This window comes from Bradyrhizobium sp. BRP19 (genome assembly GCF_020194195.1).
Lineage (GTDB): Bacteria > Pseudomonadota > Alphaproteobacteria > Rhizobiales > Xanthobacteraceae > Bradyrhizobium > Bradyrhizobium yuanmingense.
In genome coordinates this window covers 278467-327007 of record NZ_JADYVZ010000007.1, presented here as the reverse complement: position 1 = coordinate 327007, position 48541 = coordinate 278467, and the positions used below count along the sequence as shown (strand labels likewise).

Below are 48541 nucleotides of genomic sequence, written 5' to 3'. Positions count from 1 at the left end.
GGCAGCCACAAACTGCTCTGGGTGGGCTCGATCCGATCGCCAGCGGCCTGCCGGGGTTGCAGCCCCGGCAGGCCATTCCTCTCGGAACACCCCAATCAATATCCGATTGCGCTATTACAAGGGTGGGTTAGCCAAAGGCGTAATCCACCTCTTCTGTTTCCGCGGACAGAGACAGTGGTGGGTTACGCCTTGCAGATGCGCTTCGCGCTTCTGCGAGGCTAACCCACCCTGCGCATCCCGTTACGCCTCGTTGCCGCCCTCCTGCCTCGTCGCTTCAAACAGGAACCAGGTGCGGCGCTCGGTCTCGTCGATGAAGTTCTCCAAAATGCTGGCGCTGGCGACGTCGCCGGCCTCGTCGCAGACGTCGTGCGCCTTGCGCATCGCGGCAGCGACGTGCTTGTTGTCCTGCATCAGCTCGCGCAGCATCTCGCGCGGCGGGACGTAGTCCTCGTTGTTGTCCTTGATGGTCTGGAGCTTTGCGACCTGGCCGATCGACTTCAGCGTGGTGCCGCCGATCTTGCGGACGCGCTCGGCGAGCTGGTCGGTGGTGGCGAAGATCTGGTCGGACTGCTCGTCGAGCAGCAGGTGGTAATCGCGGAAGTGGCGCCCGCTGATGTGCCAGTGGAAATTCTTGGTCTTCAGATAAAGCGCGAACGCGTCGGCCAGAAGCACGTTGAGCGCCTCAGAGACTTTCTTGACCCCGTCGGGCGACAGATCCGTGGGGGTATCGAGTTCGGGCGAGACCTTGTTGTTGGTTTTGCTCACGGGAGACCTTCCTGTTAGGACGCGGACATTGACGGCGCGCCGCCGCACCCCTAACGCAAGGTGGGCAGCGCGGTTCCTAGATAGGAACCCCTGGGCGGGATACCAATGGACGATTGGATCGATTATTACGACTCGACGCATACGATCTATGTCAGCAAGCTGCATCGCGACTTGCACTTCCAGATCATTGCGCGGGACATCATCGGCTACATCCCCTCGCCCGATGCGACGGTGCTGGACTATGCCTGCGGCGAAGCGCTGTCGGCGAGCCAGGTGGCGGCCGCCTGCGGCATGCTGATCCTGGCCGAGCCCGCGCCGGGCGTGCGCGGCCGGCTGATCGCGCGGTTTGCCCCAAACACCAAGATCCGCGTCCGCTCGCTCGAGGACGTCCGCAAGATGCAGGATCAGTCGATCGATCTCGTCGTGATGAACTCGGTCGCACAATACATGACGCCGGACGAGCTCGATGCGGCGCTATTGAACATCCGCCGCATCCTGAAACCCTCCGGCAAGCTGGTGCTGGGCGACATTCTACAGCCCAATGTCGGCATGGTCAGGGATGTGATGGCGCTGCTCGGGTTCGGCCTGCGTCACGGATTTCTGAAGGACGCGCTGATCGGGCTGATCAGCACCGCGCTGTCGGATTATCGCCAGCTGCGCTCGAAGATCGGACTGCAGCGCTACAGCGAGGACGAGATCACGGCCAAGCTGAAGGCGGCGGGCTTCGCGGTCCAGCGCGCCCACAGCAATATCGGGCACAACCGCTGGCGCATGACCTTCATCGCGAGGCCGCCTCTGGTCCGTTAAGCATAACGATCAGCTGAGGTGGCCTGGCGCACGCCGATCGGGAATAATCCTGATGGCCCGGTGGCGGAAATGTCTACGCGGGGGCGGTGCATCGCTCTTCATCCTGGTTCAAATCCAGGCCGGGTCTCCACGCTTCGCCCCTGCGGGCTACGCGTGGCGCAGCCAGGCAAGACCCCAAGGGGCGAAGCGTGTCCGGCGTAGCTGGAGCGGAGCGGAAGCGGAGACGGACTGCCCGCCCGCCCCGACGATGCCGGCAACGCACCGTCAAACCCCTGAAAATTGGCGGTTGATGGGCGTTTTTCGGGGTTTCGCCGCTCCAAAAACTGGTTTAAGACCCACCCGCGCGCGAGGGAGACCCCGCGCTCTCGCCAAATGGGGACGCGCGGCAAGCGCGCCCTTTTTTTGTGCCCAGATCCCAGCCCGTGAGCGGTGATGCCCAAACGAACCGACATCTCGACCATCCTGATCATCGGCGCCGGTCCCATCGTGATCGGCCAGGCCTGCGAGTTCGACTATTCGGGCACGCAGGCGGTGAAGACGCTGAAGGAAGAGGGCTATCGCATCGTCCTCGTCAATTCCAACCCGGCCACCATCATGACCGACCCGGAATTGGCGGATGCGACCTATATCGAGCCGATCACGCCCGAGATCGTCGCCAAGATCATCGAGAAGGAACGTCACGTCGTCCCCGGCGGCTTCGCGCTGCTGCCGACCATGGGCGGCCAGACCGCGCTGAACTGCGCGCTGTCGCTGCGCCGCCAGGGCACGCTGGAGAAGTTCGACGTCGAGATGATCGGCGCCACCGCCGATGCCATCGACAAGGCGGAAGACCGCCAGCTCTTCCGCGAGGCCATGACCAAGATCGGGCTCGAGACGCCGAAGTCTCGGCTCGCCAACGCCTCCGAGCTGAAGAAGTCGTTCCGCGAGAAATACCAGGCCGAACGCGCAAAGCTGTCGGGCGCCGCGCTCGAAGAGCTCGACCGGCAGTGGACGCTCGGCGAGAGCGAGCGTCGCAAGCGCTACCAGGAATACGCCTTCGGCCAGGCCATGATGGCGCTGTCCGAGATCGGCCTGCCCGCGATCATCCGCCCCTCCTTCACGATGGGTGGCACCGGCGGCGGCATCGCCTACAACAAGGAAGAGTTCCTCGACATCATCGAGCGCGGCCTTGACGCGTCTCCCACCAACGAAGTGCTGATCGAGGAGTCCGTGCTCGGCTGGAAAGAGTACGAGATGGAGGTGGTGCGCGACAAGAAAGACAATTGCATCATCGTCTGCTCGATCGAGAACCTCGATCCGATGGGCGTGCACACCGGCGATTCCATCACGGTGGCGCCGGCGCTGACGCTGACCGACAAGGAATACCAGATCATGCGCGACGCCTCGCTGGCGGTGCTGCGCGAGATCGGGGTCGAGACCGGCGGCTCCAACGTTCAGTTCGGCGTCAATCCCGAAGACGGCCGCATGGTCGTCATCGAGATGAATCCGCGCGTGTCGCGCTCCTCCGCGCTGGCCTCGAAAGCCACCGGTTTTCCGATCGCCAAGGTCGCCGCCAAGCTCGCGGTCGGCTACACGCTCGACGAGATCGCCAATGACATCACCGGCGGTGCCACGCCGGCGTCATTCGAGCCGACCATCGACTACGTCGTCACCAAGGTGCCGCGTTTTGCCTTCGAGAAATTCCCGGGCGCCTCGACCACGCTGACCACCTCGATGAAATCGGTCGGCGAGGTCATGGCGATCGGCCGCACCTTCCAGGAAAGCCTGCAAAAGGCGCTGCGCGGGCTCGAGACGGGATTGACCGGCCTCGACGAGATCGAGATCGAGGGCCTCGGCCGCGACGACGACAAGAACGCGATCCGCGCCGCGCTCGGCACCCCGACGCCGAACCGCATCCTCCAGGTCGCCCAGGCCATGCGGCTCGGCTGGTCGAACGAGGACATCTTCAACTCCTGCAAGATCGATCCGTGGTTCCTCGCCGAGATGCGCGGCATCGTCGAGATGGAGGAGAAGGTCAGGAAGAACGGCCTGCCTGGCAACGCCTTCGGCATGCGCACGCTGAAGGCCATGGGCTTCTCCGACGCGCGGCTCGCCGTGCTGGCCGAGACGACGGAGGCCGAAGTCAAGGCGAAGCGCCACGCGCTCGGCGTCCACCCGGTGTACAAGCGCATCGACACCTGCGCGGCCGAGTTCGCCTCGCCGACCGCCTACATGTACTCGACCTATGAGGCGCCGTTCGCCGGCCTGCCCGCGGACGAGAGCGCGCCGTCCGACAAGAAGAAGGTCATCATTCTCGGCGGCGGTCCCAACCGCATCGGGCAGGGCATCGAGTTCGACTATTGCTGCTGTCACGCCTGCTTCGCGCTGCACGACGCCGGCTACGAATCCATCATGGTCAACTGCAATCCGGAGACGGTGTCGACCGACTACGACACCGCCGACCGGCTCTATTTCGAGCCGCTCACCGCCGAGGACGTGCTGGAGATCATCGCCAAGGAGCGCAGCAACGGCACCCTGCACGGCGTGATCGTGCAGTTCGGCGGCCAGACCCCCCTGAAGCTGGCGCGCGCGCTGGAAGCCGCCGAAGTGCCGATCCTCGGCACCTCGCCCGACGCCATCGACCTCGCCGAGGACCGCGACCGCTTCAAGCGCGTGCTCGACAAGCTGCGCCTCAAGCAACCGAAGAACGGCATCGCCTATTCGGTCGAGCAGGCCCGCCTCGTCTCCGCCGATCTCGGCCTGCCGCTGGTGGTGCGCCCGTCCTACGTGCTCGGCGGCCGTGCGATGCAGATCATCCGCGAGGAGAACCAGCTCAATGATTATCTGCTCGGCACGCTGCCGGAGCTGGTGCCGGCTGATGTCAAGGCGCGCTATCCGAACGACAAGACCGGGCAGATCAACACCGTGCTCGGCAAGAACCCGCTGCTGTTCGACCGCTATCTGTCGGACGCCACGGAAATCGACGTCGACTGCCTGTGCGACGGCAAGGACACTTTCATCGTCGGCATCATGGAGCACATCGAGGAAGCCGGTATCCATTCCGGCGACAGCGCCTGCTCGCTGCCGCCGCACTCGCTCGATGAGAAAATGATCGAGGAGCTGGAGCGGCAGACCCGCGAACTCGCGCTCGGCCTCGACGTCATTGGCCTGATGAACGTGCAATACGCCATCAAGGACGGCGAGATCTACGTGCTCGAGGTCAATCCGCGTGCCTCGCGCACCGTGCCGTTCGTCGCCAAGGTGGTCGGGACGCCGGTCGCCAAGATCGCCGCGCGCATCATGGCCGGCGAGAAGCTTGCCGATTTCAAGCTGAAGAAGGCGGCGCTCAAGCACGTCGGCGTCAAGGAATCGGTCTTCCCGTTCGCACGCTTCCCCGGCGTCGACACTGTGCTCGGCCCCGAGATGCGCTCGACCGGCGAGGTCATGGGAATCGACCGCTCGTTTGCGGTCGCCTTCGCCAAGAGTCAGCTCGGCGGCGGCACGCGGGTGCCGCGTAAGGGCACTGTGTTCGTCTCGGTGCGCGAAAGCGACAAGACGCGCATCGCGGATGCCGTGCGCGAATTGCATTCGCTCGGCTTCAAGGTGCTGGCGACCTCGGGCACGGCGCGCTTCCTGACCGACCAGGGCATCCCGACCGAGAAGGTGAACAAGGTGCTGGAAGGGCGGCCGCACATCGTCGATGCCATCACCAATGGCGACGTCCAGCTCGTCTTCAACACCACCGAAGGCCCGCAGGCGTTGGCCGACAGCCGCTCGCTGCGGCGCGCGGCCCTCTTGCATAAAGTGCCATATTACACCACTCTTTCCGGGGCCGTAGCGGCCGCGCAGGGCATCCGCGCCTATTTGGGTGGGGACCTTGAGGTTCGTACCCTGCAGAGCTACTTTTCGGAAACCTGATCGCTAGCGGCAGCGAAGCTTCCGCTAAGTGATTGGCAATGAAGCCACAATGGCCGGAGGAACCGATCCGGCCAGGTGGCAGTTCTGTTCCGGCGCTAAAGCCCATATCTGTCAAGGTCCGGCAGCCCCTCTTTGGGCTCTGGAGGACTGACGAATCAAGGTTGCGGCGCCCATCCGCATTCTGGGGCGCACGATCGAAGGACGAGAGAGACGATGGAAAAGGTTCCGATGACCCAGGCCGGCTTTGTCGCGCTCGGGGAAGAATTGAAGCAGCGCCAGTCCGTGGACCGTCCGCGGATCATCGAGCATATCGCGGAGGCGCGCTCGCACGGAGACCTGTCGGAGAACGCGGAATATCATGCCGCGAAGGAAGAGCAGTCGCACAATGAGGGTCGCATCGCCGAGCTCGAGGACAAGCTCGCGCGCGCCGACATCATCGACATCTCCAAGCTCTCCGGCGACACCATCAAGTTCGGCGCCACCGTGACGCTGGTCGATGAGGACACCGAGAAGAAGACGGTGTGGCAGATCGTCGGCGAGGTCGAGGCGGACGCCAAGAAGGGCCGGATCTCGATCACCTCGCCGCTCGCGCGCGCATTGATCGGCAAGAAGAAGGGCGCCACGGTCGAGGTCAACACGCCGGGCGGCGCCAAGGCGTACGAGATCACCAAGGTGGAGTGGCGGTAAGGACTTGCCGCTGCGTCTGCTGACGTTTCGAAAAGGCCGCGCAGTGCGCGGCCTTTTTGGCGTGTTGCTGGAGTTGTGGCGGACACACGTTCTCACCACACGTCATTGCGAGCGGAGCGAAGCAATCCAGACTGCCTCTGCGGAAAGACACTGGATTGCTTCGCTCCGCTCGCAATGACGGAGAGGACCGTGGACTGGTCTTCACCTCTCCCCGTAAGAACGGGGAGAGGGAGAAGACCCTACCGTCGTCCCTTCACCTCGAGCGGCACGGCCGCCTCGTACTTCGAATTGTGCAGCACCAATGACGTGCGCACGTTGCGGACATGCGGTGCCGCCGTCAGATGCGTGACGAAATCCTGGAAAGTCGCCATGTCGGGTGCGACGCATTTCAGGATGAAATCGACCTCGCCGGACAGCATCCAGCATTCCCGCACCAGGGGCTCGGCGCGGACGAACTCCTCGAACGCGCGCAAATCCGCTTCGGCCTGGCTGGACAGGTGCACGGCGGCGAAAACGGTGACGTCGAAGCCCAGCTTGCGTGCGTCCAGGAGGCCGCGATAGCCGTGGATGTAACCCTCCTCCTCCAGCGCCCGGACGCGGCGCAGACAGGGGGGCGGCGAGATGCCGACGCGCTTTGCCAGCTCGACATTGGTGATTCGACCGTCGGCCTGAATCTCGGTGAGAATTTTCAGGTCGATCTCGTCTAGGTTCCGCGACACGTGATTGGAACTCCTGGCCTTTGCGGCGGTATTGGGTGATTTGTCGAAATCCTCATAGCCCAATACGCACCGCCGGCGCAATTTTATTGCGCGTGCAGCGCAATCGGCTTTTGTTCCCTGTTGGAAAAATCCGCCGATAGGGAATGCAATTCTTGCATGGCTCGCCAGATTGCTTAGATTAGCTCTGATATTTCAGCGCCTCCGCTAGGCCTCCCGGCACATTCCGCGCCCGCGCTGCAAATCCCCCGTGAAAGGCGTCCATCGAAATGTCCGCTCCTGTTCATGCAAAGGTCGTCATCATCGGCTCCGGCCCGGCTGGCTACACCGCCGCGATCTACGCCGCGCGCGCGATGCTTGAGCCGATCCTGATCCAGGGCATCCAGCCCGGCGGCCAGCTCACCATCACGACCGACGTCGAGAACTATCCAGGCTTCGCCGACGTGATCCAGGGCCCCTGGCTGATGGAGCAGATGGAGAAGCAGGCGGTCCATGTCGGCACCAAGATCGTCTCCGACCTGGTGACCAAGCTGGAGACGGCGCAGCGGCCGTTCCGCCTCACCTGCGACTCTGGCGACGTCTATCTCGCCGAGACCGTGATCCTGGCCACCGGCGCGCAGGCGCGCTGGCTCGGGCTGCCGTCGGAAGCCAAGTTCCAGGGCGGCGGCGTGTCGGCCTGCGCCACCTGCGACGGCTTCTTCTACCGTGGCAAGGAGGTGATCGTGGTCGGCGGCGGTAACACCGCGGTCGAGGAAGCACTGTACCTCACCAACCATGCCTCGCAGGTCACGATCGTGCATCGTCGCGATCATTTCCGGGCCGAGCGCATCCTGCAGGAGCGCCTGTTCAAGCACCCGAAGATCAAGGTGATCTGGGACGCCGCCGTCGACGAGATCTGCGGCACCGAGAACCCCAACAAGGTCACTCATGTCCGGCTCAAGAACGTCAAGACCGGCGCGCTCACGGACGTGAAGGCCGACGGCATCTTCATCGCCATCGGGCATGCGCCGGCGACCGAGCTCGTCAAGGATCAGGTCAAGCTGAAACCCTCCGGCTATATCGAGGTCGCCCCGAACTCGACCGCGACCTCGGTGCCCGGCCTGTTCGCCGCCGGCGACGTCGCCGACGAAACCTATCGCCAGGCCGTGACGGCCGCCGGCCTCGGCTGCATGGCCGCACTCGAAGCCGAACGTTTCTTGGCCCTTCGCGCCAGCGAGCGCGCGGCAGCGGAATAGAATCATGCCCCGAACACGCGACGGATTTACGGATATGGACTGGGACAAGCTGAAGGTGTTTCACGCCGCGGCGGAAGCGGGCAGCTTCACGCATGCGGGCGAGCAGCTCGGCCTGTCGCAATCGGCGGTGTCGCGCCAGGTCTCGGCGCTGGAGCAGGAGCTCTCGGTCTCGCTGTTCCACCGCCACGCCCGCGGCCTGATCCTTACCGAGCAGGGCGACCTGTTGTTCCGCACGGCGCATGACGTGTTCATGCAGCTGCAGGCGGCGCGCGCCAAGCTGACCGACAGCCGCGAACGGCCGAGCGGCGATCTCAAGATCACCACCACGCCCGGCGTCGGCATCAACTGGCTGATCCCGCGGCTCGGCGAGTTCACCGCGCTCTATCCGGAGATCCGCATCTCGCTGATCGTCACCGACGAGGAGCTCGATCTGTCGATGCGCGAGGCTGACGTCGCGATCCGCACCCGCAAGCCGACGCAGCCGGATCTGATCCAGCGCAAGCTGTTCGCGATGGGCTTCCACGCCTATTGCTCGCCGGAATACATCAAGCGCTTCGGCACGCCGCGCACGCTGGAGGAGCTTGACTCCCACCGCATCATCACGCTCTCGGACGGCAACTTCGCGCCGCACCTGCAGAACCGCAACTGGCTGATCGAAGCCGGGCGCAACGGCTCGGGTCCGCGCGAAGCCTACTTCAAGGTCAACAACATCCTCGGTCTCGTGCGCGCCTGCGCGCAGGGCCTCGGCATCGCCGCCCTGCCCGATTACCTGGTCGAGGAGCAGAGCAAGCTCGTGCAGCTGTTCGGCGAGTCGGACTCGATCCAGCTCGACACCTACTTCGTCTATCCCGAGGAGTTGAAGACGGTCGCGCGCGTGCAGGTGTTCCGTGACTTCGTGGTGAGCAAGGCGCAACGCTGGCCGTCCTGATTTCCGCATGACTGACATGCGGCCTCGGCTGTTGCTGCAAGGCACTCGGCAAGCCCATAATGTTTGCACGCTGAGCCTTCGCGTTGCGCATTTGTCCCCCTCCTCCAGTGGCGCGGGAGTTCAGTAATCCCTCTTGGAAGGTGATTGTGTCGGCCTCACGTGGCCAATACCTAAGCCGGGCCCTCGGGTCCGGCTTTTTTTCGTCAAAATGTGCTTCGCTCTCCGCGTGTGTTGACAGTTCCGCGCATACCCCGCATCATTCGCCCATGATCACGAAGTCGTGCGCAATCGTTTCGAAAAAAGGCCCCCATCCCGGGGCCTCGGAATATTGCGCGCGCTAAGCTGACTTCGTCATCGCGAGCCAATCCCGAAAACCCCGCCGCCTGGACGGGGTTTTTTCATGTGCCCTCCGTCTCAGGCATTTTTCCCGAGAAGGAGATGGAAACATGACCGCACTACGAGATCACTTGCACGGGCTGTGGCTGCCGCTGGTGACGCCGTTCCAGGACGGCGCGCTGGACGAGAGGTCGCTGCGGCGGCTGACCCGGCACTATTGCGCGCACGGCATCGACGGCCTCATCCTGGGCGCGACCTCCGGTGAAGGCATGACACTGCGCGCGGCCGAGCTCGAACGTCTCGTCGCCGTGGTGCGCGAGGAGATGGCGACCGCCGGCCGCAACTTGCCGATCTGCCTCGGACTGTCCGGCGCGGACACCTCGCGTCTGCAAGAGCGCCTCGACGAGACCGCGGACTGGCCGATCGACGGTTACCTGATCGCCAGTCCCTATTATGTGCGGCCGTCGCAGCGCGGCCTGCTGGCGCATTTCGAGACGCTCGCCGACCACGCCGCATGGCCGATCGCGCTCTACAACATTCCCTATCGCTGCGCCGTCAACATCACCAACCAGACCATGCTGCGCCTTGCCGAGCACAAGAACATCGTAGGCCTGAAGGATTGCGGCGCGAGCCGGGAGCAATCGATCGCGCTCTTGCGCGACCGGCCGAAGGGCTTTCGCGTGCTCACCGGCGAGGACGCCAATTTCTTCGAGGCACTCAGTGACGGCGCCGACGGCGGCATCGTGCTCTCAGCCCATGTCGAGACCGCAACGTTTGCGGCAATCTATAGCGAGCACAAGCGCGGCAACCACGATGCGGCGCTGGCGCGCTGGCACGAGGTCGCCGAGCTGACGCGGCTGTTGTTCGCCGAGCCGAGCCCCGCGCCGGCGAAGTACTGGCTGTGGCGATCCGGCCTGATCGACAGCCCGGAGGTGCGCCTGCCGATTGTGGAAGTGAGCAGCGAGCTCGCAGCAACGATCGATCGCGAGATCGAGCGACGGGTGACGATCGCGGCGTAGTTTTCTCTCCGTGCAAGCTGCTCTTCCTTCTCCCCTTGTGGGAGAAGGTGGCGCGAAGCGCCGGATGAGGGGTTTTCTCCAAGCGCAAAAGACTGTTTGTGTGGAGACAGACCCCTCACCCGTCTCGCCGCTCCGCGGCGAGCCACCCTCTCCCACAAGGGGAGAGGGTGAAAGCGTGCCCGTTTGGTTAACCGCGCCCCAACGGCCTTCGCAGCTGCCGCAATCCGTATCCACGTCTCGTTTACGTGACTGCGCCTATCGTTCTGTCCAAAGTTACCGAAGGGGAAATGACCATGGGGTATCGCACCCGGCCTACGGCCGCGAGCCAGTTCGCGCCCGCCGATCTCTTGAAGGGAATTCTCGTCGTCTCGTCGTTCGGGTTCTGGGCCGTGATGCTCGGCCTGATGCCGGTGCTGCTGTTTCGCGTCTGGCTGGTCGGCTGAAGCTGCGCGCGCGGGATGGTTAATCCGTGGTAGCACCTGTGTTCAAAATGCACGGGCAGATGCGATCCGGATCTTAAAACATCGCTGCTATCACTGACGTCCATAAGCGAAGAAATCGCGGGGGCGTTTGTGAATAGTCAGAATGAAATGGCGTCGCATTTCGACGCCGAACAGCAGGGCTTTAGCACCGAGGACATTCTCTGGGCCGTCGGCATCTGGTCGGTGATCCTGACCCTGTCGCCGGTCATCGTGTTCTACATGCTGATGGTGGCGTGAGCGAAATCAGAAACGCAAAACGCGCGGACTTCCGCGCGTTTTTCGCCGTTCGACATGATCAATGAAAATTAAGCTGCCTGCTTGTGCATTGCGCCGGAGGCCGACGCGGTGCCGCGGATAGCCTTGACCGAACGCTCGATCGCCGCCCAGAGCCTGGCGATTTCCTGAGCCGCACGGCTCTCGGCCTGATATTCGCGCGCGCCTTCGCCGTGGCTGAGCGCCATCAACAAATCCGAACGATTGGTGATCTGGCCGCCCCACACCGGAGCGCGGAATTTCGCCAGTGCTTCGCGGGCGATGGTGACGATCGGGCTTTCGGCTTCGTCGCGCTTGGCCGGGGCACCGTTGAGCACGACCGCATAGGGCTTGCGCGCGGCGCGGCACATCTGGATGGTTTCCTGCACGGCGTTGACGTCGAACACGCCGGGACGCGCCGGGATGACCACCATGGTGGCGTTCTTGATCGCGTCGTCGACGACGGCCGACAGGTTCGGCGGCGTGTCGATCAACACCCATTCATAACCGTCGCGCTTGGCCGCGGAGACGATGCCGCTGACGGAGTTGACGGCAGCCTTGATCGGGGGCTCGTTGGTGCCGCGGAGCTTGTGCCACAGCGTCAGGGAGCCCTGCGGATCGGCGTCAACCAGCATGACCTGCTTGCTCGCCTTGATCTGCGCGGCGAGATGCGCGGCGAGGGTACTCTTGCCCGAACCGCCTTTACGTGATGCGAAAACAATGACGTTCATACCTTCCGCCTCCAGATTGACCCCAGGCCGCGAAAATGAATCAGCGCGCTGATTCGTGAAAGAAAAATTTGTCGGGAGCTGCGCGACAGCCACGAAATAACAAGACGTGTTGGCTTTTGAGTCACACTGCTTCGCAGAACGGAGACACGGGCCGCATCGAAATGCCGCTCGGGCGCGCGTCTGTGCGTTTTTTGAGCAATGCGCGGGACAAAAGCGGAATGCAACCTTGCCGCGCAAACCTGCCGCGCGCTTTCTTTTCAGGGCGCACGCCCGTCAATCGATGCAAGCCTTCCGGCGCCGTGCGAACAAAACGAGTCCGCAATCTGTCGCGAAGCCGAAGTCAGGGCCGGAACGAGGAAGGCGCCCGATTGCGCGCCTTCGGCGGGGTTTCAAACCGGAACGCGCTGCTGGGCGCTCAGCCTTGGTCGCTGGGCGCTCAGCCTTGGCCGCTGGGCGCTCAGCCTTGGCCGCTGGGCGCTCAGCCTTGGCTGGATTTCTTCTTCGGCGCCGGCTTGGCGGTCTTCTTCGCAGCCTTGGGCGCGATCTGGGTCGGCTTGCCGGCGCGCTGCTCGCGCGGCGCCGGTCCGCGGCGGAAGAACACCGCGCATTGCGGCGAGAGCTGCGCCTTCCTCTTGATCATGCAGGCGGTGATGGCATCGACGTTCGGGACGAACTCGCCGCACAGCCGCATCGCGTCCGGCGTGCAGGCCTGCTGCTCCTCCTGGGTGTAGGCGAAACCGGCGCGCGGCAGCGCCAGGATGGCCAGGGCAAGCGCGAGGCTTGCAACGGCCAAGGGCTTTGCAAAGGACTTGAAGCGAAACGCCGGCATCGATCCCCCCACATCACGAGTCAGCGCGAATAGTGGGTGAACGGCTGTTCGTTGGCAACCGAGGGCAAGTGCGAAAGCCGGCACGTGTGCGCTCTCGGCAACAGGTCAGGGGCCTCGGCAGTTCCGGGAAAGGAAACGAAGGCGCCGCTGTCGGCCCCAAAACACAAAAGTGAGAAAACAACCCCATGCACAGTAGCCAAGTCATTGCAAACGCTCACGTCGCCGAATTTTAGGATTTTTCGAAGCCAAATTTGACTTGTCGGGCAAAACAGGGGCATCATGTCACCCTCAAAAAGATGCGCGTGGGGTGGCCGGCCTGTCTCCTGCGCTGGTCGGAAAAGCGCACACGAGGAGGACAATCACATGACGGGAAATGAAGCGGAGCTGCCGCTGTCGGGAGTTACGGTGGTTTCGCTGGAGCAGGCGATCGCGGCGCCGCTGGCGAGCCGGCACCTCGCCGATTGGGGCGCGCGGGTGATCAAGATCGAGCGGCCGGGCAGCGGCGATTTCTGCCGCGACTACGATCACGTCATGAACGGCATGTCGAGCCAGTTCGTCTGGACCAACCGCTCCAAGGAGAGCCTTGCCATCGACATCAAGAGCCCCGAGGGCCGCAAGGTGCTCGAGGCCCTGCTGCCGCGCACCGATGTGTTCATCCAGAACCTCGCGCCCGGCGCGGCCGAGCGGCTCGGCCTCGATGCCGCATCGCTCACGCGCAAATATCCGCGCCTGATCGCCTGCGACGTCTCCGGCTATGGCACTGATGGCCCCTACAGCGACAAGAAGGCCTATGATCTCTTGGTGCAGTGCGAGGCCGGCGTGCTCGCCATCAACGGCACCGAGGCGGAGCCGGCCAAGGTCGGGCTATCAGTCGTCGATATCGCCACTGGCATGTACATTCTGAACGGGGTGCTGATGGCACTGTATCGCCGCGAACGCACCGGCAAGGGCACGGCGTTCCAGGCCTCACTATTCGATTCCATCACGGACTGGATGAGCTATCCCGCCTTCTACACCGAGAGTACGGGCCGGCCGCTGCCGCGCACCGGTGCCAAGCATGCGACGATCGCGCCTTACGGCCCGTTCCGCGTCGGCGACGGCAACACGATCTTTTTCGGCATCCAGAACGATCGGGAATGGCGCTCGCTGTGCCGCATCGTGCTTGATGATGCCGACTTCGCCGACGACCCGCGCTTCCGCACCAATCCGCTGCGCATGCAGAACCGTGACGAGCTGCAGGCGCATATCGAGCAGCGCTTTGCATCGATGACCAGCGAGGAAGTGCTGCGGCTGCTGGACGAAGCCGCGATTGCCAACGCGCACCTGAACTCGGTCGAGGCTTTCTTAGCTCACGAGCAGCTGCATGCCCGCGCGCGGGTGAGAAGCGTGGGATCGCCGTGCGGGCCGGTGATGAGCTTCCTGCCCGCGCTCACCATTCCCGGCGTGACGCCGCGGATGGATCCGGTGCCTGATGTCGGCGAGCACAACGAGAAGATCCTCGGCGAACTCGGCCTCGTTAAGGGAACGTGAGAATGGCCTCGCAGCGCCCGACGCGGGCCTATCTCGCCGTTCCCGCGCATCGCGCTCGTGTCGTCGCCAAGGCGGCGGCATCATCGGCGGACGCGGTGTTCATGGATCTCGAAGACGCCGTGCCGCCCGCCGAGAAGGGCGTTGCGCTGACGGAAGCCGCCCGCGCGCTGTCCTCGCTCGACTGGGGCAGCAAGCACGTCGCGGTCAGGCTCAATGCGGTCGACAGCCCGTTCATCGCAGAGGAGATCCGCTGCCTGGCGGCCCTGCCCCGGCTGGATGCTTTGATCGTTCCGAAGGCGGAGCGGGTGAGTGACATCGTTGCCATCGCCGATCGCTTCCGCGCAGCCGCGCCGGATCGCGCCGCGCCTGTTGCGCTCGAGCTGCTGATCGAGACCGCGCTCGGCCTCGTCAATGTCGACGCCCTCGCCGCCTGCCACGACAGCGTGGCCGCACTGCATCTCGGCGTCGGCGACCTCGCGGCCTCGCTCGGCGCCCGTACCTCCGACATCGGCATCTCGCCGGATGGCTACCGCCACGTCGGCTCCGCGCAAAGCGGCTACGCCTCAGCGCCGCTCGACCTGTTCGCCTATCCGATGATGCGCCTGCTGGTCGCCGCCCGCGCCTGCGGCCTGCGCGCGATCGACGGCCCCTGCGGCGCGTTCCGCGATGCTGGGCTGACCGAGGCCAGCGCGCAAAAGGCCGCGGCGATGGGCTTTGACGGCAAGCAGGTGATCCACCCCGACCAGATCGAGCCGACGCTGCGCGCGTTCACGCCCTCGGCCGAAGAGCTGGCCCAGGCGCGGCGGATCGTCGAAGCCATGGAGCAAGCCGAGGCGCAGGGCCAAGGCGCGGTGACGCTGGACGGCAAGATGATCGACTACGCCAATGTGCGCATGGCGCGGAGGATCATTGGGCTGGGGTCGTAGCGCTCGGAGGCTGAGATGCCTGCGGCGCATCCTTCGAGACGCCCGCTTCGCGGGCCCTCAGGATGAGGACGGCCTGCGTGGCAGCAGTTTCGCGGGCACCGCTGCCGCTGATCCTCACCCTGAGGAGACCGCCACCGGGTCCGCGCGAAGCGTGGCCCGATGACAGGCTCCGCTGTCGTCTCGAAGGGCGAGGCGCTGGGCACGCCGCGCGCGGCGGTGGCGCTCGTGGTGGCGTTGCTGGTTCTCGCGCGGTCGCGTCCAAGCCACGACCAAGGCAAGCGGGCGACGCCGCGCGGCCTCGGATAGCATTGCCTCGATCAGCGCAGACCCAGGAACGAGAGCACCGCACCAATCACGACGACCAGCCCGATGATATAGATGATACCGTTCATGGCTCAGCTCCTCAGCGTTGTCTGTCCTGCCGCTGCTACAAACAGGCGGGAGCCTGAAAGGTTCGCCGGTACATCTCGCCATTTTCTGTCAGACGCGGGGAACGAAAATGTACCATCTGCTCCGCCGCGCCGGGGGCCGTGCCACTTCCAGATGATTTTGCCTTTGCACGCGAAGGTCGCTAGTCTCTCCTGATACGTTCAGGGAGGGGAATATGGCACAACGCGAAGAAATGCTCGCAGTGGTCCGGCGCGCCTATGCCGCACGCGACAATGATGATGCCGAGGGTCTGGTCGCCGCTTTTGATCCCAAGGGTCTGTTCACCTTGATGGGGGACAAGAATGCACTCGAATTGACGGGAAGCGTGGAGGGACACCCAAGCCTGCGTGGTGCCTTCAGCAAATTGATCGAAGACTTCGGTTTCGAAGGCCGCGAGATCCTGGCTGAGCTGGTTGACGGAGATAGGATCGCCATCCATTCCCGCGTCGACGTTCGATATCGTCCGACCGGAAAGGCGGTCAGCACCGAGATCCTGGACCTGTTCAGATTTCTGGACGGCAAGATCGTCGAGTTGATCGAGTTCGCGGATACGGCGCAGGTCAAGGCGATGATTTCCTGACGGACGCTGAGATGGATTGAAGCGCCCTCGCGCTAGGCCAGAAGATGAATGTCAGTCGGCTCCGGGTCTGCGCCCGCTGCCGTCAACATCGCGTGGACCTGACCTCGGTGGTGGGTTTGGTGATTGAAGAGTTGAACAGCAACCCGCGTCTTTGGCTTCTCGATCCGAGTTGAACCGTCTCCTGGATACCAAACAAGCATCCCGTTCAGGTCTGCGTCGCGCAATCGCGCTGACCACGCTTCGATTTCCTCGTTCCGTTGCAAGCGGAGCGCCTTGAAGGCCTCCCAATCCGAGGGATTTGCGAGGGAGTGCTTGATGGTTTCCTCCGGACGCGCGTTCCCTTTCAGCCGCTCCAGTATCAAGGCATCAGCCCAATAGAGATGGTTCAACGTAACTGCAATCGACTGGAAGAACGCCCCCCGATCCTTCCAGCGATCCTCGTGGGTCAGCCGGTCGGCGGCAGCTACCAAAGAGGCGTTCTGCCAAGTGTTGTAGCGGGCCATAAGGCGGCAGTATTCGGCTGAGATCATTTTCTCAGGGCTCCAAAGGTTGTCGATGTTGGCTGATCTCGGGACGTTGCCCTAGACGTGCGCAAAGCAGGAAACCATCAACCTCAGACTTTGCCCGTTCGCAGCCCAAACAGCCGCTCGTCGTGAGGATAGCGCCCGACATGAGACACGCGGATGCGCGCCGCACCCACGTGTCTCGGATTGATGAGATAGTTCTGCGCAAACGGTACGATGACCGACGGCACCGACACCACGGCCGTGCGCATCTCGTCGAACCACGGCCTCAACACATCACGTGTCACCCTGGGATTCCCGGCCCAATTCGGCGATACTCTCTCAATATCGCTCAAGCTCACCTTTTCGACAGCCAGGTTATCAGGCACGTCAATACGAAGCAGTTGGTAGCTGGTCGGCAAGTCCTCCACATCAATTTCCAGATGCACCATCACTTCGAGCAGCGCCGAAGCCGGATGATCCGCGGCGTAGACCACGTGCCGGCCGCGATCGTGCCAGCGGCCGTCGGCCTTCAGGCCGCCGATACCGGAAAGATCGTCGAAATTGGAGATCCGCCAGATCCGCACGCCGAATCCTCAAGCGAGGATGCCGTGATCGATCCGATGCAACATCTCCTCAACCACGCGCGCTCCAGCCTCCGTCGCGAGGTATGCGAGCGGCGTCTCTCCGCCCAGCGCCTTCTTCGGCTTGCGCAGCCAGCGGTGCGCCTTTGCCGCATCGCCGAAGACATTTGCGGCGAGCCGGTCGACCCGCGCCAGCCGAACGGCCTTGTCGGTCTCCTCGACCGTCAGCGGCTCGCCGTCCGACAGCCGCCGCGCGAGCGTGCGCTTGGGCACGACGAGCGCGTGGATTTCGTCATCGCTGTAATTGGCAAGGCGTTTAAGCGCAGCGGGCTCGATGCGAAACAATCTGTTGCCGTCGATCACGACGTCGAACAGCTCGGCCGAGGAGTGCGCTTCATCCGCGGTTCTGCCGAGCCCGAGCGACGGCGCATCGGTGATCGTCGAGAGCCCCGTGACCGCATCGAAATGCCCTCGCACGACAACAGCGCCGGGTTGCGGTTGATAGGTCTGGTCCGGCTCAGCGGCGGAGAGGCGTTCAAGCCCTGCCGAAGGAGATTTACGAGACCCCCTCTTATGGTCAGGCCGCTGAGTAAGGGCCGACGCTGCAATCGCCTTGATCTGCTTGCTAGTCTGGGAGCCGGGGGCGCGAACGCCCCGCGAAGAATCTCGAGCAACGCCTTTGCCACTACGCTCGTTCTTACCCATAGTTTCTGCCTCGGCAGCCTCCTGCCAAATGCCAAAATAATCTTGCCAATTGGCATCTAAGCACATGCAGTGATGGATTCAAGCGTCGTCGCACTTGGGCTCAAACCGCAATCCGCGGGCGATCACCAAGTAGCGGTGAGCAATGCCCCGCCAACATTTTGGCTGGTCTAACGATGCGTCGAAATTCAGCGGTCGGAGCAATGCTGCATCGCGCGCCAATCACTGCGATCGTTGGTACAGTTGGGTGGGTACTGCCATCACCGCCTTAGCACACTGATTTTTCTAACGAATTTAGGCGCCAGCTCGTTCGTTTTGTACCACGGTTTTGTATTGGCGTATATGACCGAGCGTCTTCAAGAAAATTGCACACCCATTATCGCAGTCCCACAACCCAACGCGCTCCAATCGCGAACGAGGCGGCGATCCGAGGCGTTCGACAAGCCCTTGAAAGCCCAATTTGTCTCCCAACCCTTGCTCGAACAGCTTACCCCATCGCTAATGCTGTTCCGTGATCCTTTCCGAAGTCTCCCACGTGTCGAGCTAAGCCGCTGGGACAAGGCATGCTCTTCTTCCCCAGGGCGCTCAGACCACCCGACGCCGACCCTAGGCCTGACCCAGATGCGACGGTCGGTCGGATGGAGGCGCCGTCCCGCACGGTTCGCGTCTCCAAGTCGGATTGAACAATCCGGTGTAACTCGTGCCGCTGTCCTTCGGTGCGTAGTCGCTCGGGTGAGAGGGCACCGCCAGATGGTGGGCACAGAACGCGAAACGGGTTCTCGCTTCTGCCGGGGCTGCTTCCGAAGCGCGCGCAATTCGTCGCTGCTGATGGGGGACCACTTGGAGACCGCGCTTGTACTGGCATCTTGGTACCCCAAGAATGACCTAGGCTCCTTCGCGCCTAGGTCGCTACCCCAGCACAGTCAGGTCGCTTCGGTGTGCCTTCTTGATTTTTCTGCGGGTCAGCCGACTGAGACCGTGAGCCGCGTGGCCCTAGCGCAAGGGCACACGAACGAAGCGGCGCCGCGAAGCTGGCGAGCGATACTAAATACTGAGAAATTGATCTTAAAAAAGGTAGGGCAATCCTTAAAGTCCGTGCGATTACCAGCGTTTAATGTAGGGCGGTCGATTGCCTTTCGACCCACCGAATGCGAATTGCATATTCCTGCAGCTTGTCAAAGTTTGCGACGCCCCTCCTGAACAACCTTGACGAGCGATGACTCGTGCGACTTAATACAGACCTGCGGTTTTTTGGTTACATCGCGGATTTGGGGGGGCGCATATGCGTATGAGTCGGCCCGCAGTTTTATTTCTTTCTATGTTATTTGTTTGCCTGCCCGGAAGCAGTCAGTCTTTTATTGGGAACGTTAAATTAGGTAGCGTCCAACTACCCTGCGCGGTCGGGTGCGGCGGCTCTCGTGGCGTTGTGAACTTCGGGTTTGCCGGCGACGCGGTTAATAGCTTTATCTCTGGGCCATCAATCGACGCATTTCGCGAAGCTGCAAACCAAGCTGCTGACCGTGCGACAAAAAGCCTAGACACCATTCTTACACAGCAGAAGGCTGATTTCTTTCAATCCCTGGCGAAGTTTACAGAAGCACAAAGGACCGCCCTTATCACTGATCTCAACACAGCTACGCAAAGTGCGCTGGGAGATTTGGACATCGTCTTGCAACGCCAGTTGCGCGAAGCCGATCAGCTGTTGGAAACTCGGTTAGGCACGCTGGACGTCGTCCTAAATCAGAACACGCTCGCACTGAGCAGCGCTCTTAAGCGAGTTCTAGTTTTTGCACTCGTGCTTGGAACTCTTGCCTACGCTACGTGGGTCTTCTATCAAAGTTGGTTTGTTCAGAAACGCCCCCTCCGCGCCTACTTGCCCAAATTGATGGTCGTTGGGGTCCTCTTTATTGGTTTGGCCGGGCTCGTATACGTCGTTAACGCAATTAATGACTCTTGGGCTCGCAGAGAACTAGTTGCACAATTTGACGATTTCTATGGAAAAGCGCTCGAGCAACAGAAGTTTTTCTATGCGGTATACTACGCCACGCAACTTCAATACATTGATCGCTTTGATGTTCGGTATACTGCGCGAGCGGAGAAGGCCCAGCTTTTACGAGATGTGTTCAGCAGGCCAGCGCTCTACAAAAGTCAAAACGGAGCACGCGAGTTGCTCGCGCGAATCGGAAGCGCTCAAAAAGCGTTCTATCGCTCAACTAAACAGCTTGATACCGACCTGAATATCCTGCTTGGATTTGCAACCTGGCAGCGCGGTGACGATCGGTTTTCAGAGTACGTTGCTGCCTGTATATTAGCCGATCAAATCGCACACGCGAAGAGCAGCACGCAGGTCGAGAAACCTACGTTACTGCCTTTGGCCTACTATTATTTGACCGCCTATCTCTCAAACCCTTTGCCAGATAGCGTCATTGCCAAACTGTATCAGGACAATGAGCAGATTGCAGCGGACCAAGTCTTCGTCGCGTTGAATTCAACGCCCGATAGTGCGGCTCTTTCCCCTCTCAGGCGGCGATACAAGGTTACAGAACTGCAGAGTGTGGTTACCGGCGCGAAGATCGACATCGAAGAACTGGCTAGGTCAAACTCCCTCTACGCATACGTCCGGGTCAGTTTGGAAACAGTAAAAACTTACCGCGCGGTCGTCTCGCAATATTCTGAACTCCTCAGATTGCAGGGGCAATTATCACTCACCCCCGAAGGGCCGTCAAAGAATGCGTTGCGCGCGAGTATCCGAGCGGCTGGGAAGACTATCGTAGAAGAATGGAATGCTTACGAAACGTTCCTCAACAAAGCCGACTATGCTGATCAAACGGCAAAGTTGAACAACTTTCGGGGGCTTTGGCCTATCTACACAAGGGGCTTGGGCGCAATGCAGATAAAGGACAACACGGACAACCTGATTACTCCGGCGACGGAGGACCGCGGCATACACAGGAAGTGGCTTTTCAATGTTGTTCAAGCCTCCGTTCGAGAAACGACCTATCAGCTTGTTCGCACCACCACACAATCCGATTACACAAACATTGATGGTAGGCTGGGAGGCCTAGAAAAGGCAGTTCGCGATTACTTCGATGCCTTGAACAAGGGTAAGCAATTGATCGGTCAGGCAGGCGCGGCTGCGGAAGCGGCTACCGCAGCAATAATCAACTCCGGAGGTGTGGTAGCGACTGAGTCATCCGCACTTGGTATCTTCGGATGTCGTTCGTCGACGAACGCCAAGTTCGCATGCGATTTCCAAGGCTCTCTGCCAGAACCATTTGGCACCCTGTTGTTTCGGGAAACGTCTGGCCTGGACGAAAAGGTTGTCAATGTGGGCCCGGTTGTTTCTCGGCTGGTCTCCACACGAACGATACCAGCTTTCTAAGTTGCCAACCTAGCGGATTGTGAATGCTGCTTCCTGAAAGACCATGGGACGCCCTATTTTTTTTAATTGCCGGTTTGTTTTGCCAAAATGCGTATGCCGCAGATCAGAAGACTTGCGAGCAACTATGTCTAGATCGAGCTAAGTCTTGCTTCGTCATTCAAGATCATAATGCTTTGCTAAGTGCAGCTCTTGCGGAGTTTCGCCGAAATCTGGTGACGCCCACTTCCTTCGTTTTGAGAAGCGATGACCTCAGAAAGGCTTTCGCGGTAGAAGATGACCACTGCAACAGAGGTGACATTATAGTCTATGAGCGAAGTATGCAGAATGTGGGCCCGATCTGCAGCATAAAGTTCTCGGTGCAACCAATCCGATTGTTGTCGATCCCAGCCGAAATTCGACTTCCTCACTATCTCGAAGCTGCTGTTGAGCGAGACACCGACAAAGTGGTCATCAGCTTCGGAGCGCATAGAGGTCCCAATCTGTCCCTAGGAGGATCTTTACTTGAGTATCTGCTCACTGGCGATCTAGTTGAGGCTGCGTTGACCACCGATGCGGCATTACTCACGATTCAGCCGAAATACGGTTCCGCCACCTGCATAGAATACGGATTAAAGCCGATTCATAGGAGGACCAAGTGATGGGGCGAATTCGCGCAGTGCTAGCTCTTGCGACGGTTTTGATTTATGCATCATACGGTGGCAACGCCAGCGGGGCGAATTGCGGCCCCGGCGAATGCTGCTGTGCGACGATGGGCGGCGGCGGTGGGTATATGTGCAGAGATAAGAGCCTTTGCACTGATGCGGCGAACGGCACCTGTTATGACGACTCAAACTGCAAACAAGGCAACAAGGGATGGCAATGTAGCTAGAATCCTGGCCTAGTTCGGGACTTAAGCTCTTTCTAAATTCGGTTCGCGAGCGATAGCCTTAGAAGCGTAGCTCGAACGTAAGCAGGGTTATCGAAGGCAGCTATGGCTTTACCCACACTTGTGAAGAACGACCGCCCGGCAGGAGAGCTGCCAGCCGACGTAGTCTTGCTGCAACACGAATCCAGAAACGATCCGGAGGCAAGTCCGGACGTTCTCCGTGCTTGAGGTCTTGGACAGCAATCTTCAGAACAGCGGCGTACTCGTCTCGGCACCACGGAGAGACATTTACGATGACGGCACCCGTAATCGCACGCTCAGGCTGAGCGGACATAGGATCAACGATGCCGGATATTCTAGACGAGACGCTTTCCGACATGGGCACGATGCGTGAAGCAATCGCGTTCAGGTTCTGGTGGTATTACCACCTCACACCAGTTCGAAATGTCGATGGAATCCGCCAATTTGGCATCATTACAAGCCAGGACAAAGCGGCGCCGCCTCAAGCGGAGAAGTACCTCGGCGCCGATGCGGGCAAGATCATATGTCTCAACCCTCTCGGAACGAAATGCGTGCCAAACGCGGTGCAGGTCGGCCCCTATATCTGCCTCGCGCTCTCTATCGAAACGCTGCCTCACAAGATTGGACTTGATTGGTCATACGATGGTGCGGTTGGCATCGCCCAAACACTGCGCGACGAGCAGCCAAGCCGTCCCATTCGCGATATTTTCCTGGAAGCGATTTACCGGTGGGGGTCAATGGTGTCCTACGAGCCCATCCGGCCGGATGGACTTCGCGTTTGCTGTACAGATTGCCTGCCACATGATCCTCGCCGGTGGCCAACGCTTGTGAGCGTTTCGAATGAAATGCTCATGCAATTTTAGCCGCAGGAAAACCAGGCTTCCCTCGATCCATTACCAAACCGAAGATGGGTGCCTCGCACTATTTCGCCGGCAACAACAATGAATCGGTCAGGTTATCGACGTGGGCGCAATTTTCAGTTACTGGGCGCAGCCGACGAACTCTCTCGCAGCCGGCGGTGAAGCGCCCTGAGCGATGGATCCACCCTCCGATTGTCCGCACCTCGAACAACCCGCTCAATCTCGGACCAGTTCTTGCTCACAAACCAATCTGAAATGTCCGCCAAAACCTTCTCGCGCTTGTAACGCTCAGCAAGCCGAGTGGCATCAACCCTCTCCATCCCCAAGTCGAGAACGAGTTGAAGCGCATTAAAGTTCGACACCCCTTCAGCTGCAAGAACTGATAGCGCACTCAGGCCATCGCCCACGGTGATCGAACGAAGCCTTGCCTCATATTGTAGCAACTCGTGCATCCCAAAGAGCCCCCAAGGAAGCAGGTACTGCATCCGACCATAGACGTTGCTGACCATCCGACCAAAAGACGCGCCTCTCTCCGATTGGAAATTGGATAGAGGGATACCGCGGATCCATTTCTCAGCTAGGAATGCAATAGCACCTCCCAACGCGGCTCCCTCGAACGCGATAAGATGCTTGGCCACGGGACCAATTAAATAGCCCAAACGTTCAAAATTTCGAACATACCCTCCAACCACGATGCTGCCGAATTGCTCGAGTTGCCAGTTTTGGCGTGTCCTCAGCCAGCTATAGAGGATGTGCTGTGCTTCTAGAGACCAGCCCACCCGCGCCGCCACTTCAATAAACTCCGGATCGCCAGCGGTGGCGCGAGACACTACTCGCCTTTGCTGTTCACCCAACGCCGTCGCAAATTTCATGGTGGATTCTGGCAGTTGACGAGAAGCGAGCAGTTCGTTCGTAAATTCCGGCGCTTCTTGCTTATTGACGGAAACCAGGCCGCTCGAATTAGCGTGGGCGTATCCAACCCGGACGATGTTTATCAGCGCCCGAATTGCCTTAGCCTCCTCGGTTGCTCGGTTGTCTACTTTGATCGCAGCGAGCGAGACATCCTCTAGAGAGGCGAAGTCTATCTTGCCTTCGCCTATCAGACGGTCCAGTCGCTCGATCCCAAGCGCCAGCGCAGACCGCACCGGGGGAATATCGGCTAGATCTGCCTTCATATAGTCTTCGAGGCGATACTCGGTCAGACCGTCTACCCAGAGGCTCGGCCGAAACAGTATGCAATGTCCTTCTGAGTCGACACCAAATCGCCCTGCACGGCCCGCGATGTTCCACAAAGCGCGTGGGCTGAGCTCAAACTTTTTGGATGCCAATGTTTCAACGACGACTGTAGAGAAGGGGAAGTTGACGCCCTCGGCTAACGTTGTCGTCGCGCAGATTACATCAACCTTCCGGCCTCTGATTGCCTCCTCGAGGCCTTGTCGCACTCGCGGTGGCATTTGCGCGTGATGAAATACAACTCTCTTCTGATAGTACCCGCGCAGTTCTGATTCAGGATAAAGTTCTCTTTCAATCCAGGCATCCAAGCGTTCAGAAACATCGTCCTTGACGTCTTGGATCTCGCTGCGCAATTCAGCCACATAGCTTGCGACTTCTTCCGCCGCCGCGGGACTCGAACACAGCACGAGTACAATGCCGCTCTTCGACAGATGGTTGGCAAGAACCGCCAAGCCTCGTCGTTGGTTAATCGGCAGAGCCCCGTCTGGCAGTAACGTGTAAGGCACAGAACTGAAGTCAAGGATCGCGCCACCACGGGCGGTTCTTTCCAGCACGCCCACTCTGAGTTTGCTCGTCCGCCAGTCGAGCATTACGGAGTGCGACGCTCCGTTTAGCGAAATCCAGTCCGTAAGATCTGCAATGTTTGGAGCGACAGCGGATAGCTGAACTATTCTGGCGCTATTGGAGACCATCTTTCGGAGGCGCCATAAGTAGAATTCGAGGAGTACTCCACGAGGGCCCTGCTCGATGTGATGCGCCTCGTCGACCACCACAAGGCAAACGCGCTTAAGGAATGCGGGGTCAATGCGCAGCAGTAGATCCGCTCTTTCGGGCGTAAAGACGATGACGTCCGCCTCATCGGAAGAAATCGGCATCCGGTCGTGCGCAACTAGATGCGCGCCTGCCTTTAGAACCTTAAGCCCCACCCCCCCAAGCGACGTTTGGAGGTCCTCGCTAACCTGGTGAACGAGGGCTCGGCTGGGACAGATATACAGAACTTTCCACTGCGGATTCTTCGCTACCGCGTCAGCGATCAACAACTTCGTCAGAGCAGTCTTGCCCGTGCCGGTCGGCGCAGCGAAGCCAAAGCTAGAAATATTCTGATCGAGCAAACCCTCGTCCAGTGCGCGAACCTGAGCAGGCCACAGCTCGAGCGGAAGCCCAATTGCTCGCATGTTGGGCGCATCAAGGGGCGACAGGTTGCGGACGACATTCAACGAGCTGTTCGTTTCACGCAGCTCCACAAGCCGAGCTATGGCTTTCAGGTCGTCGCCCGTTAAACCAATTGAATAGTGACCGGCGATGGTAGTCAATGTGTCGAAATATTCAGAGAGCCCCTCACTATTGCCTCGCTGGAGGCGAATAGCAGCCTCCTGGACAACGTCGGCGATAGCTTGCTCGAAGGTGGAATTCCAGGCGCTGCCAATTGCCGGCTCCGATTGCAGTCGCGACTGAGCTTCCTCGGGATTCAAGACCATAGACCCCCAAAGCGACTGAGGAGCGCGGCTGAAGAACTCGCGGATGCGCGGATCAAATCCATTTCTAGCCACAAATGAAGCACTGGCTCCCGGAAGGCCGGCCAAATCATAAAGCACGACCGCCTTGAAGAGAGCGAGATGCGCTTGCTCGTGTTCAGTTTCTCCGGACACAGCCAGAGAGGCTTCTATATCTCCAGCTAATTGACAAAGAAGACGAGCAGCCCCTTCACGGGGCGATTCCCAGCTGGAGGCGCTCCCAATCACCGCTTGAGAAAACCGCTTCAGCTTGGCTCTTTGCTGACGAGACAGTGGTTCACGCTCCAAGCCGAGACGAACGAGAAGAAGATTTCGTTCAAGCTGGCGATACCCATCTTGAAACCACGGCTGTGTGATGCAGGGAGTTAGATCTGACGGTCCAAACATCACGTAAGCGCCTTCTTGAGCGCGTCCCAATAGCCGTAGCTCTCAGCGGCAAGTGAGGCCAAGTCTGTTACTACAAGCGCATAATAATCAAAGGGTGCGGCGCACGAAGCAGTGAGAATGAAATCGTCGTCATCCCTATTCACCGTTGATGCGTTTGTGACGCTTACGCCGAGAAGCTTGAGATCGGCTGGTCCTGGGGGGGTTAGGTCCGATCGGATTTGCCGCTGCTCAGCTTCCGAGAAGTTCTCAGTCAGATTATCGCGAATGCGGGCGAACTCGAAGCGAGGATCGTCTAACGAGTACGTGTTCAACGAGCCAATCATCTGACTGAGTATGCCAGACTTGTGTTTCCTGGTGCGGGTGGCAGCAGTTGGCAGGATGCTCGTCTTCGCTTCTACGAAAAGATATCGGAACGGTTGATGGCCCGTATTCGTGAACAGGCCATCCATTTTATGGACGTTCGTGTTTTCAGACGAGGTCAAAGTAAGTTTGCTGTAGAGGCGCCGGTAGCCCAACTGACTTTCAATGAAATGCGCCGCCAGGATTTCTCCGCAATGGCTGTTTCGAAATGACGGAGATGTTGGTGCGTTGGCGGCCAAGTCTAAAACCGCTTCGAGAGCAGAATTGCCCGAAACAAAATCGGTCACTATCCCTTTCACGTTCCGATAGTGATATGGAAGCTGACCCGAGAGGTGCTTGCCTAGGGTGTAGCCCTTGTGCGAGTCGTGGAGGACCGCACGTGTCCCGCCCCTGACCGCAGTGAGCTTTCCGTCTGAAATAGTTATTGCAACTTCGGAAGCGACGAAGGGGCTAAAGCGGCCAGTCATAAGAATCGCCTGAAATCAACGTCAGCACAGTCGCTCGGAATGCGCGAGCTGTCGATAAATAGCAACCCGAGTATACTAATTGCCTAACGCGCTCGCTCGGCGTCTTACCCGATTGCATGCCTGTGATTCCGTTCAGGCGATTGCGTAGCTGCCAGAGACTCTGTATCTTTTTCTCAGGAATACGATACATAGCTGGAACGCAAGTGATTGTAAAATCTTCTAAATCTGTTAAGGCATTTGCCTATCTCAGGACATCATCAGCGACCAACATAGGGGAAGAGAAAGACAGCGGCCGGAGGCAGCTTCAGGCCGTAGAAGCATTTGCGAAGCGGGCCGGCATCGACTTGGTGGGCACTTACCACGATGAGGCGGTGAAGGGCTCTGACCCTATCGACACACGGCCGGGGTTTGCGGAGATGCTGGAGGCTTTGGAGGCGAACGGCACCAAGACCATCATTGTCGAGACTGCCAGCCGATTTGCCCGCGACCTTATGGTGCAGGAAGTTGGTTATGCCATGCTGCGGGCGCGGAGCATCGAGCTTATCGCAGCGGACAGCCCAACATCATTCCTTGATGACACCCCCACGGCCCGCTTGATCCGACAGGTCCTCGGCGCTGTCTCTGAGTTTGAGAAGGCGATGCTGGTCGCGAAGCTCAAGGGGGCCCGAGACCGCAAACGTAGAACAGGTCTGAAGGTCGAGGGTCGCAAGTCCATCGCGGAGCAGCGGCCTGAGACGGTTGAGCTTGCGCGGCGATTGGCCCGGTCGCGCCCCAAGGGAGGCAGGCGCTCGCTCCGCGAGGTCTCAGCCGCGCTTGCAGCGGCCGGTCACACGACTAAGACCGGGAAGCCATACGCGGCCACGGCGATCAAGCTCATGTTGGGTCTTGAGAAGCGCGAGCGCAACAGTGGAAAAAAGAAGGAGGACTGAGCACATGAAGCGCATGATGAATATCATTTCGAAGGAGGGCCGAGCCTTGTGGGTGGGCGTATACGAGACGAGCGAGGAAGCAATCGCTGCCTTTATCCGCGAGGTAACCGTCGAGGATCAGCAGTGCGCGAGATGTGACGCCGCGCCTGCTACGCGCTGGTATGAGGACGTGACCGACAATGACGGAACAGGAAATCTCCAAGTCCCTGTATGTGACGAGTGCTTCAAGGCAACTCTGGTCGTTGTAGGGAACAAGAGCTAACGCGCGGCGATGGCGGTCGCAATGTCATGGATGCACCTGTAGCCGCTCCGGTGTTCAGGTCTTTGCCGGTTTGATCGGTTCCGACGGCATTGAGGCTCCCTTGAATGAGCCTCTCCGATGACACCGGGATCCTAATTCGAGCCGACCCACTATCCCGATTTCAAACTGCTCAGCTTCAAGCGGCGAGCCGCCGCCGACGTAACTGCAGCCGCGCGTTCAAGAGTAAGGTTTGACGTCCGCTATGCTCCGTTGAAAACAGAACGGATGAGACAACAATAGGCTTCAATGGGCATATGCGGCACTCATGAGTTGGAGAGAGCGATGCCGTGACCGAGACGAAACAAGAGCGCAGGCGCAAACCGCCGCCGGAGCCAGAGCACACGCTACTCGCGACTGTGAAATCGGTCACGGTAAGTTACTACGTGGGAAATCACGGCGATGGCGTCTCCGACGAAGCCATCACCGATGTGCTTTGCGACATCGTTGCGATCACGCCCAACATCCCCAAGCATCTCGGCAAGGAACTGACCTGCTCGCTCATGTGCTCGCGGCAATATGGCCGCGTCGATGATCCCGACGAAAAGGGCTGGCCGCGCATTGGTAAGGGGCAGACCGTTCCGGAAAGGCCTTTCTTACTCAACATGCGCCTCGACAAGGATGTAGGAGGGTTGTCCGCCTACCTGCCCGAGGCTGCATACTGGGCATTGCAAGCTGACTTGAAGAGTGGGCGGTTGAAGTTCATCGAGGCGAAATTCATCAGACCGCGGCGTGGCTATGGTGATCTGACCAGCATCTACTTCTCGGAAAACCCGCCGGAGGAACTGTGAACAGCGGCGGCAAGCATGTTGCTCCGAACACCCCCTCCGCGCTGTGTAACATCAAGATTGGGGCGCTATCCTGAAATCGTAGCCGTGCTTGCCGAGCAGTGCCAAGAGGTTGGGTCCATCGATCAACGTAAGGGGCTTGTTCGCAGCCCATTCGTGCGCGTCCCGCCCAAAGTGACTTGTAGTCACGAGTATGCCCCGGTTGGCGCCTTCGTTCAGCACGGTGCCGTAAAGCTCCCTTACAGCAGCTACGTCAACAGTGTTGGAGTAGCGCTTGGCTTGTACCACGAACTTCCCCCCGTGCAGCGGGTCTGAATTGAAGATCACCGCGTCCACCCCTCGATCCCGGCTGGCTCTCGTAATCTTCACCTCTGCATTCTTGTCGGCATACTCCTTTGCCAATAGCTCGCGAATGAGGTGCTCGAAGTCCTGCCAGTCCATAGCTGCGAGGTTCTGCCCCTGTGCCATGCCGTCGAGCACGTCTCTCCCTGCAACAAATCTCTCGTCTTCCTTATCGAGCCGAATGGCTGGCTCAATCGGCACCACCTCGGCCACGTTGTACACATAGGTGCCTTTGAGTGCCCGAAAGGCTTCTAAGGCATCCGCACGCTGCACGTTGAAATCGATGATGTCCTGTTTCTGAACAGCGAGAGCCGCCACAAACGCGTCTTTCAGCTTGCCCGAGGCTGGCTCGAAGAACCGTGACCAGCAGTTAACCGCAATCCTGTCTACATCATCCTGAAGGTCGTTCCGGGCAACGTGATGAGCAATCTGTAGCGCAATGGCTGGCACATAGCGCCGAAGGGTCGTCTCGGCGTCCCGCTTGGCTGGCGCACGCTTGCTGTCTTGTCGCACCACCGAAACGTCAGGCAGCGATGGTACGCATTGGTTTACTTGAAGCACTCGGTCTTGCTGATCATAAAGCACTTCCCACGGATAGTCGTCCGGGAGCGGCAAGGTGATGTTGCATAGCGCAAGCTCAAAATGGCCGCGCACACCATCACTGCTTCGCCCTCTATAACGCTGATTGACCGCTCGGATGGGCTGAGTAGCCCGCTGGCAGTCCCTTTCGTAAGTCTCCTTTGCTTGCTCGAACTCTCGGCGAAGGGCCGCTTCAGCATCTCTCCACTTCAAGCTCAGATCAGCGAGGTAAATCTCCATGAGGTCGCGCGCTTCGACCGCCGCTGCATACTTGTCATGGAAGGTGGTGTGTAGCTGCCGCGCTTGCGAGTTGAGCAAAGTCACACGGTGAATTTCCGCTTCGTATGCCTTTGCCTGCAGTTGGTCCCCAGCATCCACCTCTGTTCCATTAAAGGTCACGAGGCGCACTGGCGTGTCCGGTGGAGCTGCGATGCTGGGGAAGTTCGGCTTCTGTGCTGGCGCATCGGTCTGCGAGTAGCGGAAGACTGGCGGATCACACGGGAAGTCGCACGCGGCTGCGGCCCGATCATAGACGTTGGTCATATCGGCACCGCCCCCCATGAGGACATCGGCTGAGGTCAGGTTGACCTTACGGGGCTCGGTGTTGTCCGACAGGGAGGCCGGATGTGGGCGGGCAAGCTCGAACATATGTGCTGGGTAGTGGTACCCTCGAAACCGGGTATCCACTGCTCTTGGGAGAGCAGGCCGGTAGGCGCTTGCGGCGGCCACGTAGTCGTCCAGGAGAGCGAAGGCGCGGCGAAATGCATCAGGGTTGGGTATGCCGACCACTCTGACGGGGTTCTCTGCTCGGTATGACTGGGCCCGCTCGTATTCCTGCTGGGCCACACGTTCGGCCCTCTTGCTGGCCAGAGCTTCTCGCTGGTCAGCTACGGCTTTCGAAGCGGCACCCAGACCCCTGAATAGCCCTTGCAGGACCAGAAAGGCCCCGTAGCCCACCACGAGCAGCACCGCACCTGCGACGATCAGATGGTTCATCCCCCGAGCTTCTCCCCCATAGGCGGAGGACTTCCGCACGCGCGCCGCCCTCCACCCGCTTTGTTATATTATCGCCACAGCCGGAACTTGCGAGACTATCGGCCCGAAATCTAAGGTGCCATACCGCCCCAAGACTTCTGGGAAGACCACCGCGGGCGTTTGGGCGAGCCGCCCCCCGAGAAGCTGAAGGAGCCACAAGCTCACCGTAAGCCACCGCTGGGCCGAATAGGCCCACCGGAGCCACTACCGACGACGTCCCCACATTGTCATAAACTGATAAAACGTTTCCAGGGTACCTGTGTAGCCTCCGCGTTCCCTGCCTTCTTTTTTCATCAATCATCATCCCCCTTTCCTCTTCTCCCTTGTCCCTCCTGTCTCCCCTTCTTTGTCTCCCCCCAGCTGTGCATCCCCCTTGTTCCTCCCTTCTCAGGGAAGAGATGGTCGATTGATTTTCAGTAGAGGTGTCACTTCCAGCTGGGACCGGAACGTCTCTCTGAGCACCGTATACGCTGTATCGGCCCCTTGATCGGGTACGATCAGGCTGTCGTGGACGCTTAGGCTCGGTATCTGATGCTCCCTCTTCAATTTCAGCATCGTCGAAATCATCACATTGCTTTCAAACCACATCAGGCCCGCCCAACCATTGGTGTTATGGCTGAGGGGCTGGCCCCAAGTCTCAAGGGCGGGATACTTGGCCAGAGCCGCTTTCGTGATAGTCGAGACGCGGTGTTGCTTCAGCTCCGGGGACTTCTGAAGCATGCGTGGTGGCCATCGGACGATGGGCTTCGCATTACCGAAGGTAGCAACCATCCAAGCCTTTACGGCGCTGCGGTGCTCAGGTCCGAGACCGGGCAGCTCATAGGGATCACCTTCGGGAAGCTGGATACCGCGCAATGACAGGAAGATTGTGAGGTAGCTTGCGCGGATGTCTATCTCTGCAACCGGATCACCATTGATAGTCATCCTGAGCCGCTTGGCCGCATTCATGACTTGGTAGCTGTCTGAGAAGTGCTGGCTGTAGAGCCGCCCGCCCATATTCCAATAGAAGTGCGGGTCATCGCCGTTGTGGAAGAGGCGCACATAGCCATGGTGCTCTCCACCGCGCAGCTTGTGTTGCGCGAAGAACTCGTTCAGCTCCCTCACTTGCTCTTCGATAGCATTGGTGATGCCATCTCTCTCGAACGGCATGGGCTTGCCCGGTGGCCTAATCGTCGACCAGTACGAGACCTCCTTGGCCGCTCGAAGCACCAGCACCACCTTCGGAAGGTCATACTCGAACTCGAAGTGATCGTGCACTCTCGCGGGATTGACCGACCGTTCCTTCGAGAAGGCCAGCAGGGCGGGTGTTGCGCGAAAGCGTGCCGCGTACTTTCCCTTGTCATCGTCTGATACCTTGTGGCCGTCGATGTGTTCGAGCAGCGCGAGACGCCGGAAGCCATCCACGAGTTGCGAGAAGGTTCGGAAGGAGACCTTGGCTCCGGTGAAGGACTTTGCGTGCATGCTTCGATAGACCCACGGGTTGGGGTCTGGCTCGTCCTGGCCGTACGGCCGAAGGAGGTCCGCCAAGAACGCCCCAACGGCATACCTGAGTTTTTCCGTGGTGTTCTGCCGCTTGTTGGTTCGTGCACCCGTCGCCAGAGCATGCTCATCCACCATGTCCGCCAAGGAGCTAACGAGCAGCTCGGCATGTTCTGAGATGGGGTGCGCGCGCAAGCGGGCGTGTTTTGCAGCTTGAAGTTCTTCTTGGTCGATAAGAACTGGCGTCATTTCTTCCTGTCGTCGCGGGAATTGTTTCGTTTGCCTGCAGTCGGCGCGCAGCAGCCCTTGGTGGACGACCAATTCATTCCAGAGAGTAGCGCGGGAACTTCTTCAGAGCGTGGGCCATCGCGGTCACATTAGGCGTCCCGTACTTCCGCCCTTCAGTGGCTTGTGTATGACCCGTGATGGCGTCGTTCATCTTCTCCGGTATCCCGACTTCGTCAGCAATGCGCTTGAACGTGTGACGCCAAGCATGATTTGGGCTGATGTGAGGATCATCGACACCCAACCCACGAACCCAAGTCCCCAGATGTGCGCGCGCCGTGTCAGACCGAGGCCGCGGGGGCTTCAGCGGATCTACAATGGGCCGTTGCGGTGTCTTATCGTTGTAGAACAATGCACCCTTCCCCACCTGCTTGACCATCTCAATGAAGCCTTGAGCAATCAGGTGTTCGTGGATGGGCACAACACGCGGCTTTCCCGTCTTGATCGTGCCGGCCTCGGGCGTCAGCTTCATTACGTAGAGGCCCTTACGATACTCAACGTCGATCCCGCGCAACTGCGTGATTTCGCCCGGTCTTGCCCCAGAGTACGCACAGAGCCAGGGCACCCAGCGGCGTGTTCTCTCTGTGGGCGTGATAGGCTTTTCAATGGCCAAGCTGGCGTTGAGGATGATCTTTGCCTCAGCGTCCGTGAAGCTGCGGCCATCTTCTCGTGTCTGCGCCTTGCGCGGTACATCGACGCGAACTTCCTTGAACGGATTTTGTCCAATTTTCTTGTGCTCGCGCGCCCAGCCGAACACACGACGGGCAGAGGACAACCAAATCTCGCGAACAGTTATTGCCTGACGTTCTTCGCCGATCAGACCACGTATCCAATCGCGCGCGGCGTCCTCCGTGATGCCATTTGCGCCGACCTCAGCAAACTGGCGTTGCATCTCAAGGAACACGGCGCGCCATCTGATCACCGTCTTGTCGGCGGGCTTGACCGCAAGGACGAACGCTTCGAACAATTCCCAGCAGCTCACGCCCGAAGCCCGCGCGGGACCGTCCCTAAACTCAGGGAAAGTGCTGGGGTTTTCATCGCGTGAGTAGTCACCATTGGCCCGCTTCTCCAGCACCGAGAACGCGGGTAAGAGGTTGTCGCTGACAGCATCCACAAAGAGCGCGTACGCTGTAGCGTTCAGGGCGATGCCTTCGCTGGCCAGAAATGTCGCGACCCGCGCCTGCTCGGCGACCCTTGGCCGCACCGCTTCGCGAACTTCAGGCTCCTTGGCCCAATCCCAGTGAGGATCGGACCTTGGGTCTTCCTCGTAACTGTCGGGAGCCTCTGGCCCGATCACTTCCCATATGAACAGGTCTCTCAACTCCCGCCAGACCTTCGCAGGTCCGGGATCGTTCTCGTACTGGGCGACAAACCAGTTGTACCATCGGCCGGCGAGCGCGATTGCGTTGAGCTTCGTGAGCGGCTGCCCCTCGCCCTTTCGCTGAGAGCGGAGTGTGGCAATGCGTGTTTCGACCTCAGCAGCCCATTCACCAAGGCGAGCCTTCGCCTCATGACGGGGCGTATCGGCGGAGAGCTTCAGGTGAGCTTCGCGCTTGGTCCCATACAGGCGTTGGTAATCTTGTCGGACATCCTCGGGGATGACCTTCCGCGCAAACCATCGGTTATCTGGGAGCCGGTTTAGTGAGACCATTCGCAACGCCATTTGTGCAGCCTTTTGTATTTTGGCGGCGCAAATACGTTAGGTCCATCAGTAAGATGCCGGGATTGCGGGGGAATTTTCCAACTTGGTACAGTTGGGTGGGCTCGAACCACCGACCTCCTGTTCCACAGACAGGCGCTCTAACCAACTGAGCTACAACTGCATCCTTGCGAGCCGCGCCTTGGGCTGCCTGAAAAGGCTTGATGCCTGAGGGGGCTGGACGGGGCGGAAACTAGGTGCAACGGCCGGGTTTGGCAAGGCCGCAATGGGGTGAAAAACCGGGTGAAAGCACCCTCGGTGCGGGCAAATCGGGCGGTGGCGGGCATCGAGGTGTTGCGCTCCCCCCTCGAGGCAGGGCACCGCATATGACGCTGGCGCTTCGGACGCACAAGCCTCCACATCGTCATGGCCAGGCTTGTCCCGGCCATCCACGGCTTCTGCCCGGGGCACCTAGAACGTGGATGCCCGGGCCTTCGCCGCGCCGAAGCGGCTTCGGCCGCGCAGGCGGGACAAGCCCGGGCATGACGACCATTCTTGGATTTCCGCATGGGGAAAGCGGGAGAGGCGAAGAAAAACCCGGGCCTTTCGGGCCCGGGCTTCGCATCTCACACCAAACCGGCCTCGCCTCAGGCGGCAGACGGATAGTACTTCGAGGCGCTGGCCTTGATCGGCTCGGCGGTCTCGTTGGCGACGCGCTGGGTGAGCTCGACCAGCTCCTTGGCCTGGGCCTGGTAGGTCTCGAGCTGCTTGCGGGCGTGGCCGGTCCACAGCTCCATCGCTTCAGTCGGTGACTTGGCGCCGAACAGCTGCTGGGCGAAGTCGAGCTGGGCGTTCGAATTGGCCTTCATGAACTCGACCAGCTTGGCGGTGTACTCGCTTGCGCCCTTGGAGGCCGAGGTGAACACGGCCTCGACGGTGCCGTTGTGGGTCTCGGCGGCGTCCTTGAACTTGGCGTAGTTCTCGCGGGCCTGCGCCGCGCCCTTCTCGGCGAACGCACGCACCTGCTCGGGAACCTCGAACGGGATGATCGAGGCAGAAAACGGATCAGTCGCACCTGTCATGTTGGTCCCTCACGCTAATTGAAAAAATGGAGTGAGCCTTTCTGGCGCGCCCGCCGGCCCCGACCATGGGCCCTGCGCATTGAGCGGGTACGAAGACTGGAAACGCGAAACAATGAGATGGCTCGCCCAGCGCCAGAATTATGGCTGCCTATCATGTCAACATTGTGCATCGCAACGCGGCAGAGGGGTGCGATGCGAAATTTAATCTCGGGGAGGATGAGGTTCCGGTATGGGGGAACCGGGGGTTGAGGTAGTGGGATGCGCCCGGCAACACACGCGCTCTTACCCTCCCCTGGATGGGGAGGGTCGGCTCGCAACGCGTCAGCGATGCGAGCCGGGGTGGGGTGATCTCTCCGCTCGGGGACCGCCTGTGGGGAGAGACTGTCACCCCACCTCGGTTCGCTCTCCGCTTCGCTGCGTGCGAACCGATCTACGGGCGAGCTTCGCTCGTCCCGGACCCCTCTAGGGGAGGATGGGGACCTGAGATGCCGCGCGGGTGCGTCTCTTCGCAAGCGCCCCACCCCTTGAATCCCTTGGATGCAACGTCGGCTCGGCTTGCGGGGTTGACGGGATTAAGGTTATCGCCGCTTGGGGTACGCTTGCGGGCGTTGGGCCGTGGACCTGGTCGCGCCTTCCGGGCGATACTAACCCTTTCTTAAGGCTGTCATTCCCGGCAGCCGCCACTCGTGAAGCGTGAGATGCAGCCGGCCTGATGACGCGTTCGGATTTCCAGTTGCGAGGGGTGGGCGATCCGCGGCTGGCCGTGCATGCGACCTCTGCTCTGCCGGTCTGGCTGTGGTCGACCGACGGCGCGCGCGTGCTGTGGGCCAATCCGGTCGGCGCAAAGCTGTTCGGCGCGGCCAACAGCGCCGGCCTTGCGGACAAGGTGTTCGGCCCCGCCGACAGCCATCGCCGCCAAATCGTCAGGCTCGCCCCCCAGCTGCCGGCGAACGGCGCAATGCGGCTGCAGCGGCTGCGCGGCTTCGGCGCCCGGTTAGGGGCGCTGATGACCTGCGGCTGCGCGCGGCTCGACTTTGCCGATGGCGGCCATGCCGTGCTGGTCATCGCGATGGACCCGACGCTGCGCACCATGCCGCTGGTCGAGCGGCTGCATCGGCTGGTCGCCGGCGCCAAGGTGCCGGTGGCGGCGTTCGCGCCCGACGGGCTGTTCGTCGGCGCGAGCGAGGCCGCGCGCCCCCTGCTCGGCTTCCGCGATCTGCTCGAGGCCGGCCTCGACCGCGCCCGCAGCGATGCGCTGGCAACCGGCCGCGCTGCGACGCCGATCGGCATCGGCCAGATGGTTCTGCAGCGGGTCGGCAGCGGCGCCGATATCGGCCTGGTCGCGCTGATCGAGCCGGCCGCCTCCACGGCGGCGCACGAGGCCGCGCCCGACGTCACGCCCGCGCAGCCTCCGGCCGCGGTGCCGGAGGACGCACAGCCTGCGCCAGACGAGGCACCGTCTGCGATTGCGCTGTTCGACGCATTCACTGAGCCGGCCGAACCGCCCGCCGAGACGATTGCGCCGACGCCGGAGCCGGTCGTCCCCGCGGCGGCCAAAACTCCGGTTGAAAACCAGCCGCAAGCCATTGTGTCGCCGCAGCCCGCGCCGATCAATGCGGGCATGGTCGAGCCGACTTCGGGCCAGGACTCTTCTAGCCACCAAGAGCCGCCCGCACCGCGTCAGCATCCGCTGCGCTTCCTCTGGCAGATGGATGAAGAGGGCCGCTTTGTGCTCGGCTCCGATGACTTCATCCGCCTGATGGGCACGCACACGGCCGCCGGCTTCGGCCGCCCCTGGCGCGAGATCGCCGAGGAATTCTCGCTCGATCCCGAGGGCCGCGTGGCGAAGGCGCTCGAAAGCAAGGATACCTGGGCCGGCATCACAGTGAACTGGCCGGCCGACGGCGGCGAGCACATTCCGGTCGAGCTCGCGGGCCTGCCGGTCTACGACCGCAACCGTGAATTCGCCGGCTTCCGCGGCTTCGGCGTCTGCCGCGATCTCGACGCGCTCAACCGGCTCGAGGCGCTCAGGCGCTTCGAGCTGCTGGTCGAGCCGCCGGCACAGGATCGCTCCACTGAGGCCGTCGCGTTCGATGCGGAGCCCGAGCCTGAAGCGGCGGCGGAAGCTGAGGCGGAGGGCGAAGCAGCAGCGCCGCCGATCGCGCCAATCGAGCCCGAGCCGCAAGCCGAGCCCGACCTGCAAGCCGAACCCGACCTGCCAGAGCCCACAAGCGAGACTTCACACCCAACCGAACTGGACACGCCCGTGGAAACGCCTCCCAATGTCGTGCCGTTCCGCGTCGCCGGCGATACGCGGCCGCCGACGTTGACGCCGGTCGAGAACAGCGCGTTCAACGAGCTCGCGCGGCAATTGTCCGAGCGGCTCGAACGCGAGCGCGAGACCATCACGACCGACGCGGCCGGACCAGTGGCGGAGACCAGCGCCGAAGCACCGGAGCCGGAGCCGCAGGCCGCCGCCGAATGGCTGACCGAGCCCGCACCGCCGCCGCGCGGGATGAGCGCGCGCGACCGCACGCTGCTCGACCTGTTGCCGACCGGCATCCTGATCTACCGGCTCGACCGCCTGCTCTACGCCAATCCCGCCTTCCTCGCGCGCATGGGCTATGACGGCCTGAACGCGCTGGAGCATGCCGGCGGGCTGGATGCGCTCTATGTCGAGCCGGGCGTGTCGGCGGCCAGCAGCACTACGCAAGGCGGCACGCCTGTGACGATCAGCGCGACAATCGCGAACGGCGAAACGCCGCCGCCCGCGACGGAAGCGCATCTGCACACGATCGAGTGGGACGGCGACAGCGCGCATGCGCTGATCTGCGCGCTGCCGCAGGCGGCGCCGATCGCGGCGGCTGCCGTCGCAGAGACCGTGGTGGCCGCAGAGCCTGACGCCGCGGACGCGGAGCCCGCGGCCGGCGATGCCGATGCCGAGGATCTCGCCGCCATCCTCGACACCACGGCCGAGGGCATCGTGATGTTCGACGCCGAAGGCAACATCCACGCCTGCAACCGCAGCGCGGAGGCGCTGTTCGGCTATGACGGCGAGGCGCTGCTGCAGCAGAATTTGCTGACGCTGTTCGCCCCCGAGAGCCAGCAGATCGTCGCGGATTATCTGGAAAGCCTGAAGAGCCAGGACATCTCCAGCCTGCTTGATCACGGCCGCGAGGTGCTGGGCCGCGAGAAGAAGGGCGGCGTCATTCCGCTTGCGATGATCATGGGGCGCACCCGCCCCGACGGGCCGAACTTCTTCGCCGTGTTCCGCGATCTCTCGCACGCCAAGAAGGGCGAGAGCGAATTGACGAAGGCCCGCCGCCTCGTCGACGGCGCAGCCAACGCCAAGGCCGACATGCTGGCGCGGATCAGCCACGAGATCCGCACGCCGCTCAACGCCATCATCGGCTTTGCCGAGGTGATGATCTCCGAGCGCTTCGGCGCGCTCGGCAACGAGCGCTACGGCGAATACATGAAGGACATCCGCGCTTCCGGCGAGCGCGTCATCGCCATCATCGACGACCTCCTGGAGCTGTCGCGGATCGAGACCGGCAAGCTCGACCTGAATTTCGCGAACTTGAACCTCAACGACCTGGTCGAAGCCTGCGTGACGGTGATGCAGCCGCAGGCCAACCGCGAGCGCATCATCATCCGCACCTCGCTCGCCCATGCGCTGCCGCAGGTGAGCGTCGACGCGCGCGCGATGCGGCAGATCACCATGAACCTGATCTCGAACTCGATCCGGCTCGCCAGCGCCGGCGGCCAGGTCATCGTCTCGACCGCGCTGACCGATCGCGGCGAGATTGCGCTGCGCATCCGCGACACCGGCCATGGCCTTTCCGAGCGCGAAGTCGCCGCCGCGATGGAGCCGTTCCGCACGCCGCCGCCGGGCGATGCCGCCGACAGCTCGGCGCTGAGCCTGTCGCTGACCAAAGCGCTGGTCGAAGCCAACCGCGCCCGGTTCAACATCAAGAGCGCCGGCCACGGCACGCTGATCGAGGTGGTGCTCGCGCCAGCGCTGGCGGGGGCGTAGGGCGCGGCACGCTCAAGCCGTCATTCCGGGGCGCGCCTCTTGGCGCGAGCCCGGAATCCATCGATCCGCATCAATGGTGGTGCAATGGATTCCGGGATCGTCGCTTCGCGACGCCCCGGAACGACGGCGGGGGCTCACGCCGCCCGCACCGTCTCCAGGAACCTGCTCACCTCGATCTTCAGCCGGCTGCTGTCGTTCGACAGCGATTGCGCCGCGGACAGCACCTGCGAGGAGGCGGATCCCGTCTCGGTCGCGCCCTGGCGCACGCTGGAGATGTTGGCGCTGACCTGCGTGGTGCCGGCGGCGGCGCTTTGGACGTTGCGCGAGATCTCGCTGGTCGCGGCGCCCTGCTCTTCCACCGCGGCCGCGATGGTGGAGGAGATTTCGGACAGACGCTCGATGGTGCCGCCGATGGTCTTGATCGCACCGACGGAATCTAGCGTCGCGACCTGGATGCTCGAGATCTGCTGACCGATGTCGCCGGTCGCCTTCGCGGTCTGCTCGGCCAGCGCCTTCACTTCCGAGGCCACCACGGCAAAGCCGCGTCCGGCCTCGCCCGCACGCGCGGCCTCGATGGTGGCGTTCAGCGCGAGCAGATTGGTCTGGCCGGCGATGGCGTTGATGAGCTCGACCACGTCGCCGATGCGCGCGGCCGCCTTGGACAATTCGCTGACGCGGTCATTGGTCTGCCCGGCCTGGGTGACGGCCTCGCCCGCCATGCGCGCGGAGGCCTGCACCTGGCGGCTGATCTCGTTCACGGAGGCGGTCAGCTCCTCGGCGGCGGACGCCACCGACTGCACGTTGGTCGCCGCTTCCTCGGACGCCGCCTCGACCAGCGTGGCAAGCTCGGTCGAGCGGCTGGCGGTCGTGGTCAGCGACGTCGCCGACGCCTCGAGCTCATTAGCCGCCGACGACACGGTCTCGACGATCTCGCCGATCGCCCCTTCGAAATCGTCCGCCATCCTGATCATGTCGGCGCGGCGGCGCTCGGCGGCGAGCTTGTCCTGCCTGATCTTCTCTTCGGCCTCCTCCTGCGCCTTCCGCTCGGCGTTGATCTTGAATGTCTCGACGGCTTGCGCGATCTCGCCGATCTCGTCGGGCCGGCCGAGGCCGGGAAGAACGATGGCGAAATTGCCGTTGGCGAGCTCGATCATCGCCGCGCGCATCGCGGTCAAAGGCCTCGAGACCGAACGTCCGATGAAGATGCCGAGGCCGAGCACGCCCGTCGCAATCAGCGCGATCGCGACCGCAATCCAGAACTGGATGCTGGTGCGCTCGGCCTCGTTGAGACGGTCGGCATCGGCGCGGATGCGGTCGACCGATGTCGAGACCTGCTCGATCACGGGCTCGACCGACGCGAAGGCCTCGGACATCGCCTTCGATTCAGCCGCCAGCTTCAGCGCGGTCTCCATCCAGGCGGAGAAGTCGCGCTGATAATCGGCGAGCTTCTGGCGCAGCTCGGCCTTGGCGCCGTCGGCAATGGCTGCCGCGTCGAGGCCGGCGGCAAATTCGGACGCGCGCTTCTTCATCTCCTCGCCATATCTGGCGTTCCGACGCAGCATGAAATCCTTCTCATGCCGGCGCATCATCAGCATGATCACCTTGAGCTCGGAATTCTGGAACTGGTCGACCTGGCTCTCGATACCGTGGACGGAAGCGCGCAGGCGGCCTTCGAGCCCGGACTTCTCGTCGAGGCCGAGCCGCTGCCGTTCCTCGACCACCGCGGCGAAGCGGGCCTGATAGGTCTTCAGCGACGCATTCATCGCGTCGATCTTGTGCGCCAGCTCGGGCTGGCCGAGCGCTGCGATCTTGCCGCGGAGCGTCTCGATGTCGAGCGCCACCTGCCGGCCGATCTCGACCTGTCGCTGCGCCCTGGCCGGATCGCTGCGCAGCAGAAAATCCTTCTCGGCGCGGCGCGCCTCGAGCAGCTCGACCGCGATCCTGTTGTTCAGCTCGAACACGGTGCGCGCATCCTCGGCCGCGTCGCGATAGACGCCCATCCTCCGCTCGCCGTAGAGGTGAATGCCGCCGATCAGGACGACGCCGATGACGCCAATGACGCCGATCGCGGTGATCTTGTGAGTGAGTCGCAGGGAAGGGAGCCGCATCGTGAACCAAGCTGGTGGTGAGCGATGCGGTTGATGAAGCGATAATCGGGGAAAGCTTCCGTTAATTTGCGGGCACGTATTAATACGTGTATTTCGCTACAATACTCGCCGCTGTGCACGGTGACGTGCACAGGCACAGTTCCAAAAAAGAAACACGGCGCTTCGATCGCGCCGTGCTTCCTTGTCTGCGAGAGCTTGAGCTCAGTGATAGATCTCGAACAGGCCGGCCCCGCCCTGGCCGCCGCCGATGCACATCGTCACCACGCCCCACTTGGCCTTGCGGCGGGCGCCTTCCTGCAGCAGATGGCCGGTGAGACGCGCGCCGGTCATGCCGAAGGGATGGCCGATCGCGATCGAGCCGCCGTTGACGTTGTATTTGGCGGGATCAATGCCGAGCTGGTCGCGGCAATACAGGCACTGGCTGGCGAAGGCCTCGTTGAGCTCCCACAGATCGATGTCGTCGATCTTGAGGCCGGTGCGCTTGAGGAGCTTCGGAATCGCGAACACCGGGCCGATGCCCATCTCGTCCGGCTCGCAGCCGGCGGTTGCCCAGGCGACGAAGCGGCCGAGCGGCTTGAGGCCGCGCTTCTCGGCGTCCTTGGCTTCCATCAGCACCACCGCGGCGGCGCCGTCGGAGAGCTGGCTGGCATTGCCGGCGGTGACGAACTTGCCGGGGCCCTTCACCGGCTCGAGTTTTGCCAATCCTTCCATCGTCGTTTCGGGGCGATTGCATTCGTCGCGATCGACGGTGTAGTCCACGATCGACTCGGCCTTGGTCTGCTTGTCGACGACCTTCATCTTGGTCTTCATCGGGACGATCTCGTCCTTGAACTTGTTCGCCTGCTGGGCCGCGGCCATGCGGCGCTGCGATTCCAGCGAGAACTCGTCCTGATATTCACGGCTGAGCTTGTAGCGCTCGGCGACGATGTCGGCGGTGTCGATCATCGCCATGAAGATGTCGGGGGCGACCTTGAGCAGTTCCGGATCGACCGATTCCTTCGGCGTGCCGCCGCCGGGAATCGAGATGCTCTCGACGCCGCCGGCGACGATGCAATCGGCGCCGTCGGAGCGGATCGAGTTGGCGGCCATCGCGATGGTCTGCAGGCCCGACGAGCAGAAGCGGTTCACCGACACGCCGGCGGTGGTCTTCGGCAGGCCCGCGAGCAGCGCAGCCTGGCGGCCGATGTTCGGCGCGCCATGGGCGCAATTGCCGAGATAGCAGTCCTCGACATAGTCCTTCTCGACGCCGGCGCGGTCCACCGCGTGATGAATGGCGTGGGCCGCGAGCGACATCGGCGGCGTGATGTTGAACCCGCCGCGGCCGGATTTCGCCAGGCCCGTGCGCGCATAGGAAACGATGACGGCTTCACGCATTGTTTTCTCCCTTGTCGAACGATTTGGAACGGAGCGTCCTAGCGCCATTGGTACACAAAGATTGGGGGTGGGGAAAATGAAAACGCCGCCTCCGGCGATGGAGACGGCGTTGTTCCGCGTGTCGGAATATATGATATGATGATCGTCATTCCGGGGCGTGCGCGCCCGCTCTATCCACACGTCATGCCCGGGCTTGTCCCGCCTGCGCGGCCGAAGCCGCTTCGGCGCGGCGAAGGCCCGGGCATCCACGTTCTTCGCGCCGAGCGGCAAGACGTGGATGGCCGGGTCATAGGCGAGCGGAAGCGACGCCGTCCTTCGGACAGCTATGCCCGGCCATGACGCCGGTGGGAGCCGCTCAGAACGTCAGCGCCTTGGCCTGCTTGACCTGCGGCAGAGCCTGCACCTTGGCGAGCACGTCGGCCGGCACCACACCGTCGACCTCGACCAGCGCAATGGCATCGCTGCCCGGAGCGACCCGGCCGAGATGGAAGGTCGCGATGTTGATCTTGGCGTCGCCCAGAAGCCCCGCGAACTTGCCGATGAAGCCCGGCTTGTCCTCGTTGGTGACGTAGATCATCGACTTGCCGAACTCGGCGTCGACGCGGATGCCCTTGATGTCGACGAGGCGCGGCTTGCCGTCTGCATAAACGGTGCCCGAGACCGACCGCTCCTGCCGCTCGGTGGTGACCGTGACGGTGATCAGGCTCTCATAATCGCTCTGCGCGGCGCGGACGATCTCGTCCACCACCATGCCGCGCTCCTTGGCGACGACCGGCGCGGACACGACGTTGACCTCGCCCAGCATGGGCCGCAGCAGGCCCGACAGCACCGCGGAGGTGATCGCCTTGATCTTCATCTCGGCGACGTGGCCCTCATAGGTGATCTCGACCTTGAGGATGCCGCTCTCGGTGAGCTGGCCGGCGAACGAGCCGAGCTTCTCGGCGAGCGCGATGAACGGTTTCAGCTTCGGCGCTTCTTCCGCCGTGATCGAGGGGAAGTTGACCGCGTTCGAGATCGCGCCGGTGAGCAGGTAATCCGACATCTGCTCGGCAACCTGCAGCGCGACGTTCTCCTGAGCCTCGGTGGTGGAGGCGCCGAGATGCGGCGTGCAGATCACGTTGGGATGGCCGAACAGCACGCTCTTGGTCGCGGGCTCCTCGACGAAGACGTCGAAGGCGGCGCCGGCAATGTGCTTGGCGTTGAGCGCATCGACCACCGCCTGCTCGTCGACGAGACCGCCGCGGGCGCAATTGATCAGGCGCACGCCCTTCTTCATCTTGGCGATCGCGGCCGCGTCGATGATGTTCTTGGTCTTCTCGGTCAGCGGCGTGTGCAGCGTGATGAAGTCGGCGCGCCTGAGCAGATCGTCGAGATCGACCTTCTCGACGCCGATGTCCTTGGCGCGCTCCGGCGACAGGAACGGGTCGAACGCGATCACCTTCATGCGCAGGCCGAGCGCGCGGTCGGCGACGATCGAGCCGATATTGCCGCAGCCGACGACGCCCAGCACCTTGCCGGTGATCTCCACGCCCATGAAGCGGTTCTTCTCCCACTTGCCGGCCTGCGTCGAGGCATCGGCCTGCGGGATCTCGCGGGCGAGCGCGAGCATCAGGGTGATGGCGTGCTCGGCGGTCGTGATCGAATTGCCGAACGGTGTGTTCATCACGATGATGCCCTTGGCCGTCGCGGCCGGGATCTCGACATTGTCGACGCCGATGCCGGCGCGGCCGATCACCTTCAGCCTGGCCGCCTTCTCGAGGATCTTGGCGGTCGCCTTGGTCGCGGAGCGGATCGCAAGGCCGTCGTAATTGCCGATGATCTCGGCCAGCTTGTCCTTGTCCTTGCCGAGATTGGGCTGGAAGTCGACCTCGACGCCGCGATCCCTGAAGATCTGCACGGCAGCGGGCGAGAGCGCGTCGGAAATGAGAACTTTGGGTTTGGTCATGGGGATGATCCGTTGTGCGTGCTGCATTTACGGCACGTCATCCGCGGTCTTGACCCGCGGATCCATCTCTCTTGATTGATGGATGGCCGGGTCAAGCCCGGCCATGACGAGGATTAGGTTTGCTTACGCCGCCTTCGCGAGCGTGGCCTTGCTCTCGGCGAAGGCCCAGTCGATCCACTGCGTCAGCAGCTCGACGTCCTTTGCTTCCACTGTGGCGCCGCACCAGATGCGCAGGCCGGCCGGCGCGTCGCGGTAATAGGCGAAGTCGTAGCCCGCGCCTTCCTTCTCGACGAGGGCCACCAGCTTCTTGCTGAACTCCGCCTGCGCGTCCTCGGAGAGCGAGGTGATCGCGGGATCGGTGAACTTCAGGCACACCGAGGTGTTGGAGCGGATCGATGCGTCCTTGGCGAGGAAGTCGATCCAGGGCGTCTTCGCCTTCCAGTCCGCCAGCACCTTGGTGTTGGCGTCGGCGCGCGCGATCAGCGCCTTGAGACCGCCGATCGACTTGGCCCAGTTCAGCGCATCGAGATAATCCTCGACGCAGAGCATCGACGGCGTGTTGATGGTCTCGCCGACGAAGATGCCTTCGTTGAGCTTGCCGCCCTTGGTCATACGGAAGATCTTCGGCAGCGGCCAGGCCGGCTTGTAGGTCTCGAGCCGCTCCACCGCGCGGGGCGACAGGATCAGCATGCCATGCGCGGCCTCGCCGCCGAGCGCCTTCTGCCAGGAGAAGGTGACGACGTCGAGCTTGGCCCAGTCGAGCGGCTGCGCAAATGCGGCGGAGGTCGCATCGCAGATGGTCAGGCCTTCGCGGCTCGCGCTGATCCAGTCCGCGTTCGGAACGCGCACGCCCGACGTGGTGCCGTTCCAGGTGAAGACGACGTCGCTCTTGGGATCGACCTTCGACAGATCGGGGATCTCACCGTAGGCCGCATTGAGCTTGGTGACGTCCTTGAGCTTCAATTCCTTGACGATGTCGCTGACCCAACCCTCGCCGAAGGATTCCCAGGCGAGCGTGGTGACCGGCCGTGCGCCAAGCAGCGACCACAGCGCCATCTCGACCGCGCCGGTATCGGAGGCCGGCACGATGCCAATGCGGTAATCGGCGGGGACCTCAAGCACTTCGCGCGTCAGGTCGATCGCGAGCTTGAGCTTGGCCTTGCCGATCTTCGCGCGATGCGAGCGGCCGAGAGCTGCGTCCTTGAGATTTTGGGCGTTCCAGCCGGGGCGCTTGGCGCAGGGGCCGGAGGAGAAATGCGGCACGGTCGGCCGCGAAGCGGGCTTCGCTACAGTCATGATCTACCCTTCCAGATAGTAAGCCTCCCGTTGGGGGGAGGTGTCCCGCCGCGGCTGATACGGGAATCGGGAAGGTCCGTCAAGGAAGTTCCGGGGCCTCACGCGCCAGTGATCGCGCTTCCGGTGCAATATCAGGGGATTCGACAACAGTGAGCGCGTTCAGCAAGTCCGTGGCATCGCTGATCAATTGCGCCGCCTTGCGGCGGCTTCCGACCTTCAAAATGCATTTGTCATTGGCCTGCACGACGTAGTCGTTGCCGACCTTGATCATCGAATAGCTTGTCATTGAAATGTCCCGAACCGAGCGAGCCCGGTGTCAGATGCCCCCGTAGCACCCTTCGTTCCTTCATCAATGTGAACGACGGAGCGGTAGTTTACCGGCTCTTAACACGACCGAATGAAAAGCCCGCTTTTCGCCGGCTGCGCAGCGCTCGCGTCGCGCTGCCTCAAAAGCGGACAGTCATGCCGACGTGACTCGCCGTGAAGCCGAGCCGCTTGTAGAAGCGCTGCGCATCGACGCGCGTCTGATGCGTGAGCAACTCGACCAGATTGCAGCCGCGCGCCTTTGCTTCCGTCACGGCCCATTGCACCAATTGCTCGCCGATGCCGCGGCTGCGACACTCGGTGGCAACGCGAACGTCCTCGAGCAGTCCGCGGGATCCGCCCTGCGAGCTCAGGCCCGGCAGAATCGCGAGTTGCAGGCAGCCGACCACCCTGCCCTCACTCTCGGCAACCACCAGCGTCAGATTCGGATCGCGCGCGATCCGCGCGAATGCGTCGTAATAGGAGGACGGCAACGGATCCTCCACGCGCTCGCGCGCGCGGCCGAGATGATCGTCGGCGAGCATCGCCACGATCGCGACGACGTCCTCGCGGCGCGCGGGACGGATAGAGACGGCTTCGGCATTCATGTCAGGCGACTCCGCACCTCAGCGCGCCGGCGGAAGGCCGAGAAACGCTTCGACGTCGCCGATCCAGCGGCGGACGGAGGCATAACGGCCGAGGTCGAAGCCACCTTCATGCGCGAGGCGCGTATAGGCGAGCAGCGACACGTCGGCGAGCGACACCTCCTCGCCGGCGAACAAGCGGCTGGCGGCGAGATGCTGCTCCATGCGGTCGAGCGCCGCATAGCCGCGCTTGACCTTTTCAGGATCGAGCTCGGAGGCATCCTTGCCGAGATAGACCATGAGGAAGCGGCACACGGCGATATAAGGCTCGTGGCTGTACTGCTCCCAGAACAGCCATTCGTCCATCTTGGCCGCCGTGAAGGCGTCGCGCGGAACCAGCACGCTGTCGCGGGCGACATAGCGGATGATGGCGTTGGACTGCGCCAGCGTACGGCCGTCGTCGAATGCGACGGTCGGCACCTGGCCGGCGCCGTTCATCTTCAGGAATTGCGGCGTGCGCGTCTCGCCCTTGCGGGTGTCGATCTCGATCCACTGGTAGGGCACAGCGAGCTTGTCGCAGACCCACTTCACCTTGAGACAATTGCCGGAATTGCTGTCGCCGTAGATCTTCATCGCTGCCGCCCCGCTTTCGGAACGAGAGAGCATCAGGACGAAGCGCAGCTGTCAACAGGAAGCGGACGGCTCAGAACTTGTAGCCGACGCCGAGGCGCGCGTTGTTCAGCGTCACCTGCGTGTTCATGACGGGCGAGAATCTCACATATTCATATTCGATGCGGGCGAACAAGCCGTCCCAAACGCAGTATTCGAGCCCGAGGCCGGCGGTCCAACCCACCGCGTACGTGTTGGTCCTGTGCTGACCTTGCGTGCCCGACTGCGCAGGAACCGGGCCCCACGTTCCAAGTATCGTCGTGGTGTTGCCGAAGAAATCCGTCGTCGTCGTGTCCTGTCGCATCGAGACGCTGCTGGTCACGGTGCGCGACACGTCCATTCGCCCGACGGCAGCGCCCATGAAGGCATAAGGCATGAAGCTGCCGCCGTCCCAACCCACGCGGCCGCGGAGCGTCACCATGTCTTTGACCTGTGCCGCCGCGGCACCCGTCAGCGTGACGGCATAGTTGTTGGTGACGCCGGGCGCCCGCACCTCACCAGGCGGGTTGACGATGACGAGCGAGTTGGTTCCTGACGTCAATGTCGCCATATCGTTGAAGTAGCTGTAAGTGCCCTCGAGACTGAGAACGGCATCATACCATTGCCAGTTGCGGCCGACGAAGCCACCGAAATTGGTGCTTTGAGTGTTGGTCTTGTTCAGCAGCGACCACGTCGAGGTCGGCCCCTGGAGTACGCTGTCGCGGAAGATGTAGTTGGTCAGTCCGACCACGCTCTGACTGAAA

Annotated in this window: 40 protein-coding genes and 1 tRNA gene (1 of these 41 cut by a window edge); 19 read left to right on the top strand and 22 right to left on the bottom strand. The window is 61.8% G+C overall.

The window, feature by feature from the left end; translation table 11 throughout:
- Positions 1–240: 240 nt before the first annotated feature.
- Positions 241–765, bottom strand: a complete 525-nt coding sequence (locus I6F36_RS23160) for a Dps family protein (RefSeq protein ID WP_036009542.1) — start codon at positions 763–765, stop codon at positions 241–243.
- Between the two features lie 105 nt (positions 766–870).
- Between I6F36_RS23160 and I6F36_RS23155 the strand changes: the two genes are divergently transcribed.
- The 3 genes from I6F36_RS23155 (at position 871) to greA (ending at position 6156) form a co-directional block, all read left to right on the top strand.
- On the top strand, positions 871–1572 hold the full coding sequence (locus I6F36_RS23155; RefSeq protein ID WP_057027719.1) for a class I SAM-dependent methyltransferase: 702 nt from the start codon (positions 871–873) through the stop codon (positions 1570–1572).
- Positions 1573–2004: 432 nt separating this feature from the next.
- A complete protein-coding gene (gene carB / locus I6F36_RS23150) occupies positions 2005–5469 on the top strand; it encodes a carbamoyl-phosphate synthase large subunit (protein WP_225172231.1) in 3465 nt (1154 codons plus the stop codon).
- Positions 5470–5682: 213 nt separating this feature from the next.
- Positions 5683–6156: a transcription elongation factor GreA gene (greA, locus tag I6F36_RS23145; protein ID WP_036009537.1), complete on the top strand. Its 474-nt coding sequence runs from the start codon at positions 5683–5685 to the stop codon at positions 6154–6156.
- A gap of 239 nt (positions 6157–6395) precedes the next feature.
- Here greA and I6F36_RS23140 read toward each other — a convergent pair whose 3' ends face one another.
- Positions 6396–6875, bottom strand: a complete 480-nt coding sequence (locus tag I6F36_RS23140; RefSeq protein ID WP_008135853.1) for an Lrp/AsnC family transcriptional regulator — start codon at positions 6873–6875, stop codon at positions 6396–6398.
- 266 nt (positions 6876–7141) lie between these two features.
- Between I6F36_RS23140 and trxB the strand changes: the two genes are divergently transcribed.
- The 5 genes from trxB (at position 7142) to I6F36_RS39705 (ending at position 11109) form a co-directional block, all read left to right on the top strand.
- On the top strand, positions 7142–8107 hold the full coding sequence (trxB, locus tag I6F36_RS23135; RefSeq protein ID WP_036009535.1) for a thioredoxin-disulfide reductase: 966 nt from the start codon (positions 7142–7144) through the stop codon (positions 8105–8107).
- A 4-nt stretch (positions 8108–8111) separates the two neighbouring features.
- Entirely contained in the window at positions 8112–9035 is a 924-nt protein-coding gene (locus tag I6F36_RS23130; RefSeq protein WP_025032176.1) for a LysR family transcriptional regulator, read from the top strand.
- A gap of 446 nt (positions 9036–9481) precedes the next feature.
- The gene (locus I6F36_RS23125; protein WP_225172230.1) at positions 9482–10390 is read left to right on the top strand and encodes a 4-hydroxy-tetrahydrodipicolinate synthase; all 909 of its coding nucleotides are present in this window, start codon (positions 9482–9484) and stop codon (positions 10388–10390) included.
- 293 nt (positions 10391–10683) lie between these two features.
- Positions 10684–10833, top strand: coding sequence for a hypothetical protein (locus I6F36_RS23120; protein WP_167361666.1), 150 nt, complete (start codon positions 10684–10686; stop codon positions 10831–10833).
- 147 nt (positions 10834–10980) lie between these two features.
- Positions 10981–11109 carry a hypothetical protein gene (locus tag I6F36_RS39705; protein ID WP_260345777.1) on the top strand — a complete coding sequence of 43 codons (129 nt, stop codon included), beginning with the start codon at positions 10981–10983 and terminating at the stop codon, positions 11107–11109.
- 68 nt (positions 11110–11177) lie between these two features.
- Here I6F36_RS39705 and I6F36_RS23115 read toward each other — a convergent pair whose 3' ends face one another.
- Both I6F36_RS23115 and I6F36_RS23110 read right to left on the bottom strand, forming a co-directional pair.
- The gene (locus tag I6F36_RS23115) at positions 11178–11855 is read right to left on the bottom strand and encodes a ParA family protein (protein WP_025032179.1); all 678 of its coding nucleotides are present in this window, start codon (positions 11853–11855) and stop codon (positions 11178–11180) included.
- Between the two features lie 478 nt (positions 11856–12333).
- Complete coding sequence (locus tag I6F36_RS23110; RefSeq protein ID WP_225172229.1) at positions 12334–12684, bottom strand: hypothetical protein; 351 nt, start codon at positions 12682–12684, stop codon at positions 12334–12336.
- A gap of 363 nt (positions 12685–13047) precedes the next feature.
- Here I6F36_RS23110 and I6F36_RS23105 point away from each other — a divergent pair, with 363 nt between their 5' ends.
- From I6F36_RS23105 to I6F36_RS23090, 4 genes are all read left to right on the top strand, one after another.
- Positions 13048–14214 (top strand): CaiB/BaiF CoA-transferase family protein, encoded by a 1167-nt coding sequence (locus I6F36_RS23105; protein WP_225172228.1) that lies wholly within the window; start codon positions 13048–13050, stop codon positions 14212–14214.
- 2 nt (positions 14215–14216) lie between these two features.
- The gene (locus tag I6F36_RS23100; RefSeq protein WP_225172227.1) at positions 14217–15140 is read left to right on the top strand and encodes a CoA ester lyase; all 924 of its coding nucleotides are present in this window, start codon (positions 14217–14219) and stop codon (positions 15138–15140) included.
- A 159-nt stretch (positions 15141–15299) separates the two neighbouring features.
- The gene (locus I6F36_RS23095; RefSeq protein WP_157784037.1) at positions 15300–15446 is read left to right on the top strand and encodes a hypothetical protein; all 147 of its coding nucleotides are present in this window, start codon (positions 15300–15302) and stop codon (positions 15444–15446) included.
- Between the two features lie 316 nt (positions 15447–15762).
- Complete coding sequence (locus tag I6F36_RS23090; RefSeq protein ID WP_225172239.1) at positions 15763–16149, top strand: nuclear transport factor 2 family protein; 387 nt, start codon at positions 15763–15765, stop codon at positions 16147–16149.
- A gap of 32 nt (positions 16150–16181) precedes the next feature.
- On the opposite strand, the gene I6F36_RS23085 is transcribed toward I6F36_RS23090, so the two are convergent.
- The 3 genes from I6F36_RS23085 to I6F36_RS23075 form a co-directional block, all read right to left on the bottom strand.
- Positions 16182–16679, bottom strand: a complete 498-nt coding sequence (locus I6F36_RS23085) for a DinB family protein (RefSeq protein ID WP_225172226.1) — start codon at positions 16677–16679, stop codon at positions 16182–16184.
- Positions 16680–16762: 83 nt separating this feature from the next.
- Entirely contained in the window at positions 16763–17239 is a 477-nt protein-coding gene (locus I6F36_RS23080) for an RES family NAD+ phosphorylase (protein ID WP_036009526.1), read from the bottom strand.
- Positions 17240–17248: 9 nt separating this feature from the next.
- Positions 17249–18007, bottom strand: a complete 759-nt coding sequence (locus I6F36_RS23075) for an antitoxin Xre/MbcA/ParS toxin-binding domain-containing protein (RefSeq protein ID WP_085969058.1) — start codon at positions 18005–18007, stop codon at positions 17249–17251.
- A gap of 1213 nt (positions 18008–19220) precedes the next feature.
- On the opposite strand from I6F36_RS23075, the gene I6F36_RS23070 reads away from it, so the two are divergent.
- From I6F36_RS23070 to I6F36_RS23060, 3 genes are all read left to right on the top strand, one after another.
- Positions 19221–21320, top strand: a complete 2100-nt coding sequence (locus I6F36_RS23070; RefSeq protein ID WP_225172225.1) for a hypothetical protein — start codon at positions 19221–19223, stop codon at positions 21318–21320.
- Positions 21321–21343: 23 nt separating this feature from the next.
- Entirely contained in the window at positions 21344–21958 is a 615-nt protein-coding gene (locus I6F36_RS23065; protein WP_225172224.1) for a hypothetical protein, read from the top strand.
- A 571-nt stretch (positions 21959–22529) separates the two neighbouring features.
- The gene (locus tag I6F36_RS23060) at positions 22530–23069 is read left to right on the top strand and encodes a hypothetical protein (protein WP_225172223.1); all 540 of its coding nucleotides are present in this window, start codon (positions 22530–22532) and stop codon (positions 23067–23069) included.
- 113 nt (positions 23070–23182) lie between these two features.
- On the opposite strand, the gene I6F36_RS23055 is transcribed toward I6F36_RS23060, so the two are convergent.
- Both I6F36_RS23055 and I6F36_RS23050 read right to left on the bottom strand, forming a co-directional pair.
- Positions 23183–26200: a DEAD/DEAH box helicase gene (locus tag I6F36_RS23055; protein ID WP_225172222.1), complete on the bottom strand. Its 3018-nt coding sequence runs from the start codon at positions 26198–26200 to the stop codon at positions 23183–23185.
- Positions 26200–26847: a Hachiman antiphage defense system protein HamA gene (locus I6F36_RS23050; RefSeq protein WP_225172221.1), complete on the bottom strand. Its 648-nt coding sequence runs from the start codon at positions 26845–26847 to the stop codon at positions 26200–26202. The genes I6F36_RS23055 and I6F36_RS23050 overlap by 1 nt, the downstream gene beginning before the upstream one ends.
- 383 nt (positions 26848–27230) lie before the next feature.
- Between I6F36_RS23050 and I6F36_RS23045 the strand changes: the two genes are divergently transcribed.
- From I6F36_RS23045 to I6F36_RS23035, 3 genes are all read left to right on the top strand, one after another.
- A complete protein-coding gene (locus I6F36_RS23045; RefSeq protein WP_225172220.1) occupies positions 27231–27956 on the top strand; it encodes a recombinase family protein in 726 nt (241 codons plus the stop codon).
- 4 nt (positions 27957–27960) lie between these two features.
- The gene (locus I6F36_RS23040; protein ID WP_225172219.1) at positions 27961–28218 is read left to right on the top strand and encodes a hypothetical protein; all 258 of its coding nucleotides are present in this window, start codon (positions 27961–27963) and stop codon (positions 28216–28218) included.
- 326 nt (positions 28219–28544) lie between these two features.
- Positions 28545–29045: a hypothetical protein gene (locus I6F36_RS23035; RefSeq protein WP_225172218.1), complete on the top strand. Its 501-nt coding sequence runs from the start codon at positions 28545–28547 to the stop codon at positions 29043–29045.
- A 51-nt stretch (positions 29046–29096) separates the two neighbouring features.
- Here I6F36_RS23035 and I6F36_RS23030 read toward each other — a convergent pair whose 3' ends face one another.
- The 5 genes from I6F36_RS23030 to I6F36_RS23010 all read right to left on the bottom strand — a co-directional run bounded on the left by I6F36_RS23030 (position 29097) and on the right by I6F36_RS23010 (position 35483).
- On the bottom strand, positions 29097–30959 hold the full coding sequence (locus I6F36_RS23030; protein ID WP_225172217.1) for a restriction endonuclease: 1863 nt from the start codon (positions 30957–30959) through the stop codon (positions 29097–29099).
- A gap of 426 nt (positions 30960–31385) precedes the next feature.
- Complete coding sequence (locus I6F36_RS23025) at positions 31386–32726, bottom strand: hypothetical protein (RefSeq protein ID WP_225172216.1); 1341 nt, start codon at positions 32724–32726, stop codon at positions 31386–31388.
- Positions 32727–32799: 73 nt separating this feature from the next.
- Positions 32800–34425 carry a hypothetical protein gene (locus I6F36_RS23020; protein ID WP_225172215.1) on the bottom strand — a complete coding sequence of 542 codons (1626 nt, stop codon included), beginning with the start codon at positions 34423–34425 and terminating at the stop codon, positions 32800–32802.
- Between the two features lie 83 nt (positions 34426–34508).
- Positions 34509–34585: transfer RNA gene (locus I6F36_RS23015), tRNA-His, on the bottom strand.
- Between the two features lie 463 nt (positions 34586–35048).
- On the bottom strand, positions 35049–35483 hold the full coding sequence (locus tag I6F36_RS23010) for a phasin (protein WP_225172214.1): 435 nt from the start codon (positions 35481–35483) through the stop codon (positions 35049–35051).
- A 712-nt stretch (positions 35484–36195) separates the two neighbouring features.
- Between I6F36_RS23010 and I6F36_RS23005 the strand changes: the two genes are divergently transcribed.
- A complete protein-coding gene (locus tag I6F36_RS23005) occupies positions 36196–39519 on the top strand; it encodes a PAS domain S-box protein (protein WP_225172213.1) in 3324 nt (1107 codons plus the stop codon).
- Between the two features lie 134 nt (positions 39520–39653).
- Here I6F36_RS23005 and I6F36_RS23000 read toward each other — a convergent pair whose 3' ends face one another.
- The 8 genes from I6F36_RS23000 to I6F36_RS22965 form a co-directional block, all read right to left on the bottom strand.
- Positions 39654–41627 (bottom strand): methyl-accepting chemotaxis protein, encoded by a 1974-nt coding sequence (locus tag I6F36_RS23000; RefSeq protein WP_225172212.1) that lies wholly within the window; start codon positions 41625–41627, stop codon positions 39654–39656.
- A 201-nt stretch (positions 41628–41828) separates the two neighbouring features.
- Positions 41829–43001 (bottom strand): acetyl-CoA C-acyltransferase, encoded by a 1173-nt coding sequence (locus I6F36_RS22995; protein WP_036030944.1) that lies wholly within the window; start codon positions 42999–43001, stop codon positions 41829–41831.
- A 355-nt stretch (positions 43002–43356) separates the two neighbouring features.
- Positions 43357–44946 (bottom strand): phosphoglycerate dehydrogenase, encoded by a 1590-nt coding sequence (gene serA / locus I6F36_RS22990; RefSeq protein ID WP_036030940.1) that lies wholly within the window; start codon positions 44944–44946, stop codon positions 43357–43359.
- 123 nt (positions 44947–45069) lie between these two features.
- Positions 45070–46242, bottom strand: coding sequence for a phosphoserine transaminase (locus I6F36_RS22985; RefSeq protein WP_225172211.1), 1173 nt, complete (start codon positions 46240–46242; stop codon positions 45070–45072).
- A 79-nt stretch (positions 46243–46321) separates the two neighbouring features.
- Positions 46322–46513, bottom strand: coding sequence for a hypothetical protein (locus tag I6F36_RS22980; RefSeq protein ID WP_225172210.1), 192 nt, complete (start codon positions 46511–46513; stop codon positions 46322–46324).
- Between the two features lie 175 nt (positions 46514–46688).
- On the bottom strand, positions 46689–47153 hold the full coding sequence (locus I6F36_RS22975; RefSeq protein ID WP_109145289.1) for a GNAT family N-acetyltransferase: 465 nt from the start codon (positions 47151–47153) through the stop codon (positions 46689–46691).
- Between the two features lie 18 nt (positions 47154–47171).
- Complete coding sequence (locus I6F36_RS22970; RefSeq protein WP_036009513.1) at positions 47172–47762, bottom strand: glutathione S-transferase family protein; 591 nt, start codon at positions 47760–47762, stop codon at positions 47172–47174.
- A gap of 70 nt (positions 47763–47832) precedes the next feature.
- A protein-coding gene (locus I6F36_RS22965) for an outer membrane protein (RefSeq protein WP_036009512.1) crosses the window boundary here: on the bottom strand, positions 47833–48541 show its 3' portion. Its footprint extends 179 nt past the window's final position; the window shows 709 of its 888 coding nt (coding positions 180–888); its start codon lies beyond the right edge, outside the window; it ends in the stop codon at positions 47833–47835.

Excerpts from the sequence above, each read along its gene's own strand:
- I6F36_RS23105 (WP_225172228.1), top strand. The coding sequence starts at position 13,048 with ATGACGGGAAATGAAGCGGAGCTGCCGCTGTCGGGAGTTACGGTGGTT.
- I6F36_RS23000 (WP_225172212.1), bottom strand. The coding sequence starts at position 41,627 with ATGCGGCTCCCTTCCCTGCGACTCACTCACAAGATCACCGCGATCGGC.
- I6F36_RS39705 (WP_260345777.1), top strand. The coding sequence starts at position 10,981 with ATGGCGTCGCATTTCGACGCCGAACAGCAGGGCTTTAGCACCGAGGAC.
- I6F36_RS23085 (WP_225172226.1), bottom strand. The coding sequence starts at position 16,679 with ATGATCTCAGCCGAATACTGCCGCCTTATGGCCCGCTACAACACTTGG.
- I6F36_RS23055 (WP_225172222.1), bottom strand. The coding sequence starts at position 26,200 with ATGTTTGGACCGTCAGATCTAACTCCCTGCATCACACAGCCGTGGTTT.
- I6F36_RS23120 (WP_167361666.1), top strand. The coding sequence starts at position 10,684 with ATGGGGTATCGCACCCGGCCTACGGCCGCGAGCCAGTTCGCGCCCGCC.
- greA (WP_036009537.1), top strand. The coding sequence starts at position 5,683 with ATGGAAAAGGTTCCGATGACCCAGGCCGGCTTTGTCGCGCTCGGGGAA.
- I6F36_RS22980 (WP_225172210.1), bottom strand. The coding sequence starts at position 46,513 with ATGATCAAGGTCGGCAACGACTACGTCGTGCAGGCCAATGACAAATGC.
- I6F36_RS23010 (WP_225172214.1), bottom strand. The coding sequence starts at position 35,483 with ATGACAGGTGCGACTGATCCGTTTTCTGCCTCGATCATCCCGTTCGAG.
- I6F36_RS23125 (WP_225172230.1), top strand. The coding sequence starts at position 9,482 with ATGACCGCACTACGAGATCACTTGCACGGGCTGTGGCTGCCGCTGGTG.
- I6F36_RS23130 (WP_025032176.1), top strand. The coding sequence starts at position 8,112 with ATGCCCCGAACACGCGACGGATTTACGGATATGGACTGGGACAAGCTG.
- I6F36_RS23030 (WP_225172217.1), bottom strand. The coding sequence starts at position 30,959 with ATGAACCATCTGATCGTCGCAGGTGCGGTGCTGCTCGTGGTGGGCTAC.
- I6F36_RS23110 (WP_225172229.1), bottom strand. The coding sequence starts at position 12,684 with ATGCCGGCGTTTCGCTTCAAGTCCTTTGCAAAGCCCTTGGCCGTTGCA.
- I6F36_RS23005 (WP_225172213.1), top strand. The coding sequence starts at position 36,196 with ATGACGCGTTCGGATTTCCAGTTGCGAGGGGTGGGCGATCCGCGGCTG.
- carB (WP_225172231.1), top strand. The coding sequence starts at position 2,005 with ATGCCCAAACGAACCGACATCTCGACCATCCTGATCATCGGCGCCGGT.
- I6F36_RS22975 (WP_109145289.1), bottom strand. The coding sequence starts at position 47,153 with ATGAATGCCGAAGCCGTCTCTATCCGTCCCGCGCGCCGCGAGGACGTC.
- I6F36_RS23155 (WP_057027719.1), top strand. The coding sequence starts at position 871 with ATGGACGATTGGATCGATTATTACGACTCGACGCATACGATCTATGTC.
- I6F36_RS23100 (WP_225172227.1), top strand. The coding sequence starts at position 14,217 with ATGGCCTCGCAGCGCCCGACGCGGGCCTATCTCGCCGTTCCCGCGCAT.
- I6F36_RS23075 (WP_085969058.1), bottom strand. The coding sequence starts at position 18,007 with ATGTGCTTAGATGCCAATTGGCAAGATTATTTTGGCATTTGGCAGGAG.
- I6F36_RS22970 (WP_036009513.1), bottom strand. The coding sequence starts at position 47,762 with ATGAAGATCTACGGCGACAGCAATTCCGGCAATTGTCTCAAGGTGAAG.
- I6F36_RS23060 (WP_225172223.1), top strand. The coding sequence starts at position 22,530 with ATGCCGGATATTCTAGACGAGACGCTTTCCGACATGGGCACGATGCGT.
- serA (WP_036030940.1), bottom strand. The coding sequence starts at position 44,946 with ATGACCAAACCCAAAGTTCTCATTTCCGACGCGCTCTCGCCCGCTGCC.
- trxB (WP_036009535.1), top strand. The coding sequence starts at position 7,142 with ATGTCCGCTCCTGTTCATGCAAAGGTCGTCATCATCGGCTCCGGCCCG.
- I6F36_RS23095 (WP_157784037.1), top strand. The coding sequence starts at position 15,300 with ATGACAGGCTCCGCTGTCGTCTCGAAGGGCGAGGCGCTGGGCACGCCG.
- I6F36_RS22995 (WP_036030944.1), bottom strand. The coding sequence starts at position 43,001 with ATGCGTGAAGCCGTCATCGTTTCCTATGCGCGCACGGGCCTGGCGAAA.
- I6F36_RS23025 (WP_225172216.1), bottom strand. The coding sequence starts at position 32,726 with ATGACGCCAGTTCTTATCGACCAAGAAGAACTTCAAGCTGCAAAACAC.
- I6F36_RS23070 (WP_225172225.1), top strand. The coding sequence starts at position 19,221 with ATGCGTATGAGTCGGCCCGCAGTTTTATTTCTTTCTATGTTATTTGTT.
- I6F36_RS23090 (WP_225172239.1), top strand. The coding sequence starts at position 15,763 with ATGCTCGCAGTGGTCCGGCGCGCCTATGCCGCACGCGACAATGATGAT.
- I6F36_RS23020 (WP_225172215.1), bottom strand. The coding sequence starts at position 34,425 with ATGGCGTTGCGAATGGTCTCACTAAACCGGCTCCCAGATAACCGATGG.
- I6F36_RS23065 (WP_225172224.1), top strand. The coding sequence starts at position 21,344 with ATGCTGCTTCCTGAAAGACCATGGGACGCCCTATTTTTTTTAATTGCC.
- I6F36_RS23040 (WP_225172219.1), top strand. The coding sequence starts at position 27,961 with ATGAAGCGCATGATGAATATCATTTCGAAGGAGGGCCGAGCCTTGTGG.
- I6F36_RS22985 (WP_225172211.1), bottom strand. The coding sequence starts at position 46,242 with ATGACTGTAGCGAAGCCCGCTTCGCGGCCGACCGTGCCGCATTTCTCC.
- I6F36_RS23115 (WP_025032179.1), bottom strand. The coding sequence starts at position 11,855 with ATGAACGTCATTGTTTTCGCATCACGTAAAGGCGGTTCGGGCAAGAGT.